Below are 56645 nucleotides of genomic sequence, written 5' to 3'. Positions count from 1 at the left end.
CCGCCACCCGTGCCCGCGGCGCGGCGGCGGCCGATACTGGGGGCGTGACGCGGAACCTCGCCGATGCCGTCGATGCCGTCGACGAGGCCGTGCGGGCGCGGCCCGCCGCGGCCCTGCGCCCCTACGTGGCCTGGTACTCGGGCTACCGCCAGCGCGGGATCGAGCCCGCCGTCCACCGCGGGCTGCCGTCGCCGTACCTGACCTTCATCCTCACCCTGGACGAACCGCTCACCGTCGCCGAGCACCCGGATCCGGCCCAGCCGGGCGACAGCTACGCCACCCTGCTCGGCGGGCTGCACACCCGGCCCGCACTGATCACCCACGACGGCCGGCAGTCGGGTGTCCAGATCGCGGTGCATCCGCTGGCCGCCCGGGCGCTGTTCGGCCTGCCGGCCGGCGAACTGGCCGGCCTGGACGTTCCCGCCGAGGCGGTGCTCGGGGCGGAGGGTCGGCGCTGGCAGGAGCGGCTCCTGGACGCCGCGGACTGGCCGGCGCGCTTCGCCGCGCTGGACGGTGCCCTCCTGCGGGCGGCGCGCCCGTCGGGGCAGGTGCCGGCGGAGGTGCTCCGGGCGTGGCAGGCACTGCGGCGCAGCAACGGGGCGCTGCCGGTGGCGGCGCTGGCGCGGGAGACCGGCTGGAGCAGTCGGCACCTGCAGGACCGGTTCCGGCGCGAGACGGGGCTGACTCCGAAGGCCGCCGCCCGGGTGATCCGGTTCGACCGCGCCCGGCATCTGCTCGGCGCTCCCGGACCGGTACCCCGCTTGGCGGAGCTGGCCGTCCGCTGCGGCTACTTCGACCAGGCGCACCTGGCCCGCGAGTTCCGCGCCCTGGCCGGGTGCGCGCCGAGTGCCTGGCTGGCGGCGGAGGGGGCGGACGCCGCGAAGTTCCGAAACGTCCAAGGCGGGGCGGGCGGGCCGGCGCCAGAGTGGGAGCCGTGACAGCCGCTCGGCCGCACCGGCCGGGCAGACCGGAACAGCCCCGGGCCCGCGCCCCACTCAGAAGGAGTTCGCCATGGACGCCACCGTTCCCGCTTCGGACACCAGGACTCCCCCGCCCCAGGTCTGGCCCAGCCTGCGTGCCCGTGACGCCCGCGCCCTGATCCGCTTCCTGGCCGACGCCTTCGGCTTCCAGGAGGTGGTCGCCTACGGCGAGGGCGAGTTCGTCGCGCACGCCGAGCTCGCCTGGCCGGAGGGCGGCGGCGTGATGCTCGGCTCCGACCGGCCCGACCCCGAGGGCGGCGACAGCTGGCCGGGCCGGCCGGGAGGCTTCACGGCGTACGTGGTCACCGCCGACCCGGACGCGGTACACGCACGCGCGGTGGCCGCCGGGGCCCGGATCACCACGGCGCTGCACAAGACCGACTACGGTTCGCGGGACTTCGCGGCCGCCGATCCCGAGGGCAACCGCTGGTACTTCGGCACCTACCCGGGCTCGCCGCGCCCCGCGGCCGGCTGAGGCCGTGATGTCCCGGCAGACCCGGGCCGGCGCTGCGGCGCCGGGCGATGCGCCGCCGGCCGATGCGCGGCCGGTCGGTGAGCGGCCGGGGCCCGGTCGTCCTTCCGGGCGGCAACCGTCCCGCGGGGGCAGAGCGGTCCGCGCGGGCCGGGCGGCCGGGAGCGACCCGGTGGAGCGGCTGCGGGCGATCTGCCTGGCGCTGCCGGCGGTGGAGGAACGGGAGAGCCACGGGGAGCCGACCTGGTTCGGCGGCGCGGGCCGGCGGGCACGGGTGTTCACCATGCTCGCCGACCACCACCACGACGACCGGCTCGCCTTCTGGTGCCCCGCACCGGCCGGGGCCCAGGAGGCACTGGTCGCGGAGGACCCGAGCCGCTTCTTCCGTCCCCCGTACGTCGGCCACCGCGGCTGGGTCGGCGTCCGTCTGGACGTGGAGCCGGTCGACTGGGCCCGGGTCGAGGACCTGGTCGCCGACGCCCACGCCCTGGTGACCGGCTGACGCCGGGAGCACGCCCCACCGGAACGCTCCCGGCGACGCCCCCGCCCGCGCGGCCGGTCCGGACGGCCCGGGCACTGCTCGCGCCGCAGCCGGTGCACGGGCAGACTGGCTGCGCGGGCCCGACGAGCTCAGGTGAGCTCGGGTGAGCTCAGGTGCGTTCAGGCGCGCTGGGGCGGCCGGGCTCGCGACCGGGCCGGCGACGACCGGCCACGGACGGCCGGAGTCGGCCACCCGCAGGCCGGCACCCGTGGGCCCGCGCAGCCCGGCCCCGCACCTCGGAGGCGCCCATGCCGCAGATGGTGGTGGACGGGCGCACCCTCGCGCTCTCGCACCTCGACAAGGTGTACTACCCGCGCACCGGCACGCCCAAGGGCGAGGTGCTCCGGTACTACGCGGCCGTGCACACCGCGCTGCTGCCGCACCTGCACGACCGTCCGGTCTCCTTCCTGCGCTGTCCGGACGGGGTGGAGGGTGAGGTGTTCATCGCCAAGAACCCGCCCGCCGGAACGCCGCGCTGGGTGCGGACGGTGGAGGTGCCGAGCAGCAGCGGGGATCTCCGGCAGGTGGTGCTGGACGACGGCGCGGCGCTGCTCTGGGCGGCCAACCTGGGGTGCCTGGAGCTGCACGTGCCGCAGTGGCACGCGGCCGCCCCCGGCCTGGCGGACCGGCTGGTACTGGACCTCGACCCGGGCGAGGGCGCCTCGGTGCTGACCTGCCGGACGGTGGCCGGCCTGCTGCGCGAGCGGCTGACGGCGGACGGGCTCGACTGCTGGGTGAAGACCTCCGGTTCCAAGGGGCTGCACCTGCTGGTTCCGGTCGAGCCGACGCCGAGCAGTCGGGTCTCCGCGTACGCCAAGGCGCTGGCGGCCTCGCTGGAGGCGGCACACCCGGACCTGGTGGTGCACACCATGGCGAAGGCCCGCCGCGCCGGCCGGGTGTTCGTGGACTGGTCGCAGAACTCGGCCAAGAAGACCACCGCCGCGCCGTACACCCTCCGGGCCCGGCCCCGGCCGACCGTGTCGACCCCGGTGTCGTGGGCGGAGCTGGAGCAGGCTCGGACGGAGGAGGACCTGGTGTTCACCCTGGCCGAGGTGCCGGGCCGGGTGGCCGAGTTGGGCGATCTGCTCGCCCCGCTGCTCGACCCGGACCGCGCCCGCCCGCTCCCCGGCCCCGCCAAGCCGGGCCGGGCCCACGAGCAGGCGCCCTCCCCCGAACCCGCCGTCGCTGCTGCTGCTGTCTCTGCCGCCGCCACTGCTGCTCCCGCCGCCGCACCGCCGACCGAAGCGGGCTCCGCACCCGCCCCCGCCCGACAGCCGCCCCCGCGCACCCGCACGCCGCTGGTGCTGGATCCGCCCGTCGAGGTGATGCGCCCGGCCGCCGTCACGGCGGTGCCGCCGACGGACGGGCTCGACGGGTCCGGTGTGCTGTACGAGCTGAAGCTGGACGGCTTCCGCTGCGTGGCCTTCGCCCGCGGCGAGCGGCCGCCGTACCTGCAGTCGCGGTCCGGCCGGGACCTCGCCGCCGAGTTCCCGCCGATCGCGGCCGCCGTCGCGCGGCTGCCCGCCGGGTTGGTGCTGGACGCGGAACTGGTCGCCTGGCGCGAGGGGCGGTTCGCCTTCGAGGAGCTGCTTCGCACCCGGCAGGCCCGCGCCGCCGAGTCCACGGCGCTCGGTCTGATCGCCTTCGACGTGCTGGCGCTGCCCGGCCGGGACGTCCGCAGGCTGCCGCTCGCCGACCGGAGGCGGCTGCTGCTGGCGGCGCTCGCCGACGTACCGCCGCCGATCCAGCCGGTGATGGCCACCACCGACCGGGTCGAGGCGCTGACCTGGATGGAGCAGCTGGCCGACACCGGCGTCGAGGGCCTGGTCTGCAAGGCGGCCGGCTCCACCTACCGCCCGCGCGGCGCCGGACGGGTCTGGGTGAAGTACCGCCGCAGCGACACCCTCGACGCGACCGTCCGCGCCGTGGTGGGCTCTGCCGCCCGGCCGGAGGCGCTGGTGCTGGAGCTGGACGACGGGCGGGTCCTGCTCTCCTCGCCGCGGCTGACGCCCGTGCAGGCCGGGCGGGTCGCCGAGGCGGTGCACGGCCGGCTCGGCAGGACGGTCCGCGACCCCGAGCACGGCAGCGTCCGCCCGCTCACCGCGCCGTTGCGGGCGGAGGTCACCGTCACCGGGCGGCCGCCGACGGCGACCTTCGTGCGGTTGCGCGGGGACTGACGCGGCAGGAGCGGCGCACGCCGACTCCCTTTCAAGGACAGGGCATTCAGCACCCGCAGGACGCCCGCACCCGGCTCCTCACGCCGCCCGCCCGGCCCCCTTGCCCGGCGCGTGGCGCGAGGGGTCGGGCGCGTGCGCGGTGGGCCACGGCGGCGTCACGCCGGAGGCGCGGGCGTGGGTGAACTCGGTGACGAAGGTGTCCACGAAGGCGGGGAGGTCGGCGGGCTTGCGGCTGGAGACCAGGACTCCCGGGCCGTCCCGGCACACGTGCACCTCCTCGTCCACCCACCGGGCACCGGCGTTGACCAGGTCGGTGCGGATGCTCGGCCAGGAGGTGAGGGTGCGGCCGCGCACCACGTCCGCCTCGACGAGCGTCCAGGCGCCGTGGCAGATCACCGCGACCGGTCGGCCCGCCTCGCAGAGGGCGCGGACGAAGCCGACGGCCCCGCCATCCATCCGCAGGTGGTCCGGGTTGGCGACGCCGCCCGGCAGGACCAGGGCGTCGTAGTGGGCCGGGTCCGCGTCGCCGACGACGTCGTCCACCGGAAAGGTGTCGGCCCGTTCCAGGTGCTTGAACGCCTGGACGAGCCCGGCCCGCGTCGAGACCAGCCGAGGCGTGCCGCCGGCCTCCGCCACCGCCTGCCACGGGGTGGTCAGCTCGACCTGTTCGGCGCCCTTCGGTGCCACCAGGAAGGCGACGGACCGGCCGATCAGCGTGAGCAGCGGCGCCATCGCGCGCTCACCTCGCGTAGTGGTCGGCCAGGACGGAGCGGCCGTGCTCGGTGAGTTCGACGGCGGCCGGCGGCGGGGCGGAGCGGACGCGGGCCCGCGGGCAGTCCAGGTGGACCACCAGCTCCAGGTGGTCGATCCGTGCCACCAGGCCCACCGGGACGAGCAGCCGGGTGCCCCGCACCCACGGACCGGCGTCGACCACCAGGTGGTCACCGGCGTCCTGTTCGACCCGGCCCAGCGGGCCGTCGGTCGCCTCCACCTCGTAGCCGACCAGGTTCAGGTCGGCGGCGTGGTGGGAGCCCGGTCGGTACTCCCACAGTTCGGTGGTCATGGCACTCACGCCTCCGGCCGGTCCCAGGGCCTGCGCTCCGGCGGGTCCTGGCGGTCACGGCCGTCGCCGCGGTCGCTGCGGTCACGCCGGTCGAGGCGTGTCCACCAGCCCCCGCCCGTACGGCCGGTGCCGTCCGTGCGACCGCCCTCGCCGGGAGCGCCCCCGGCGGAGCCGCCCTCGGCCTCCGGACGACGACGGCGCAGCAGCACCGCGACGCCGAACGCGATGCCCACGCTGGCCGCCCAGACGATCGCGACGGTGGCCACCGCCGCCGTGGTCGGAGCGCGCACGCCGATGCTGAGGCAGATCGCCGACATCACCAGCGCGGTCATCAGCACCCCGGGCGGGACCTTGCGCGCCGCACCCTGCAGCGCGGTCCGGACCCGACTCGGCCGTTTGGCCCCCATGGTGCTCAACCGCCGGTCCAGCTTGGTGTCCTGGCGCAGATCGCACTCGATCTCCTCCAGGAGCCGTCGCTCCCGACCGCTCAATGCGGGTCCGTCCATCTCGGTCACCTCCGACACGTCCGGTGACGTCGTTCTCGCATCCGGGCGAATGCCCGGTTCAGGGGTGCGTCAACCGCCTCGGCCGGCCGGTGCGGCAGCGGCGGTCGGACGACAGGCCCCGAAGGCCCGCGGGCGGGCCAACAGGCTGTCGTCCAGCACGTGCAGCAGGGCGGCGGCGTCGTGGTGCACCTCCGCCGCGCCTGCCGCCAGCAACTCGGGCCCACGCGCGACGGCGGTCTCCAGCGCGACGCAGGGGACGGCCGCACGACGCGCGGCCAGGACCTCGGGAACGCTGCCGGCGACGAACACGGCGTGCGACGGCTCGCCGTCGACCAGGTCGAGTGCGGCCCCGACCGGGTCGGCGCCGGGCGCGGCCACGGTCAGTGCCGGGGCCCCGACCGGACCTGGTCCGGTCAGCACCACCGTCCAGCCCCGGGCGTCGCACTCGCGCAGCAGCTCGGCCTCACCGGCCACCGGCGAGCGCACCGCGACCGGCAAGCGCACCGCGGCCGGGGCGCCGACGGGCAGCGCACCGCGCCAATCGGTACCGAAGAGTGCCGCCGAGATGACCGTCATGGCCCACCGCTCCCATTCCGTGCCACGCACGGGCGCGCACTTCCAGACTAGGCCCCCGCCCCACCGCGCGCCCGGCCACGGAGCGCCACCACCGACTGTCGGCCCCCGGTAGCAGGTTGGACGGGCCCCGGTCGGTCAGGCGGGTGGATGGGAGCCGGGGGTGTGGCCGAAGGTGCGGCGGAAGACGTCGATGAAGGCGCTGGTCGACGACCAGCCGCACCGGTGGGCCACGGCGGTCACCGGCTGCTTCTCGGCAAGCAGGACCAGCGCGTGCTGGAGCCGGAGTTGGGTGCGCCACTGGGGGAAGGTCATGCCGAGGTCGCTGCGGAAGAGCCGGGAGAGGGTGCGGTCGCTCGCACCGACGTGGCGGCCCAGCTCGGCGAGGGTGCGGCTGTCGGCCGGATCGGCCTGCAGGAGCTCGCAGAGCGCGCGCAGCAGGGGTGAGATCGGTGCGGGCAGGTGCAGCGGTTGCTGCGGGGAGGCCCGGAGCTGGTCGAGCAGCACCGCGCGCAGCCGGGCCCGTTCGGGGCTGTCGTGGTCGGGCGTGCGGGCGTCGCCGGGTAGACGGGTGCAGGCGGGCGTGCGGGCGTCGTCGGGACTGCGGGTGTAGGCGATGATCAGTTCGCGCAGCAGCGGCCCCACGGCGAGCACGGTGGGGACGTCCAGGCCGAGCGGGTTCTCGGTCGCGGGCAGCCCCACCAGGTGCAGGTCGAGGTCCCCGTGGGCCTGGTGGGCGTGGACGACGCCGGCCGGTACCCAGATGGCGCGGGTGGCCGGGGCGACCCAGGAGCCCTGGCCGGTCGTGACCACCAGCACTCCGCGACCGGCGTAGACGATCTGGTGGTCGTCGTGACGGTGGGCGTCGATCCCGCCGCCGGCGGCCAGTCGCTGGGTGCGCGTCGGGGCCACCGACTCGTGGCGGATTTTCGTCATCGCTCGTCAGATTATCGGAAGCGCGACACGGCAGCGGTCTCGGATCCTGACCAGGTGCGAAGGAATATGAAGATCACTCTGCTGTCCGTCGGACACGCCTGCGTCGACGTCTACCAGGGCGCGGTGGCGTCGCTGGTCCCGTTCTTCGTGGCCGAACGCGACTACAGCTACGCCGCGGTCTCCGGCATGGTGCTGGCCGCCTCCCTGCTGTCCTCGGTGGTGCAGCCGGTGTTCGGCGTCCTCACCGACCGTCGGGCGATGCCCTGGCTGCTGCCGGTCGGCACGCTGCTCGGGGGCGTGGGCATCGCCCTGAGCGGAGTGAGCGGCTCCTACGGGCCGACGCTGCTCTTCGTCGCGGTTTCCGGGATCGGTGTGGCCGCCTACCACCCGGAGTCCGCGCGGGTCGCCCGGATCGCCGGTCGGGGCAGCCACCGCGCCATGGGGTGGTTCTCGACGGGCGGCAACCTCGGCTTCGCGACGGCCCCGCTGCTGGTCGGCACGGTGATGGCGGCCGGCGGCCTGCGCCTGACGCCGCTGCTGGTGCTCCCGGCACTGGCGGGCACCGCGCTCTGCGTGCCCGTACTCCGCGCGCTGGGGCGGCGGCAGGCCGCCGGGACGGCTGCGACGGGGCCGGGTGGATCGGACGACCGGGCGTCGTTCGTGCGGCTGTCGCTGGCCGTGGTGTGCCGCTCCACGGTCTTCGTCGGCCTGAGCACCTTCCTCTCCCTGTACGCCCAGCAGCGCATGGGCGGCAGCAGCACGGCCGGCACCGCGGCGCTCTTCGTGCTCTACCTCGGCGGCGCGGTCGGCTCGGTGCTGGGCGGTTCGCTGGCGGAGCGCTGGGGCCGGGTCACGGTCTGCCGCTGGTCGTACCTGACGACGGTCGGAGCGGTCGCGGGCGTGGTCGCCGCGCCGGGCCCGGCGCTGTACCCGTTCGTGGCCCTGACCTCGATCGGCCTCTACGTCCCCTTCTCCCTGCAGGTCACGCTCGGCCAGGACTACCTGCCCTCGCAGGTCGGGACCGCCGGCGGGATCACCCTCGGCCTGAGCGTCGGCATCGGGGGCCTGGTCAGCCCCGTCATCGGCCGCCTCGCCGACGCGACGTCCCTGCGGACCGCACTGGCACCGCTCGTCCTGATGCCGGTGCTGAGCTGGCTCCTCTTCCGCACCCTGCCCGAACCCGCCGCACCGCAGCTCGGGGCCGTGCCGTCTCCGCACGCCGGCGACGAAGCACTCACGCCGGCCGTCAGGAGTGGTCGGACTCGTACACGTCCTCGCAGGCCCGGCGGTTCCTGATGCCGTCGAACTCGACGCAGAGCGCGCCGGAGTGCTCGAACCAGCCCCACTCCGCGCTGAGGGTGCTGCCGTGGCGGGTCGCCTTCTGCGGGTAGTGCACCTCGTGGCCGCTGAGGAAGAGGTGGGCCGTGCGCTCGTTCACGCCGGCGGGCGGGTTGGTCCAGATCGCCACCGCCTTGTCGACGTGGGTACCGACGCCCTCCACCCGGATGCACACCTGCGGGCCGCCCTCGATCGGGTGGTGCGTGCAGGCGCTGGAGGACCGGGTGGCGGCCCCGGCCTGGGACCCCGCGAGGATCGAGATCGAAGCGGTGGCGGCGGCGATCGCCGCCGCGACAGAACGGCGCACCAGGGGACTCCTCGGCCGGCGGACACGACTGCCCCGGCCAACGCCCTTCCACCCATCGGCGTCGCGGCCCGCAGCCGGCTTTCACCCGGGCGGCCGAACGACTCGGCTCCCGCGCAGGAGGTCGGCCCGTCCGACTCCCTGCGCGGTGCTCACCCGCCCGGACGCCGCCGGCCCGGGGGCCGTGTACCGGTGACTCAGGCTGTGGGGAATCCCGGCGTGCGGTGGTGGGTGCCGGTGAGGTCGACGGCGAGGGCTTCGACGGCGGCGTGGCGGGCGGCGAAGGCGAGTGCACCGGCGGGGCCCATGGCGAAGGCCGCGGTGGCCAGGGCGTCGGTGTGGGCGAGGTGGCGGCCGACCAGGGTCAGCGAGGCCAGGCCGGTGGCCGGGCGGCCGGTGTGGGGGTCGATGATGTGCGGGCCGCGCTCGGCCGTACCGGAGGTGGCGACCACGAGGTCGTGCCCGGTGACCGTCGCGGCCAGGGCGCCGGGGCGCAGCGGGTCCGCGATGCCCACGCGCCAGGGGCCGCCCGCCGTCTGGACGTCGCCGCCGCCGCTCACGCAGTGCTGCGCCGAGCCGGCGGCGCGGAGCAGCCGGGAGGCCTCCTCGACCGCCCAGCCCTTGACCCAGCCGCTCGGGTCGAGGCGGCCGGCGGGCCGGTCGGTGAAGTAGCCCGCCGTCTCGGCGGACAGCTCGCGGCAGCGGGCCAGGGCCTCGGGGACGTCCGGGTGGCAGCGGTCGAGGGTCAGCTCGCCGCGGTCGAGCCGACTGATGTCGCTGTCCGCCCGGTACGGGGAGAAGACGGCGTCGATCTCGTGCAGGCGGGCGGCGATCCGTCGCAGTGCGGCCACGGCCTCGGGCCCGGGGTCGCGGACGGTGAAGGAGAACACCGTGCCCATCACGTGCTCGGTGTGCCGCAGGGCCTTGGGAGCGGCGGCCGTCACCGGTCGGCCGCCCGGTCGAGGGCGCTCTGGAGGGAGCGGGTGTAGCCGTCGCTGGTGTAGGTCGCGCCGGAGACGACGTCGACGTCCGCGCTCTGGGCGGCCAGCGCCTCCTCGTTGAGGACGGGTATCGCGCTCGCGTTGATCTCGCGGTCGCGGTGGTCGTGGGTCGGGTACTGGACCACGTCGACCTTGGTGATCTTCGTTCCGTCGAGCGTGACCTTCACCTGGACCGGGCCGTACCGGGTGGAGACGGCGTCCCCGGTGACCGTCCGCACGGTCGAGCCCGAGCCGGAACCCGAGCCGGAGGAGGACGAGGAGCCCGACGAGGAGTCGGCGTCGGACGGGGCGAGGGCAGCGGACGGCGGGGCGGCCGAGCCGGCGCCACCGCCGTCGTGGGGCTTCAGGGAGAGCAGCAGGACCACGCCGGCTGCGGTGGCGGTGCAGGTGACGACGGCTCGGCGCATCGGTCGCTCCTCGGTGCGGACGTGGGCAGGTGTGGGCGGGTGCTCGACGCGGGCGGGTGCTCGACGTCTCGGTCAGAGTTCGAAGGCCTCGTGGTGGATGCGGCCCCGCCGCACCCCGGCGGTGCGCAGCGCACGGACCGCCTCCGCGGTGAACTCCGGCGGCCCGCACAGGTACACCTCGTGCGCGGCGAGGTCGGGGACGAGCCGGGCGAGTGCGACGCCGAGCTCCCCCGCCTCGGCGCGGCTGCCGAGGAGCTCGTGCACCCGGCCGCCGCGCCGCGCCGCGACCCGGGCGAGTTCCGCGCGGAACAGCACGGACTCGGCGTCGTGGGCCCGTTGGACCAGGGTCCGCTCACCGGGCAGGGTCTCGAACAGCGCCCGCAGTGGCGTGATGCCGACGCCCGCGCCGAGCAGCAGGACCTTGGGCACACGGTGCCGCCGGGCGGTGAACGCCCCGTACGGGCCCTCGGCGCGGACCCGGGTGCCCGGCTGCAGGCCGGCGACGGCGGCGCTGTGGGTGCCGAGGTCCTTGACGGTGAAGCGCAGGAAGTGCGGGTGGGCGGGAGCCGACATCGAGTACGGGTTGGCGGCCCAGCGCAGCTCCCTGGTCTGGAACTGGAGGCGGAAGAACTGGCCCGGTTCGGCGCGCAGTTCGGCCAGGTGGCGGCCGGTCAGGAAGACCGAGACGACGCCCGGGGCCTCATGGCGGACCTCGGCGACGGTGAGCCGGTGGCGGCGGTCACGCAGCCAGGGCAGGACGAGCCGGTACCAGCCGAGCAGCAGGGCGGTGGCGAGGTAGAGGGCGGTCCAGGCGAGTCGGGCGGGGCCGGGGCCGAGGTCGGTGCCGGTGGCGAGCTGGTGGCCGAAGCCCAGCGCGACCGCGAGGTAGGTGGCCAGGTGCAGGTAGTACCAGGTCTCGTGGCTGAGGCGGCGGCGGGCGGCACGCGCGGAGACCGCTCCGGTGCCGAGCAGCAGCAGGGTGGCCAGGGCGGCCTTCAGCATCTCGGGCCAGTGCAGGACGATGTCCACGCCCTCGGCGAGCAGGCCCCGGCCGTCGGTCAGGGCGTAGCCCCAGACCACGGTGAGGACGTGGACGGCGACCAGGCCGACGAGGTAGCGGCCGCCCCGGGCGTGCCAGCGGGCCAGCCGGTCGGCGCCGATGCCGCGTTCGAGCGGCGGCAGGCGGGCCATCAGGAGCAGCAGGACCGGCGCCGTGTAGCCGGCGAGCAGGCCGGTGATGCGGCCGGCGCCGGTGAGCCACTGGGCGGCGCCGGAGATCCGTGCGGTGTCCTGCCACCAGAGCGCCAGGACGGCGGCGGCGCCGGCAGCGACGGCCGTCTGCACGGCGACGGCCGTGGCGGCCGGCGGAAGGCGGCGCGGCCGGTGCCCGGCGCCTCGGTCGGGGACGGGCCCGCCGTGGGGTTCGACGCCACAGCCGGGGACGGCCCCTCCGTCGGGTGCGGCGCCGTCGTCACGGTCGGTGACGGCGGGGCGGCCGGGCCGTCCCCGGCGGACGGCGCGGGCGAGCTGCGGTGCGGTCACGGTGCCCTCCTCGGCGGCCGGTTCGGCGTGGGAGGCCCACCCTGCCAGCGGGCTCGCCGCTCCGCACACCTCTCAGAGACCCCTCAGAGGGCGCATACGGGAACGTTTCCGCAGGTCAGAACGGTTCCAAGCGGGCGGGGCCGGCCTGTGGGATCTCACCGCATTCTCAGCCGGAACCGCCCGCGCGGGCCCTCAACCGATGTCCAGCTGCCACCTGACCTCGTCGTCGTGCCACCGGTCCGTGGGAGTGAGTGCTGCGGCGGCCGCGACGGCGGCGGAGGCCAGGTGGTCCGGGTGGATGTGGGCGACGACCGTGTGCACTGGGGGCTCCAGGGGCTTCCGCAGCCAGGCGACCAGGCCGCGGACGGCCTCGGTGGCGATGCCGCGCCGCTGCCAGGGCGTTCCCACCACCCAGGCGATCTCCGCGCAGGCTCCGCGGTCGTCGGCGGTGACGGTGGCCTGGACCGTGCCGGTCAGAGCGGCCGTGTCGCGGAGCTCGATCACCCAGTTGCACCAGGCTTCGGCCGGGTCGGGCGAACCGGCGACCCAGCGCCGGTAGCGGGCGCGCAGGGCCTCGGCGGTGTCCGGAGCGCCGCCGATGAAGGTGTGCAGGCCGGGGTCGGACAGCACGCCGGCCATCTCGTCGGCGTGCTCGACGGTCAGCGGGAGCAAGGTCAGCCGGTCGGTGTGGATGGTCTCGGGCTTGAGCGTGGTCACACGGTCTCCTGGTGGGGGCGATCGTCGGGTGGCCGCGTACGACGCGGGTGCCGGCGCGGCGGCCGGGCAGGCGCGCGAGCCGGGCAGGCGCGCGAGCCGGGCAGGCGCGCGAGCCGGGCAGGCGCGCGAGCCGGGCAGGCGCGCGAGCCGGGCAGCCGCGCGAGCCGGGCAGGCCTGCGGGCCGAGGGGCGTGCGAGCACCCCGGGCCCGCCGCTACGCGGGCTCGGGGTCGGTGGCCAGCCGGGCGTGCAGGTGCTCGTCGTGGTACTCGCCGTCCCCGAAGCGGTGGGAGGCGCGCAGCGTCCCCTCGGCCGGGTAGCCGCAGCGCTCGGCCACCCGGCAGGACGCCGCGTTGCCGACCGCGTGGGCGATCTCGATCCGGCGGGTGTCCGCCGTGGCGATGCCCCAGCTGGTGACGGCCCGGGTGGCGCGGGTGGCGACGCCCCGGCCGCGGGCGGCCGGCAGCAGCCAGTAGCCGATCATGGCGAGCCCGTCGGCCCGGTCGGTCCAGCGCAGCGCGACGTTGCCGAGCAGGTCGCTGTCGGTGCTGTCGACGACGGCGAAGGCCGCGGTGTTGCCGGAGTCCCAGCCGGTCTCCCACCGGTCGAGGTAGGCCGCGGCCCCGGCCTCGTCGGTGGCGCGGATCGGGTTCCAGAGCGCGATGGCCGGGTCGACCGACGCCGCCAGGAGCCGGGCGACCACGCCGCCGCGAACCTCGGTCCGGCGGCCCCACGGACGGAGAACGATGTCGCCGAGGTCCAGCGTGACGGGGACGAAGGCGCGCTGGTCAGAGGTGGATTCCACGGTGCTCATCCGGTCTTCCTACCCCGCCTCCCGCCCACGGCGCCAGCGGATTTCCGGCTCCATCGGGGCGGCCGCCCCGGGGCCGGAAGGGGCGGCGGGACACCAGGGGCCGTGTGCGAGGATCGAGGCATGATCGAGGTGTTCACCGCCCACACGGCCGAGTTGGACGGCGCGCAGCCGGCGGCTGTGCGGTCGCTACTGGCGGACGTCTTCGGCGAGTTCTCGGACGAGGACTGGGAGCACACCCTCGGCGGGGTGCACGCGCTGGCCCGCGAGGACGGCGAGTTGATCGGCCACGCCGCGGTCGTGCAGCGGCGGCTGCTGCACGACGGGCGGGCGCTGCGGGCGGGGTACGTCGAGGGGGTGGGCGTCCGGGCGGACCGGCAGGGGCGTGGACACGGCGCCGCACTGATGGCCGCGCTGGAGACGGCGATCGTGCGCGCCTACGACCTCGGGGCGCTCTGCGCCGCGGACGAGGCCGCCGACTTCTACGCGGCGCGCGGCTGGCAGTGCTGGCGGGGTCCGCTGTCGGCCCTGACACCGGCCGGCCTCAGGCCGACGCCCGAGGAGGACGGCGCGGTGTTCGTGCTGCCCGGCGCGGCACCGCTCGACCTCGCGGGCGCCCTCGCCTGCGACTGGCGCGACGGCGACCTCTGGTAGGCCCCGCCCGGCCCGCGAGAACCGGCAGGGCCGGGCCGTCACCGACGCGTCGGCAACGGCCCGGCGGCGTGTCCCGGGAGGCGGTACGTCGGATCCGCGCGAGATAGCCGTTGTCGACCAGCCGGAGCACGTTCGGCCGGGCCGGGCCGTTCGGCACCAGCGCGGCGTCCAGCTGGCCACCCAGGCAAGCCGATCATGTGACGTTCCGCCAACCGAACTTCCTGGAAGGGCAATCGTGTCGGCGGAAGTGGCGAATCCGGTCCCGCGGGCGGACGGGGGCGGGCACCCTGGGGTTACGGTCCGTCGCACGCGCGTGCGGACGGGGGCCGCCCGTTCACGCGCGGACCGCCGCCGCCCCCGTCCGGCCGCCGTTACCGACTGCTGGGCGCCACCTTGCCGAGCAGGTGCAGCAGCCGGTCCAGCGAGTCCCGGGAGTTCGGCTCGGTCAGATTGACCATCAGGCGGAACAGCCCCTTCAGCAGGGCCGGGTGGCCGAGCCCCATGGCACCGGCCGCGCCGATCAGCTTCGGGCGCCCGAGCACGTCGGCGGCGAGCCGGCCGAGCGCGAAGTAGCCGTCGTAGGCGGCGCGCAGCGCCTGCGGGTAGGCGCGCAGGGCGAGGTCACGGCCGCGGTCGGTGCGCCGGGCGAGCGCCTGGACGATCGTCTCGGCGGCGTACCGGCCGGACTCCATCGCGTACGCGATGCCCTCGCCGGTCGCCGGGCTGACCGTGCCGCCGGCGTCGCCGACCAGCAACAGGCCGTCGGCGTAGTGGGGTTGGCGGTTGAGGCCCATCGGGAGGGCGGAGCCGCGGACCGGCTCGGTGACGCTCTCCGGGGTGTAGCCGTACTCCGGGGGGAGGTCGGCGCACCAGCGGCGGAGCAGGTCCCGCCAGTCCACCTCGCGGGCCACCGCGGCGGTGTCCAGCACACCCAGGCCGACGTTGGCGGTGCCGTCGCCCATGCCGAACACCCAGGCGTAGCCGGGCAGCAGGCGGCGGTCCGGGTCGCGCGGGTCGCGCAGGTCGAGCCAGGCCTCCAGGTAGCGGTCCTCGTGCCGCGGGGTGGTGAAGTACGTCCGATAGGCGACCCCCATCGCCCGGTCGGTGCGGCGGTAGCGTTTCATCGCGAGCGACAGCCGGGTGGAGTTGCCGTCGGCGGCGACCACCAGCGGCGCGCGGTACGAGACCGGCTGCTTCTCCTCGCCGAGCCGGGCCGTCACGCCGGTGATCCGGCCGGTCCGCTCGTCGACCAACGGGCCCCCCACATTGGCCCGTTCGACCAGCCGCGCACCGGCCGAGGCGGCGCGGCGGGCGAGCAGCTCGTCGAAGTCGGCGCGCCGGCGGACCAGTCCGAAGGGCGGATAGGCGGACAGCTGCGGCCAGTCCAGCTCGACGGTGCGGTGCCCGGCGACCAGGCGCAGCCCGCGGTTGTGCAGCCAGCCGGCCTCCTCGGACACGTCGATGCCGAGGTCGATCAGCTGTTTGACGGCGCGCGGGGTGAGGCCGTCGCCGCAGACCTTCTCGCGCGGGAAGGCCGACTTCTCCAACAGCAACACGTCCAGCCCCGTGCGGGCGAGGTGGTAGGCGGCGGTGGAGCCTGCGGGGCCCGCGCCGACCACGATCACGTCGGCGCTGTCCCGCCCCCGCACGGGGTCGGCGGCGGAGCCGGCGTCGGACAACTGCTGCTCTGGGCCGGGCATCACGTACTCCCACGGGTCGGATCGGCTGCGGAACCAGCGGAATGAAGCGGAATGAAGCGGAATCAGCGGTCTCAGACGATAGGGAAAGCGACCTCCGCGCCGCGCCCCGACACGCGGACCCGCCCCGATGACCGGTCGTTACCAGCCATCGGGGCGGGATCTGCGGGGCGGCGCTCCGAGGTTCTCCGGAGCGCCGCCCCGCAGGCGGTCAGAGGCCGCCGTTGACGACCGCGCTGGAGACGGCGCCGCGGCGCACGTTCCACTTGGCCAGGATCTTGTCGTAGTCGCCGTTGTGGATCAGGTTGTCCAGCGCCTTCGCCAGCACGTCCCGCAGTGCGGTGTCGTCCTTGGCGACGGTGATGCCGTAGGGACCGGCCTGAAGGTAGTTGGTGTTGGCCAGCTGAAACGTTCCGGCGCGGCCCGGCTGGGTGGTGTTGTACTGCGCCACCGGGTAGTCGTTCAGGTCGGCGGCCGCCGCGCCCGAGGCGACCTCGGCGAGCGCCTGGTCGTCGTTGTCGAACCGGTGGATCTGCAGCGGCTTGCCGGTCCGCTGGCAGGCCGGGACCTGCCGTGCGGCCAGCTCGTCCTGGACGGTGCCGCGCTGGACGGCGACCGCGCGGCCGCAGAGGCTGTCCAGGCTGGAGAGGTTCAGCGGGTTGCCGGCCTTGACCACCATGACGGTGCCGGAGCCGAAGTAGTCGACGAAGTCGACCCCGGGGTCGGCCTGGTGGCCGTCGTCGGCGGCTCCGAGCTGGCGCTGCTCGGTGTCGATGACCGCGGACATCGCCAGGTCGATCTGCTTGGCCTGGACGGCCGGAATCAGCTTCTCGAACGGCATGTCGACGAACTCGATCTTCACTCCGAGCTGCCCGCCGATCGCCTTGGCGAGCTCCGGGTCGATCCCGGCCGGTGCGGCGTTCGAGTCCCGGAAGTCTACCGGCGGGTAGTTGAGGTAGGAGCCGATCTTGAGCACTCCGGCGGACCGGACCGCCTTGGGGAGCCGGGCGTTCAGGTCGTCGTCGCCGCCGGCGGCCGGGGTCGCGCCGCCACCGCAGCCGGTGAGCAGCAGCCCGCCCGCGCCCAGTGCGGCGGCGGTGCGCAGCGGCGAGCGGGAGCGGGCGGAGGCGGCGCCGGCCGGGGCGACGGCGGGCGCGGACGTGGACGTGGACGTGGACGCGGACGTGGACGTGGACGTGGAAAGGGAACCGGAAGGAATGAGGGTGTGGTGCATCGCGATGCGTCTTCTTCGCAGGTGAGGGAGTGCGTTCGGGGAGACGCCGCGCCGGAGTGCCTGCCGGGTACGCAGTGCGGACCGCATCGCCGTGTGCCCTTGATCTGGCTGCCCCGGGGTGAGGGGGCGGCCGGTCGGCGGAGGTCCGCCGTCGGGGGCGGTCGGGGGTCATCCTCGCACCCCGGCCGACGGCCCGCGCCGCCGGGGGCGGCCGTCGGCCCGGCCGGGCGGGAGGTTCCGCGCAGGCGCGGAAGGGAGCGCCTGGGCGCGTGTCCACGCGTCGCACACCGCCCACACAATCGGGTGACCGGATCGTTGCACTGGACTATTCCGCGCAATTGAGGCAACCAACTGACAATCCGACCAAATCGACCTTGCGTCACGGCGGCGGCTGCGGGACCTTAGGCCCTCTCGTTCACCGTCACAGTCCGTCACCGGACCGGCGGGACGGACGAGGGCTCTCCCACCTGCCGCGCAGGCCCTTCCGGGCCGCCGATCCACGATGGAACCAGCATGCGCATCCGCTCCACCGCGGCGCGATCCCTCGTCGCCGTCCCCACCGCCGCCGCTCTGCTGCTGCTCGCCCCGACCGCGCAGGCCGCGGCCGGCGGCAAGCCCGCCCCGGGCAACAACGGCACCGTGAAGATCCACGACGCGGCGACCGGGCAGGAGGACACCCGGAACGAGCCCAAGGTCTGCACGTTCTACCTGGACTCCTTCGGCTTCGACCCAGGCCAGGACGTCATCTGGCTGATCGCCGAGGTCCACGACAAGAGCGAGACCGCGGTGGCCTACGGCGACCTGCCGGTCGACGGCAAGGGCCACGTCCGCACCGAGGACATCAACCTCCCGGACGGTCACTACAAGCTGTACTGGGCCTCGGTCGAGCTGAAGGACGGCAAGCTGCCGGCCGAGCCGGAGCTCAACAACCCCAAGCACAAGGTGTTCAAGGTGGACTGCGGGGGCAGCACCCCGACGCCGACCAAGTCCGCCCCTCCGCACAAGCCCACCGGCAAGCCGTCGCCGAGCGTCACCCCCACCAAGACCGCGACCCCGACGCCGACCGCCACCACGACGCCGTCGCAGTCCCCCACCCAGACGCCGTCGCCGACCGCCACCCCCACCAAGACCGCGCCGCCGACCACCCCGCCGGCCACGCCGACCGTCACCCCCACCGTGACGGCCACGCCGACCGTCACCGCGACCCCTTCGGTCACCCCGTCGGTCACCCCCTCGGCGACGGCCACCGCGACCCCCTCGGCCTCGCCGTCCGCCACCACCTCGCCGTCGGCCGTGCCGACCACCGAGGCCCCGGCGCCGACCACCGGGCCGTCCACGGCCCCCACCGCCACCGTCCCGGTGAAGACCCCGCCGGCCGGCACCGTGGTCAACCCGGAGAAGCCGCTGATCATGCCCGCCGCGGTCAGCGTCCCGACCCCGATCCCGGGCACCGCCCAGACCGGCAAGGACCTCGCCTCCACCGGTAGCGACGGCACCCTGCTGGTGGCCGGCGCCGGTACCGCGCTGCTGCTGGCCGGCGCGGGCGCCGTGGTCTACACCCGCCGGACCCGCAAGTCCTCCTGACACCGGGCAGGATCGCGAACGGCGGGCCGGTGACCACCTGGTCTCCGGCCCGCCGCCGTATCTCCCCTGGGCCGCTCCCGTCGCGGGGGGCGGGAGCGTCTCAGGGGTTCACCGCGAGCACCACGTAGGCCGCCAGGACGGCCAGGTGCACGGCGCCCTGCAGCGGCGTGGCGCGGCGCGGGATGACGGTCAGGGTGCCGACCACGACGGTCAGCGCGAGCAGCACCAGGTGGGACGGCCCGAGACCGAGCACCAGCGGGCCGGACAGCCAGACGGTGGCCAGCGCGACGGCCGGGATGGTCAGGCCGATGCTGGCCAGTGCCGAACCGAGCGCCAGGTTCATGCTGGTCTGCACCCGGTTGCGCAGCGCCGCGCGCACGGCCGCGATGGTCTCCGGCAGCAGCACCAGCATCGCGATCACGACGCCGACCACCGAGGACGGCAGCCCCGCCGAGTAGACCGCGGACTCGATGGTCGGCGAGACGGCCTTGGCCAGACCGACCACCGAGACCAGCGCCACGCCGAGCAGCCCGAGGCTGGTCAGGGCCGCCCGGGTGGTCGGCGGGTGCGCGTGGTCGTCCTCGTCGAGCACCTCGCCCTCCGCCGTGACCGGCAGGAAGTAGTCGCGGTGCCGGACCGTCAGGGTGGCCACGAACAGCCCGTACAGCAGGAGCGACGCGGCGGCCGCGAAGGCCAGCTGGGTGGTGGAGAACTGCGGGCCGGGCGAGCTGGTGGTGAAGGTCGGCAGGACCAGGCTGAGCGTCGCCAGGGTGCCGACGCAGGCCAGCGCCGCGCCGGTGCCCTCGGCGTTGAACACCGCCACCCGGTACTTGAGCGCGCCGACCAGGATGCACAGGCCGAGGATGCCGTTGCAGGTGATCATCACCGCGGCGAACACGGTGTCCCGGGCCAGTGTGGCGGCCTTGTCCCCGCCGTCCGCCATCAGCGTCACGATCAGCGCCACCTCGATGACCGTCACCGCCACGGCGAGCACCAGGGAGCCGAACGGCTCGCCCACCCGGTGGGCGATCACCTCGGCGTGGTGCACGGCGGCCAGCACGGCGCCCGCCAGGAAGTAGGCCACCAGGCCCACCCCCCAGCCGGGCAGGTCGCGCTTCCAGGTCAGGACGAGGACGACGAAGGCCGCCACGGGGACGACGACCGTCCACTGCGCGGCGACCGCGCGGAGCTTCGGGAACATGCGGTCACCATCGCAGACCGGCCCCCGTCCGCCGCGCAACGTCGCCGGGCGGCCGACCCGATGCGATCAGCTCCTCGCCCCGCGTCCGCCGCCGGTCAGCCACCGTACTCGGCGAGGTAGCCGAGCACCTTCGTGACGTGCGGTCGGACCCGCTCGGGGACGCCGCCGGCGTCGGCGACGGTCTTGTCGCTCGTCCGGTAGCCGGCCGCGACGAGGGCCGACAGGTCGGCGGTGAAGCCGCGGTGCTTGAACTGCTGGTCGAGCCAACAGACGTAGTTGCCCATCGAGACGATCGCGTCGGCCGGGTCCATGTAGTCCTTCACGCCGTCGTGGTCGCCGTCCTGCGCCCAGGCGTTGAAGACCGCGGGCGTCCACATGGCGACGCCGTACTCGCCGGACTCCGGCCGGGCGGCCTGCGGGTCGAAGCCGCTCTCGGCCTTGAGCACGGCCGCGATCAGCGCCGGGGTGATCTCCGGCTCGGGGCAGCGGCGGGCGGCGTCCTCGATCGGCCCGCGCAGCGCGACGGGCACGTCCGAGCCCTCCGGGATGGCACCGGCGGGCGACGGACGGACCGACGACGGGACGGCGGGCCGGCCCGCGGGCTGCGCCGTCACGGCCCGGCCCGGCGTCGAGCCGGCCCCCGCGGCCGGGGCGGACCCGGTGGCCGGGGCGGACGCCGGCTCGGGCCCGCCGGCCAGGGCCAGCAGCACGGCGGCCAGCACGGCCAGGCCGCCCGCACCGGCCACCGCCGCGGCCCGGGGCGTGCGCCTCGGCCCGGCGGCCCGGCGGTCGCCGCCCCCGCCCGGGCCGCCCGGGCCTGCCGGCTCCCCCTGCTCCCCCAGTCCGCCCGGGCCTCCCGGGCCTCCCGGGTCTCCCGGGTCTCCCGGTCCTCCCGGTGTCGGCAGCAGGGTCGCGAGGTCCAACCGCGCCCGCTCCTCGCGGTCCGCCGTCAGGCAGGCCGTCACCACCGGCCGCCACCGCTGCGGCAGTGCGTCGTCGAGCCGCAGCGGCGCCGCGCCGCGGGCATACGCCTGGCCGGCGAGCGAGCGGGCACGGGCGGTGGCACCGAGGAACGGGTGCAGCCCGCCGGTGAGCAGCTGGTGGGCGAGGACGCCGAAGGCCCAGACGTCCGCGCTCGGCCGCAGGGCGACGCCGCGCGCCCCGGTCCGCTCGGACCACCACTCGGGCGGGACGTGGTCGGGCGAGCCGAGCGGCGGCGCGTAGGCGTGGGTGCCCTCCAGCTCGGCGGTGAGGCCGAAGTCGGCGAGCTTGGCGGTGCCGTCCGGCATCAGCAGGACGTTGCCGGGCTTGAGGTCCCCGTGCACCCAGCCCGCGGCGTGCATGTGGGTCAGCCCGGCGCAGACCTCGGTGAGGACGCGGTCGGCGTCCGGGACGGGGGTGCGCGGGCGGGCGGCGGCGAGGACGTCCTGGAGGCTCCGTGCGGCGCGTTCCATGACCAGCGCCACCGCGCCGTCGAGCTCCGGGTGCGCGGGGTCGTCGACGGTGACGACGGCGAGGGTGCGGATCAGGTGGGGGTGGTCGGCCCGGCGGCTGAACCGCGTCTCGCTGCGGGCGATCTGCGCCATGGTGCGCCGCTGCCCCGGGCTGAGTCGGGCCGGGCCGAGGAACTTGACCGCGACCTCCGGGGGTTCGCAAGTCCCGCGCGCGGCGTAGACGCTGCCCCAGGCGCCGGCGCCGATCGGCTCGCCGATGCGGTAACCCGCCACCCGGTAGCCGGGCGGCACCGGGTGGCGGGGGTCGCCGCCCGCCGGGGACGGGGGGTGCGGATCGCCGGGCCGGCCGGGCTCCCGCACGGCGGGTCAGCGCCCGTGCCGGGGCGGGAGCAGGGTCAGGTGCTCCTCCCGGACGAGGTCGAACTTCAGTGCCAGCGCGACGAGTTCCTCGCGCTTGCCGCCGCTGCGCGCGCCCGGGGCGGCGGCGTCCTCCGGCGCTTCCCGCAGCCGGAGCTTGGTCGCCACCAGGTAGTCGATGTGGTAGTTGACGGCGGAGCGGGTGAGCCCGCGGCATGACGGCAGGGCGCGCAGTCGGTCCACCACGTCGGTGGCCCCGGGGACCACCGCGGCGGAGGGCGAGCGAAGCCGCGGCTCGCAGAGGGCGAGCAGGACGAGGAAGTACTTGGAGGTGGGGTCGAGTGCGAACGGGCTGACCGTCAGCTCACCGGAACCGGCGGCCGACTCGCCGTCCAGGTAGGCGTGTTGGGGGGCGAAGACCTTGAACTCGACCGGTTCGCCGAGGGCGGGCAGCAGGACGCGGGAGAACTCGAAGGGCACCGGCGCGCCGAGCCGGCCGGGAGCGACCTTGACGTGCTCGCCGGCGCCTTCCAGGTTCTCCACCACGTAGGTGGCGGAGGGGCTGAAGTTGGAGAGCCGCCAGTAGTCCTCGGCCGCCGTGACCTCCCCGGCGCGGCGCGAGATGCCCTGGTCGGCGAGCGGGATGGCGGCGGGCCGGCCGGGCTCGCCGCGCCCGAACCCCGCGCTCTCGCCCGGTCCCAGGTGGAGCAGGGCGGGCCTGACCGGCACCGGGCGCCGCGCGGCGACAGCAGGAAGCGCGGGCCCGGCGCAGGACCGGGCGGACCGCCCGCCGGACGCGGTTTCCGGGCGGGGATCGGGCAGTTGGACGATGACCGTGTCCATCCGGACCACCTCCGTGGATCGGGTCGATCGTAGCCGTCCGAACCACCTCCCGCGGGTACGCCACCCGGACGAGTGAACGCCGGTGCGGCGCACGCGCCCACCCGCTCCGACCTGGCGTCAAACACATGATTCGTAAGCGGAGTTGACGGAGAGTTGAACCCTTGGGAACGGGCGGTGACACATCATCCGGTAGCAGCATGTAGTTGAACGGTCACCTTGAGTGTGACGCAGCGCACATATGTCACACGTTCGAAATATGCAAGACTCATCCCACCCAGTGAGATTCCCTTTCATTCCAAGGAGGTTCACATCATGCGCGCTCGGATCGCAGCTCTGATGGTCGCGGCGGCAGGTATCACGGCGGCGACGATCGCCCCCGCCTCGGCGGCGGTGATGTCCGCCGAGACCGGTGCAGCCAGCTGTGCCGCCGTGGTCGACCGGCCCTGCGTCTGGCAGGAGAAGGACGGCGGGGGCGTCGTCGGCGTCGCACAGTTCTCCGCCGCCGACCCGGGGCAGCTGACGATGGTTCAGGTCGAGATCCGCACCCAGAAGGCCTGGGGCAGCCCGTGGATCACCACGGCCTCGGCGACCACCGTCACCACCGGCCTGGTCAAGGCGGTCACCCCGCGGGTGTCCACCCACGACCTCAAGATGATCTGCGCCACCGGCGGACCGGCTCTGGACGCGACCCAGCGGGTGACCACCTGCACCGGGCCGTTCTGATCCCACCGCAATGCAGTGAATGACGATCCGTCATTGCGCTCGCGGTCGGCGACCGCGTCGCCGTCTGGCGGAAACGAGGCCCGTGGTGGGCCAGGCGGGTGAGACCCCGTCACCGTCGCCCGGGTGAAGGCGCCCGGTCGGCGTTCGACGAGGTGGGGCCCGCCGGGGCCGGCAACGAGCAGTGAAGCCGGCCCGAGTCGGGGGGCCGGGTGGGGATCGGGACGGCGGGCAGCAGCCCCGGCCCCCTCCCCGGCCCCTCCCCCTCCCCCTTCCCAGCAGCACCCCCAGGAACCTCCCAGCCCGCACTCAGGCCAAGGCCTCGTCAACAATGCGCCAACCTCCCGCCGAACGCCGACCGGCCTGTGCAACCCTCCTCGGAGCATGGGATTTTGCTCTATCTTGGGAATTGACTCGGGCGGGGCGGGCCGCCCATTCGGCTGGCACATGCCGACACGGCGGAGCCTGCCCGCGCACCGTGCATCACCCCCGCCGCCGCAGGACCTACGGGGACGAAGGGGGAGCGTGCCGATGCCCGAGGGGCCCACGCATTCGACCGGGGCCGACACCGGCCCGACCGCCGGCACGAGAACGACCGGCCCGGACGGCTCAGACCGCCGACGGGTGACGATCAGCCAGGACCAGCGCAGGACCGGCCACCTGCACGGCCACATCGGGCAGGCCACCGGGCAGACCCCGGCCACCCCCGCCACCCCGGCCGCGCCCGCACCGCGCGGACGCCTCGCCGACCGGCGCGGCACCGTCGACGCCCTGCTCCGCAACTCCCCCGCACAGCCGCTGTACCGCCTCCTGGCGACCCGCCGGCTCGCCGTCCTCGCCTACCACGGCATCGAGGACCCGCGGACCTTCGCCCTGCAGATGGCCCGGCTGGTCCGGATCGCCCGCCCGGTCTCGCTGGCCCGGGTCGAGCAGGCCGTCCACGACGGCCGACCGCTGCCGGCCCGCAGCGTGCTGGTCACCTTCGACGACGGCGACCGCACCGTCCTCACCGAGGCCCTGCCGGTGCTGACCCGACTGCGCGTCCCGGCCGCCGCCTTCGTGGTCACCGACCACATCGACGGCGACCGGCCCTTCTGGTGGTCCGAGGCCGCGTTCCTGGCCGCCCGCGGCGGCACCGCCCGCAGCCTGGCCGGCTGCGCCCCCGGCGCGGTGGTGCGCCGGCTGAAGACCCTGCCCGACCCCGACCGCCGCACCGCGCTCGCCGAACTCCGGGAGAGCGCCGGCGTCCGCGCGCCCCGGCAGGAGCAGCTCAGCCGGGACGACCTGCTGACGCTCCACCGCTCCGGGGTGGCGATCGGCAACCACACCGCCGGCCACCCGTGCCTGGACCGCTGCGAGGACGACACCGTCCAGGACGAGATCACCCGCGCCCACGAAGCGCTCACCCGCTGGCTCGGCGGCGAGGCGCCCACCGCCTTCGCCTACCCCAACGGCAACGTCGACGGGCGCGCCGACACCCTGCTGCGGCGCCTCGGCTACCGCGTCGGGTTCCTGTTCGACCACCGGCACGACCGGCTGCTGCCCGGACAACCGTTGCGGATCAGCCGTCTTCGGGTGAACTCCACCACCAGCCGCGACCGGTTCGACACAATTCTCTCCGGGCTTCATCCGGCCGTGCACCGGCTGCGCGGCGGGGCCTGAACAGCACTGGGGGGTTGGGGTTTTGGGGATCACCGAGAGCGGGACGCCCACCGGCGGAGCACCCGGCACGGGCAGCGGCAGCGGCAGCGTCAACGGCAGCGGCGCGCGGGCGGAAGCGGTGGTCGGCGCGGCCGTCCGGGCGCGCCCGAGGGGCGGACCGGTCGGCGGTCCGGCCGCCCGGCCGGTGCGGTACCGGTCCCCCGCCCTGCCGGCGGACGTGCTCGACGGCTGGCGGGCGCTGGCGGCCGCCGATCCGGCCGGCTCGTGGTTCACCACGCCCGAGTGGGCGCTCTCCTGGTGGGAGACGCTCGGCGCGCAGCAGGGGACGGGCGAGGTCACCGTCTGGCGCGAGGCCGACGGCCGGGTCTGCGCCGTCGTCCCGCTGCTGCGCACCCGGCGCCGCCTCCACCCGCGCGCGCCGATGGCCGTCCCCTGCCTCACCGTGCTCGGCTCCGGCCCGGGCGCCGCCGACCACTGCGGCTTCAGCGCCGCGCCCGAGCGGCGCGCCGAGGTGGCCGACTGGCTGCGCCGGCGGGGTCGCCGGGCGACGCTGCTGCTCACCGACCTCGACCCGGAGCAGGCCGGCCTGCTGCCGCCCGGCGCGGTGGCGACCGGCCGCACCCCCTGCCCGCGCACCGACCTCACCGCTGGCCCGGACGCGCTCGGCTCCCGGCAGTTCCGCGCCGACCTGCGCCGCTACGGACGGAAGCTGGCCGCCGCGGGGATCACCTTCCGCTGGGTCGCCCCGGCGGTCGGGGACGGTGAACTCGCCGAGCGCACCGAGCTGTTGCACACGGTCCTGCGCCTGCACCGGCAGCGGCGGGCCGCACTCGGCCTGCCGACCACCTTCGACGCCGCCCGCGCGCCGCTGCACCTGCGGCTGATCGAGCGCGCCGCCGCCACCGGCCGCGGCGAGGGGCCGGCCTTCCTGGTCGCCGAGCGGGCCGGCGAGGCGGTCGGCGTGCTCTACGGGTTCCAGTGGCGCGACACCTTCGCCTACTACCAGATCGGCTGGGACCAGGCCTGGGCACCGCTGCGGCTCGGCACGGCGGTGATCGCCGAGGCCGTCCGGGCCGCCGCCGGTCAGGGCCTGGCCACCTTCGACTTCCTGCGCGGCACCGAGCCGTACAAGTACCGGTTCGACGCGGTGGACCGGGAGGACGTCTCCTGGCTGGTCCCGCACGGGCTCTCCGGCGCGCTGCTCGGCCTCAAGTACCGTGCCAAGGCGGCCCGCAGGAGCTGACGGCCGGCGCCGGGCGGGCGTCGGCCACCTCGGACAGGCGGTCGCCGCGGGCCCGGGGCGGTCACCACGCGACCCGGGCCGTCACCGCATGACCGGGGCCGTCGCCGCACGACCCGGACGGCTACCGCCGGGTCGCGGCCGTCACCGGCGGCGGCCCTTCAGCCAGCCGGCGAAGGCGTCCAGGGCGGGCTCCGGGTCACGGCGGCCGACGCCGATCCGGAACCGGTCGGTCGGGGTGGGGGTGAGCCCGGAGCGGAAGATGCTCGCGGGCAGCAGCAGCACGCCTGCCTCCTCGACCAGCCCGGTGCAGAACGCCTCCACGCCGTCGGCCCCGAGGTAGCGCGGGTAGGCGACGCAACCGCCGTCCGGGGCCTGCCAGTCGAAGAGCTCGGCGAACCCGGCGAAGAACTCGTCGAAGAGCGGCAGGTTGGCGGCGATGATCGCGCGGTTGCGCTCCAGGATCCGCTCGCGGTTGCCGAGCGCGATCCGGGCCAGGATCTCGCTGGGCGCGGAGTTGCAGATCGTGGTGTAGTGCTTGGCGCGTTCCAGCCGCGAACGCAACGCCCGGTCCCGGCAGGCGATCCAGCCGATCCGCAGGCCGGGCAGGCCGAGCGACTTGGAGGTGACGTTGAGCGAGAGCGCGCGCTCGGAGAGGTCGGCGGCGTTCGGCAGGGTGCGGGCCGGGTCGCGCTCCAGGCCGCGGTAGACCTCGTCGCTGAACAGGTGGATGCCGCGCTCGTCGCAGAGTTCGGCGAGGCGGGTGAAGTCGGCGGCGTCGATCACCGCGCCGGTGGGGTTGTTGGGGAAGTTGACCGAGACCACCCGGGTGTTCGGGCGCAGCGCGGCGGCCAGCTCGTCAAGGTCGAGCGCCCAGCCCCGGTCGGCGTCCAGGGCGACGCCGGTGACCTCGCAGAGCGAGAGCGGAATGGTCTCGGCGGACTGGTAGTTGGGGGTCACCACGACGGCGTGGTCGTCGGGGCCGAGCAGGACCTGCATGGCCAGGTTGAGCCCCTCCTGCGCCCCGCCGAAGCAGAGCACGTCGTCGGCCTCGACCTGCTCGTAGATGCCGGCGATGGCCCGGCGCAGGCCGGGGTCGCCGAAGGTCTCGGTGTAGCCGAGGGTGAGGGTGTCCCAGGCGTGCCGGTCCTCGGGGCCCGCGAGGTCGAGCAGCTCGGACATCGCCATGGTCTGTGCGTCCGAGGCGGTGAGGTGGTGGCGTGCGGTGAACTCCCAGCGGGAGAAGTAGGTTTCCAGCCGGAAGTCGGGGAGCTTGGTCATCGCGTCGTCCTGGGTTGTGCGGCGGGTCGGGGGGTCGGCCCGGGCTCTGGGGGGTCGAGGTCGCTGCGGGGGTCCGCGTGGGGCCCGGGCTCGGGCTCAGTGGGGTCGAGGTCGTCGCCGGGGTCGGCCTTGAGGTCGGCGAGCAGGGTGTAGACGGTGGAGCGGGACACCTTCAGCGCCGTGGCGACGGCGGGGACGGCGCGGCGCACCGCGAGCACCCCGGCCCGGTCGAGCCGGCGCAGCACGGCGATCCGGTCCTCGCGGGTGAGCCGCTCCGGTGGGCGGCCGTGCGCGCGGACGTAACCGCCGATGACGTCGTTCATCCGCTCCGTCCAGTCGCGCTCGAAGAGCGGTGCGGGGCGTGGCGCGGTCGGCGCGGCGAAGGCGGCCAGCAGTGCCGAGGCCTGTTCCAGCGGGCCGCGGTCGAGGTTGACGCAGAGCACCGCCGAGGGCGTGCCGTCGGCGTCGCGCAGCACGGCGCTGACCGAGGAGAGCCGCCGTCCGTCGGGCAGCAGCTTCGGGTAGGGCCCGTAGACGTCGGGCGCGGACGGGCCCAGCCGGTCCAGCTCGCCGAGCAGCGACGGGTCTCCCGGGGCGCGCGCCGTCATCGGGTTCCAGATGGCGAGCACCTCGTCCCGGACGGCGTCGTGCAGCACCACCTCGGCGTACGGCCCGAGCAGCAGCGCGACGGCCTGGCAGACGGGCGACCAGGCCTGGACGCGCGGGTCGGGGGTTTCCGGGGTCACACTTGGACTGTACGTCCAGTCTGGACGATTCGTCCAGCGCGTTCCGGGCCCGGAACGGCGACGGCCCCCTCCCCGTGCCCGGGGAGGGGGCGGTCGCGGTCGGCCCGGCCGCGGCGGATCACCCGGCCGTGGGCCGGTGACCGGGCGGTGCGCCGGTGACCGGGCGCGGTCCGGTCACCCGGACGCAGTCACCGCTCAGCTGCAGCTCAGCTGCGCGAGGCCGGAGGTGCAGGTGCGGGACGCCTTGTCGTTGGCCGGGACCGGGTCGGTGGGCGCGCTCGCGGTGCGGACGGCCGTCACGGTGAAGGTCCGACCGAGGTTGAACAGCCCGACGTGCAGCGAGAGGTGCCGGGTGGTGCTCGCGCCCGAGGCCAGCGGCGCGGCGAGCGTGCAGGTCAGCCGGCCGGAGGCGACGGTGCAGTCGGTGGAGGAGGCGATCATCCCCACCGGCAGGTCGGCGGTGACCGTGGCCGAGGCGGCCGCGTTCGGACCGTGGTTGGTCACCGTGAGGGTGTAGTCGACCCGCCCGGTGAGCAGCCCGCCGACGGGGGTGGCGCCGAGCGAGACGGCGAGGTCGGCGGTGGGCGCGACGTACGTGTACCGGTCCGCGGCGACGGGCGCGCTGGTGCCGCCGGGGGTGGTGACCCGGACGTCGACGGCGCCGGCCGCGGCGGCCGCGGGAGCGGTGGCGGTGCAGCTGGTCGCGGTGCAGGAGAAGGCGGTGGCGTTCCCGGCCGCGCCGAAGCTCACCGCGGTGGCACCGGCCAGGTCGGTGCCGGTGACGGTGACGGTCGTGCCACCGGCCTGCGGTCCGGAGGCCGGGCTGATCCCGGTCACCGCGGGCACCGGCAGCGGGAAGCCGAGCACGGTGACGGTCCCGCCGGTGAAGTCGGCGAGGTAGCCGCGCCGCCCGTCGTGGGTGAGCGCGAGCGTGTACGGGCTCGCGCCGACCGGGACGGTCGCCGAGACGGCGAGCGTCGCCGTGTCGATGACGCTGAGCGTGTCGTCGGCGTAGTTGGACGCGTAGGCGTGGCGTCCGTCCGGCGCGAGCGCGACGGCGAACGGGTTGGTGCCGACCGTCACGGTGCCGGTGACGGTGCGGGCGGCCGGGTCCAGGACGCTCACGGTGGAGTCGCCGCCGTTGCCGGTCCACAGCCGGGAGCCGTCGGAGCTGAGCGCCAGCCCGAAGACGCCGTGGCCGACGGGGATGTGCGCGCCCACCGTGCTGCTCGCGGTGTCGATCACCTCCACCGACTGGGCGCCCGAGGCGGCCACGTACACGTGCGCGCCGTCCGGGGCGACGGCCACGCCGTGCGGCTCCGCACCGACGGCGATGGTGGCGGTCACGGTGTTGGTCGCGGTGTCCAGCACGCTGACGGTGGCGTCGCCGGCGTTGGTCACGTACGCGTGGGCACCGTCGGGGGCGACGGCCACGCCGAAGGCCCCGGCACCCACCGGGACGGTCGCGGTGACGGTGTTGCTAGCGGTGTCCACCACGCTGACCGTGCCGTCGAGGTGGTGGGTCAGGTAGACGTGCCGGCCGTCCGGCGCCACGGCCACCGCGTACGAGCCGGTGCCCGCGGTGTAGGTGGCGGCCACGGCGTCGGTGGCGGTGTCCAGGACGGTCACGGCCCCGCTGCTCTGGCTGGCGACATAGGCCCGGGCGCCGTCCGGTGCCAGCGCCACGCCCGCCGGGTAGGCCGCGACGGCCACGGTGGCGGTGACGTTCGGCGGCGGCGCGGCCGCCGCGGCGGTGCCGGGCTGCGCCAGCAGCGCGGCCGTGGCCGCACCGGTGGCGACCACGGCCGTCCAGGCGCGGCGGGGTGAACGACGTATTCTCACGAGGGGTTTCTCCAGGCTCGTCGGGGGACGGGGCGGGTGTGCGGCACGGTGACCCGTGCGGCACGGTGGCGGCTCCGTGACCGACCGGAGCCGCACGAAGCGTAGAAGCAGGCTTGACTGACCGTCAGGACTTGATCGTTTTTGTTGCCAAGTGTTCAGACTCGGTCGCCACCTGACGCGGACGGGTGGGTCCGCCGTTCACCGCGCCACGGACGCGTCCAGGGCCTCCGACCGGGCCACCGGCCACCGGCCACCGGTGGCGGCCCGCCGCCGGTCGGGCGCAGCCTGGAGGGAGTCGGACGAGCCCCCGGGAGCGGCCATGGACGAGATCGACGTGCTGGTGGTGGGCGCGGGCCCGGTGGGGCTGACGGCCGCGGCCGAGCTGCGGCGCCACGGCGTCGACTGCCGGATCGTGGACCGGCTCGCCGCCCCGCAGCACTACGCCAAGGCGGTCGGCGTCCAGCCGCGCACGATGGAGGTCTGGGACACGATGGGCCTGGTCCGCGCGGCGCTCGACGAGGCCGTGCCGATGCGCGGCCAGCTCCTCTTCTCCGACGGGAAACCCGGCCCGCGGATCGACCTCGTCCTGCCGCCGGACGTGCCGTACTGCTTCGCCGCGCTCCCGCAGTACACGACGGAGCGCCTGCTCACCGAACACCTCGCGGGGTTCGGCACCCGCGTCGAGCGCGGCACCGAGCTGGTCTCGCTGGAGCAGGACGCGGACCACGTCCGGGCCGGGCTGCGCGGCCCGGACGGGCCGCGGGAGGTGCGGGCGCGCTACGCGGTCGGCTGCGACGGTGCCCACAGCCCGGTGCGGAAGGCCGCCGGGCTGGGCTTCGAGGGCGACGCCTTCCCCGAGCAGTACATGCTGGGCGACGTCGAGGTCGACTGGGACCTCCCGCCCGGGTACGGCATCCGGTCCACGCACCACGACGGCGAGGGTCGGGTCGACGACGTGCTGGTCTGCATCCCGCTCCCGGGGCGCGGCCGCTACCGGATGTCGATGACGGTGCCGGACGAGCTGGCCACCGACCCGGCCGACGGTGTGCAGCACGGACTGGAGGGCGGCCGGACCCCCGAGCTGCGACACATCCAGGCCGTGCTCGACCGGCTCTCCCCCCAGCCGGCCCAGGCCTCCTCGCTGCGCTGGTCGTCCACCTTCCGGATCAGTCACCGCCTGGCGGAGCGCTACCGGGCGGGCCGCCTCCTCCTGGCCGGCGACGCCGCGCACATCCACCCGCCGACCGGGGCCCAGGGCATGAACACCGGCATCCAGGACGCCTACAACCTCGCCTGGAAGCTGGCGCTCACCGTGCGGGGGCTGGGCTCGGACGGCCTGCTCGACAGCTACCACGCCGAGCGGCACCCGGTCGGCGAGGAGGTGGTCGGGCGGACCGTCCGGCACGCCAGGGCGGCGGGCGTCCCGGCCGATGCCGAGGACCTCGACACGGTGCTGCAGCGGGAGGCGCAGCTGCTGGTCGGGTACCCGGACGGCCCGCTGACCGAGCCGTCCCCGGAGGCCGCGGACGCCGCACCCGCCGGCCCCGCGCCGGGCGACCGGGCGCCGGACTGCCGGGGTCTGGAGGGCGAGCTGGCGACGTACCCGGTCCGCCTGTTCGACCTGCTGCGCAGCCCGCGGCACACCCTGCTGTTCCACGTCGACCCCGGCGCCCCCGACGACCAGGTCACCACCTGCGCGGTCGCCGCCCTCTCCGCGGCCCACGGGCAGCTCGACGTCTACGCGGTGCTCGCCCCCGGCGCACCGGCGCCGCAGTGGCGGCTGCCGTCCGTGCGCGACGCCGCGGCCGGGTTCGCCGCCGCGTACCGGCCCCGCCCCGGGGAGGCCTTCCTCGTCCGACCCGACGGGTACCTGGCCGGCCGCTTCGCCCCGCCGACCCCGGAACGCCTGGCCACCTGCCTGCGCCGCACGTTCGCCACCGGCTGACGACGGGCCGCGGGCGGGCCCGGGCGACGGTGGGGCGGGCCCGGGTGGGTCAGGCCCGCACCGGTGCGCTCCGGGCCCGGTGGCGGCGGACGGCGTCACGGTTGGCGCACCGCTGCGAGCAGTAGCGCCGGCGCCCGGTGCGGGAGGTGTCGGCGAAGATCACGGTGCACTCCTCCACGGCGCAGCGGCCGAGCCGGTCCATGCCGCGGCCGGCCAGGTGCAGCGCGGTGCCGACGGCGAAGAGCGAGAACAGCACGGCGCCGAGCGGCTGGTGCCCGTCGCGGTAGTGCAGGTGCCAGCCGCTCTCGGCGTGGTCGGTCAGCCGCGGGTGGGCGGAGGCCTCCGCGAGCATCCGGTTGAGCCGCTCGGCACGCTCGCTCCCCGGAGCGGCGTCCACCACGCGTTCCCAGGCGTCGACGGCGGACAAGGCCTGGTCGAGGTCCTCGGGCCCGACCGCGTGCTCCAGGGTCAGCCCGGCGGCGCGGCAGCGGTCCGCGAGCTCCTCGGCGCCGGTCGGGCGACGGTTGGCCAGCTCGGCGGCGAGGTTGACGGCGTCCGCGCCGTAAGGGTTGAGGTGCACAAGGGCATTACAGCACGCTGATCGGCATGACACAGCCCCCCGTCGTGGCGCAGAACCCCTCCACGGAAGCCGTAATGACGGATCGTCACCGCGGCCGCACTGCCCGGCCGGGATACCGGTGGACCGTGCTCGGCGTCGCCACGTTCGCCCAGGTCGCCTCCTGCTTCTTCGTCCAGGGCATCGGGGCGACGAGCGTGCAGCTCCGGCACGACCTCGACCTGAGCGCCGCTCAGCTGGGGCTGCTGCTCTCGGCGGCCCAGGCGGTACCGCTGGTCGGTCTGCTGGTGGCCGGCGAGCTGCTGGACCGCTACGGCGAGCGCTGGATCGTCGGCGCCGGGGCCTGCGTGGTCGCGGCCGGCCTGCTCGCGGGCAGCGCGGCGCCGGGCTACCCGGCCCTGTTGTTGGCCCTGGTGGTCGTCGGCGTCGGCTACAGCACGGCACAGCCCGGCGGCAGCAAGTCGGTGGCGGGCTGGTTCGACCCGTCCCGGCGGGGGCTCGCGATGGGCATCCGGCAGGCGGGTCTGCCGCTGGGCGGTGCCCTGGCCGCGGCCGTCCAGCCGGTGCTGGCCGAGGCGTTCGGCTGGCGGGCGACGCTGCTGTGCGGCGGGCTGGTCGCGCTCCTGGGGGCGGCGGTCTTCACCGGTCTCTACCGCCCGCCGCCCGGCCGGCCCGCGGCCGCGTCTCCGGCCGGTCGGCTCGTCGACGCACCGCCCGTCCGGCGGGCTCCGCCGGGTCGAGGGCTCCGCGAGCGGCTGCGGACGGTCCGCGAGCCCGCCATGGCGAGGATCATGCTCTCCGGGACCAGCCTGGTCGCGGTGCAGAGCGGCGTACTCGTGCTGACCGTGCTGCACCTCCACGACGCGGCCGGGCTCGGCCCCGGGGCGGCGGCGCTCGTCCTGGTGGCCGCGCAGGGTGCGGGCGTGGTCGGCCGTATCTCCCTCGCAGCCTGGAGCGACCGCCGCACCTGCGGGCGCTACGCCACCGTCATGGCCTGCATGGCGGCCGCGACCGCCGCATCCGCGGCGCTGGCCACCCCGCTCGGGGACTCGGCGGTCGCCGCGTGCCTGCTCCTCGTCGGTCTGGGGTTCTTCGGCCTCGGCTGGTACGGCCCCTGGGTCGCGTACGTGGCCGAGTCCGCGCCGCCGGAGCGGACCGGCTTCGCCCTGGGCGTGGCCATGGCCGTCAACCAGGTCGCCGTCATCTCCGCCCCGCCCCTGCTCGGCCTGCTGCGGGACGCCACGCACGGCTTCGCCCTCGCCTGGGGCCTGCTCGCCGCCTTCACCGCCGCGGCCCTGGCCGTCACGGCCCGCACCGAGCGCCGCCGCCCGACCGGCGCCTGAGCCCGGAGCCACCCCCCTCCCCCTCCAGAACCGGAGCCCCGTCATGCCCCGTCTCCTCCCGGAAGCCGGCCCCCAACGCGTCGTCGCCGCCTCCAACTTGGTCCAGACCATGGGCAGCGGCCTCTACCTGACCGCCGGCGTCCTCTACTTCACCGAGGCCGCGCACCTGCCGGCCGGCCAGGTCGGCCTCGGGCTCGGCATCGCCGGCCTGCTCGCCCTCGCGGTGGGCGTCGCCGCCGGTCGACTCGCCGACACCCGCGACGCCCGCGGCGTCTACACGGCCACCCTGGCCGTGCGGGCGCTCGCCACACTGGCCTTCCTCGCCGCCGACAGCTTCTGGCCGTTCGTCCTCGCGGTCTGCGCCGCCGCCGGTGCGCAGGCCGCCGGGCTCGCCGCGCGCGGACCGGTCATCCGGCGGTACGGCGGCGAGCGGCCCCAGGAATTCCGTGCCTACCTGCGGGCGGTCACCAACGTCGGCGTCTCCTTCGGCGCCCTGCTGGCCGGCTGGGCCGTCCAGACCGGCACCCCCGCCGCCTACCGGCTCCTGGTGCTCGGTACGGCGGCCGCCTTCGCCGCCTCCGCAGCGGTGATCCTCCTGCTCCCGCCGGTCACCCCCGGGCCCGGCGGCGGCGGCCCGCGGTGGATCGCCCTGCGCGACCGGCGCTACCTGCTGCTCACCGCCATCGACGGCGTCATGGCGATCCAGTTCAAGGTGCTCACGGTGGCCGTCCCGCTCTGGCTGGTCGCCGCCACGGCCGCCCCGCGCTGGCTGGTCGCCGGCTCGATGCTGGTCAACACCGCCCTGGTGGTCGGCTGCCAGGTCCGGGCCGGGCGGGGCATCACCTCCCCGGTGGCCGGTGCGCGGGCCTACCGCCGGGCGGGCGTGGCGTTCCAGCTCTCCTGCGCCCTGTTCTCGCTCTCCGCGGGCACCCCGGCGTGGGCCGCCGCGGCGCTGGTGCTGACCGCGGTGGTGATCCACACCGTCGGCGAACTCTGGCACGCCGCCGGCGGCTTCGAGATCTCCTTCGCGCTGGCTCCGGAGCACGCCACCGGCCAGTACCAGGGTGTGTTCGGCCTCGGTGCGGGCCTGGCCGAGGCGGTCGGGCCGGGCCTGCTGATCGCGCTCTGCCTCACCTGGGGCCGCCCGGGCTGGTACGTCGTCGGCGCGCTGCTGGCACTGACCGGCCTCGCCGCACCGCTCGCCGTCAGGCTGACGGGACGGCCCGGCGCCGCCGCGCCGCCCGGTCCGGCGGTGGTGGTTCCGACGGCCGCGAGGGTCCGGGCGTAGGGCCGGACGGGGCGCAGGCCGTGTCCGCGGACCGGCTCGGCCTCGTGACGGCGCGGCGGTTCACCCGGTCGGTTCACCCTGCCGGTCCGCACGGGGCAGCCCGCGAGGCCGGGGCCGCTGCGGCGCCGGGGCCGCAACGGCACCGGCGCCTCCGGGCGAGGACCGGGGCCATGTGCGTCCCGGCATCGTCGGCCCGGGGACAACCGGCAGGGGCAAGCACGGAACCCGCCCGGCCGCCACGGGGGTACGGCGGCCGGGCGGGAGACCCGGGGGGGCGGGCGCGGTAGGGGTGCCCCGGTCAGGCGCCCCGCAACGGTGCCCGGGGCAGCCGGCGCCCGGTCAGCAGGTGCCGGCCGCGCGCTCGCGCACGACGAGATCGGTGCGGCCGGCCGTGGCGTCCAGCCAGACCACCCGGGTGCCCCGGTCGGCCGCCGGGGCGTACTGGCCGCCCCGGTTGCAGGAGACCCGCTCGGGCGTACCGCCGGTGAGCGGCAGCTGCCAGAGCTTCGGCAGGTCGGCGTTCTTCGTGCTGCCGGTCACCCGGCCACCGGCGGTGCCGAAGGTGACCGCCCGGTCGGAGGCGGTGAGGGTGGTGATCCGGCGCGGCTCCGCGGCGCCGCCGGGCAGGATGTCGGTCACGCCGGACCCGTCCAGGGCGCCGGAGCGGATCGCGCTGCCCTTCGCCCGGTCGCCGGGCGTCTCCACCCAGAGCAGCCGGCCACCGGCGAGGCGGGTGCTGCCGACGGTGGTCCCGGGCGCGGCGGCGTTCGCGTCGTCCACCACGTACTGGGCGACGACCTTGCCGGCGGCGATCGAGTAGACGGTCGGCGCGCTCACCGTCCGCTCACCGACCTGCCAGCTCTCCGTCCAGGCCAGCAGGCCGTCCTTGAGCGAGAGGTCCGAGGCACGGTGACCGTCCGGCAGCGGGATCCGCACCGCCGGGGCGCCGTTGCGGGACAGTGCGGGCCCGCTCTGCCCGGCGGCGAAGTCGTTCGCCACGAAGGCCACGTCGCCCCCGGAGATCCGCACGTCACTGACGAACTGGTGAGGCGCGCGGTGGACGCTGCGCACCGCGCCGCCGTCGAGCGGCCGGGCCAGCACCTCCATGCCCCAGGTGCCGTCGGCGCCCACGCCCATGGCCACCCACGCGGCGGACGTGCCGTCGGTGGCGGGCCAGCCGTGCGAGCGGCCGTCCTCCGGGCTGAGCCGGACGGGCTCGGCCGAACCGCTGACGGCTCCCGCGTGCACGGCCATGCTGCCCGTGGCGCCCTTCCCCGCGGTGGCCGCGACCCAGCGGCCGGCGGCGACGTCGGGCGCGACGCTCTCGGTCGAGAGCTCGCGCAGCAGCGGGCGGCTGTCCACGCCGATCCGCCGCTGCCAGCCGTCCTTGATCCCGTGCGCGTCGAACGCGCCGGCCACGGTGTGGAGCTGGGCGCGGCTGAGGCCGAGCGTGCGGCCGGCGGCGAGCACCGCGTTGCGGGCGTCGACGAAGTCGTCCAGCGGGGTGAGGTACTCGGCGAGCGCGCGGTAGACCAGGCGGTCGGCGAGGAGCGGGTCGAGGGAGCGCCGGATGTCCCACAACGCGCCCGAGAAGATGGTGGAGTTGAGGTGCACGCCGCCGCTGTCGACACCGGCCGGCGCACCGACGTAGTCGGCGACGGTGGTGCGGCGGTCGTCCATCCGCCGGTCGGCGCAGGCCTCCGGGGTGCCGGTGCGGCAGAGGTCCTCGCCGAGCAGCGCGGCCCTCGGGTCGGTCATCGGGATGCCGCGGCTGGTCACCTCGATCGCGTTGCCGAAGTAGTCCGCGACGGCCTCGTCGAGCGCGCCGGACTGGCCGAGGTTGACGAGCCCCGCCGTGTGCCCGACGACCCCGTGGGTCATCTCGTGTCCGGCGACGTCACGCGCGACCGAGAACGGGTGGCGCTTCTCGCTGCCACCGCTGTAGATCATCTTCTGGCCGTCCCAGTAGGCGTTCTCCAGCGGCTCGCCGGAGCTGGTGACGTTGACGACGGAGGTGATCGGTCCGGCCTTGCCGTCGATCCCGTCGCGGCCCAGGCGGTCGCGGTAGAAGTCGTACACGGCGGCGGCGTTGAGGTGGGCGTCGGTGGCGCCGCTGGTGCCGGTGGACGCCGGGAAGTCGGGGCTCGCCGAGGCGGCGGGGCGGGCGTCGGCGGGCAGGGCGCGGCTGAAGTCCATGACGTCCCGCCCGGCCGCGTCGTAGGTGGTGATGGCGGCGGGCCGGGTCAGGTCGACGAGCTGGTAGGTGCCGTCCGGGAGGCGGCCGATGTTCACCTGGGCGGGGCGGCCGAGGGCGTCCGGGGCGGTGCCGGTGGCGGGTTCGGCGCCGGCGGCCCCGGCGGAGGGTGCGGCCGCCTTGGCCGAGGGCGCGACGGACTTGGCGGAGGAGTCGCCGAGCAGGTACGGCGCGCGGACCTCGTAGCTGAGGGCCACCTCGCCGACGGTGGCGTCCACGAACACCTCGCGCGCCTTGGCCGCCCAGATCGCCGGGTCGGTACCGCGCACGGTGAAGTGGCGGGCGAGCCGGCCGGCGCCACCGGGCAGCACCACCAGGCCGTGGTCCTCGGCGGCGGCTCCCACGCGCGCCGCCGGATCCTGGCTCGCGTCGACCGCGAGCCGGCGCAGTACGTCGTCCGGCACGGTCTGCGCGGTCGGGACGGTGAGGCCGGTGAAGAACTTGCCGCCGACCGACTCGACCCGCTGTCCGGCGCCCTCGCCGACCAGGTGGACCAGGTACCTGGCCCCGAAGACCGGTACACCGCCGTGCTGCTGGTCGAACTTGACGGTGCGCCGGCCGTCGGCGGCGCGCTCCGTACCGGCCTCGGCGAGCTGCGCGGGGTCGACCCGGTAGCGGTCCTGATGGGCGGCCAGGTGGGCACGGGCCGCGTCGGCCGGGTTGTCGCCGGGGGCCGCGTCGGCCAGGCCGGTGACCAGCTGCGGAGCGGTGGTCTCCGACCCGGCGACCAGCCCCGGCACCGGGTCGGCGTCGGCCGACGGCGCCCCGGCCGGTCCGGTGGCGGGCCCGGCCGCGGGCCCGGCGAACGCCGGTGGCACGCCCACACCGAGGCCGAGCACCACGGCGATCGCGACACCGAGCAGCTTGGGTCCGGGCATGCGGGAACGGTGATGCACTGCGGTCCTCCCAGGGAATCTGACGGTCCGGCGACCTGCCGGACCACACGTGCACGGTGGACGCCCACCCCCACGGCTCGTCCGTTCTCCGGAGCCGGCGGTCCGCCATGCGCATCAACATAGGCCATCGATCTGGATATGTCGATCGACTGCATATGCAGTCGATCGGCGCCCCGTCCTCACCTCCCGAGGAAGGCCCCACGGCCGATCACCGGGCCCGTCCCGGCACGTTCCGACGAGTTCCAGGCAAGCCGGCGGCCTCCGCAACCGTCCGGCTGCGGCGCATCGTCCTCCTGAACACGGGGGCGGGGGACGAGGCCTACGGACCTCAGGAGACACGATGGCTCTCAGCAGGACGATCCGGCGCACGGTGGCCGCGGCTGCGGCCGCATCGGCGCTGGTGGTGGGGACGGCGCTACCGGCGGCGGCCGGCGGCGCCGGTCACGGCGCGACGAGGACGGCGATGGGGGCGGCGCTCCGGGCCGAGGACCTGCCTGGCGTGATCGCCACGGCCCGCACAGGGCAAGGGACTTGGTCCGCAGCCGTCGGCGTGGCCGACACCTCGACGGCGCAGCCGCGCTCACCGAGGGAGCGGTACCGGATCGGGAGCGTGACGAAGACCTTCGTCGCCACCGTGCTGCTCCAACTCCAGGCCGAGCGGCGGCTCGACCTCGACGACACCGTGGAGAAGTGGCTGCCGGGCGTCGTCGGCGGCAACGGGAACGACGGGTCGAGGATCACCGTTCGGCAGCTGCTCGCCCACACCAGCGGCCTGTTCAGCTACGACGAGGACCCGGGGCTGGCCGAGCTGCTGTTCACCCCGGCCTTCCTCGCGCACCGCTACGACACCTACCGCCCGGAGGAGTTGGTGCGGATCGCGATGTCACACCCGCCGCAGTTCCCCCCGGGGGCGCAGCGCCAGTACTCCAACACCAACTTCGTCCTCGCCGGAATGCTCATCGCCCGGGTGACCGGGCACCCCTACGGCGAGGAGATCGAACGCAGGATCATCCGGCCGCTCGGACTCTCCGCCACCAGCCTGCCCGGCACCGCCGCCGGCCTGCCCCGACCGCACGCCCGCGGCTACTCCACGCTCGCCGGCGGTACGACCCCGCCGGTGGACACCACCGAACTGAACCCCTCCTGGGGCGGCGCGGCCGGGGAGATCATCTCCACCGGCGACGACCTCACCCGCTTCCTCTCCGCACTGATGCGTGGACGGCTCCTCCCGAAGGCCGCCCTGGACGAAATGCTCGGCGGCGGCGCCGACGCCAAGCGCGGGCTGGGCATCGGCGGCGCGACGCTCTCCTGCGGCGTCACCGTCTGGGGCCACGAGGGCGGCATCCACGGCTCCTCCACCCTCGCCCTGACCACCCGGGACGGCGGCCACGCAGTGGCGTTCAACGTCAATGCCGACTGGTTCACCGGCGAGCTCGGACTCGCCGAGGCCGAGTTCTGCAGCTGACCGGATGACGGAAGAGGCAGCCCGGCCGAGCAGCGCTCCTCGGCCGGGCCACCACCGGCTCCGGCCAGGCCGGGCCAGGCCAGGCCAGGCCACCCCAGCCTTCAAGAAATCAACACAATCAGGCTTAAGGGCCACTTACGGTTTCAGACATTGACGTGTCCGGGCCCGGGCGGGAGGGTGACGGCTGGGCGGTGCAGTCCGCGCCGCCAACCCACCCCCACGCCCCCGGAGCCCTCGTGATCACTCGTCGGACCATGCTCGGCGCCTCCGTCGCGGCCCTGACCGCGCCCACACTCTTCGCCCTCTCGCAGACCGCGGACGGCAGCACCACGCCGCAACGGCTCGACGTCGACCTGGCCAACACCGTGTCGTCCCAGCCGGTTTACGCCTACGTCCTGGGCCTCGACCCGGCGCAGGGCAACAGCTGGGCCTTCCTTCGCTCCGACGGCAGCACGCTCTACCACCCGTCCTCCCCCGCCTCGCCGGGTGCGCCGCTCGGTGCGGACTGTGCCATCGCGCTGGGCACTGCCGGCGGCGCCCCGCGGCGGATCCACCTGCCCTACCTCTCCAGCGGGCGGATCTACTTCTCCGTCGGCCGCGAGCTGGTCTTCCGGATCAACCCGGGCCCGGGCATCGCGTTGCCCTCGGTGAGCAACCCGAGCGACCCCAACATCGGTACGTCCTACGGATTCTGCGAATTCACCTACGGGCCGGACCAGTTGTACGCCAACATCAGCTACGTCGACTTCGCCGCCGTCCCGATCGCGTTCGACCTGACCACCGGCGACGGGCGGCAGAGCGTCAGCGGCCTGCCCGCCGGCGGCCTGGAGTCCGCCGCCACCGCACTGCGTACGCAGGCCGCCGTCGACGGCGGCGACTGGGCCCGGCTGATCGTCCCGGACTCCGCCGGCCGAACGCTGCGCATCCTCAGCCCCAACACGGCGATCAGCGCCAATCCGTCGCTGTTCAACGGCTATCTGGACAGCTACCTCACCGCCGTGTGGCAGAAGTACCGGAACACCGACCTGGTGATCGACACCCAGGCGGGCTGGGGAACCGTCACCGGCCGGGTCGGCAACGGCGTGCTCACCTTCCCCGGCGTCGGCGGCTTCGCCCAGCCCTCCACCGCCGCCGTCTTCAACTGCAGCTCGGCGCCGTTCACCACCGGCAACGACCTGATGGGCAACCTGAGCGCGCGGCTCGCCGCCGCCCTCAACCGCACCACCCTGCTGGACAATCCGCACCAGCCGAACGGCGAGAACCCGGCCGCCTTCTACACCGCAGCACGCACCAACCACTACGCCCGCATCCTGCACGCGGCCAACCCCGACCACCTCGGCTACGCGTTCCCCTACGACGACGTCCACCCGGCCGGCGTGGACTTCGAGGGCAGGGTGCAGTCGGCAAGCCCGCGCCTGTTCTCCGTCACGGTCGGCGGCGGCCACGGCCCGGCCGACCCCACGCCGTCGCCACAACCCGGGGGTGGGACGAGCGCGTTCGGCACCATCCAGGCCGAGTCCTACAGCTCACAGTCGGGCACCGCAGTGGAGAACTGCGGCGACACCGGCGGCGGCCGGGACGTCGGCTGGATCTCGAACGGCGACTGGCTCGGCTACGCCGGCGTGGACTTCGGCAGTTCCGGCGCGACGCGGCTCCAGGCCCGGGTGGCCTCCGGCTCCGCGCCCGGGGTCAGTGGACTGGTCCAGGTGCGGCTGGACAGCCCGACCGCCGCACCGGTCGGCAGCTTCACCGTCGCCAACACCGGCGGCTGGCAGAGCTGGCGGACGGTGCCCACCGACATCGCCCGGACCACCGGCACGCACACCGTGTACCTCACCTTCGCCAGCGGCCAGAGCGCCGACTTCGTCAACCTCAACTGGTTCACGTTCGACTAGGGCGCGACCCGCGTCCCGCCCGGAGATCCTCTTCACGCGGACTTCGCGCCGCCGGTACCAGGGGCCACTGGTGGCCCGGGGGCAACTCTGACACCATCTCAGCGAGGTGAAGGGACAGTGTGCCAACCGTTCACCTCGGCCACACCAGCGTGGCTGTAGAGCGTCGAGAAGATTTGAGGCCCGCCTTGAAGACCGTACGGAACCGCATACCTCACCTGGTGACGGTCGTGCTCATGCTCCTGGGCATGATGACCGCCGCCGCGCAAGCACAGGCGGCCCCGCAGCGACTCACCGGTAGCGCGACCATCTGCTCCAACTCCCCCATCCCCACGGGGTGGGTCGTCACGAGCTCGTACAGCAGCAGCGGCTGTCCCGGCACCGGCGTCGCGTACACCATTGCCGATGTGACCAACCAGACCCATGCCACCGTCTGCTCGATGTCCCCCATCCCCGCAGGGTGGGTCATCACCAGCTCCTACAGCAGCGGCGGCTGCGCCGGCACCGGCGTCGCCTACACCCTCGCCAACACCGCCAACCAGACCCATGCCACCGTCTGCTCCATGTCCCCCATCCCCGCAGGGTGGGTCATCACCAGCTCCTACAGCAGCGGCGGCTGCGCCGGCACCGGCGTCGCCTACACCCTCGCCAACACCGCCAACCAGACCCGCGCCACCGTCTGCTCCATGTCCCCCATCCCCGCAGGGTGGGTCATCACCAGCTCCTACAGCAGCGGCGGCTGCGCCGGCACCGGCGTCGCCTACACCCTCGCCAACACCGCCAACCAGACCTACGCCACCGTCTGCTCGATGTCGCCGATCCCGGCAGGGTGGGTCGTCACGAGCTCCTACAGCAGCGGCGGCTGCGCCGGCACCGGGGTCGCCTACACCCTCGCCAAGATCACCACCCAGACCTACGCCACCGTCTGCTCCTTCTCGCCCATCCCGGCCGGGTGGGTCGTCACCGGCTCACAGAGCACCGGCAGCTGCGCCGGCAGCGGCGTCGCGTACAACATCCGGAAGGCCTGACCACCAGGCTCAGCCCAGGGCAGCGACCAGTAGGTCACCGGAGATCGGCCGCCCTCGTGGTTCACGAGGGCGGCCGTTTGCCGCACCTGCCGACGGAGACCGGCACGGCCCGGAGTGTCAGTCGGTGCCGAACTCTCCCGTCCGGACACCGGCGATGAACGAGTGCCAGGCATCGGCCGGGAAGACGAGAGCGGGTCCCTCTGGGTCCTTGGAGTCACGGACGGGGACGACGCCGGGAAGGCTCGCGGAGATTTCGACGCACTGGCCGCCGTTGTCGGAGTACGAGGACTTGACCCAGGACGCACCGGACAGGTCGGGGTTCATGGGGCTAGCTCCTTCCGAGCCTTGTGGATCAGTGCCAGGGATGCCGCTTTGGGCAGGGCTTCCACCACCAGCTGATCGTACTCCCTCTCCCATGCCGTGATCGTTTCTCGCTTCCGCTCCAGATGGCCGCGAGCGTGTGACTCGGCATAGCCGACGACCGAGCCGTCCGGGAGGTCGAGCAAGGTGACCGGCATCTTGAAGGGCAGGTGCTCGCCCAGGTGGAAGGGCGCCACCTGGACGGTGATGTTCGGCCTCGCCGCGAGCTCCGCGATGTGGTCGAGCTGCCGAAGCATGACGGCCTTTCCGCCGACCGTCCTGACCAGGCAGCTCTCGTCGAGCACCACGTGGATCAGCGGCGGCTTCGTCCGCTCCAGGAGACGCTGACGGGCGGCCAGGAAGTCGACCCGCTGGTCCGCCGCCGACTGGGTGATCGCTCCACGTTGGACGGCCGCGTAGGCCAGCGCCTCGGCGTACTCGCGCACCTGGAAGAGGCCCGTGACGATCGTCAGGGCGAGTTCCCGCAGCCGACGGCACCGGGCCTCGGCTTCGGCGAACTCGGGGAAGCCCTCCAGCAGACTCGCTTTGGCGTGCCGGCGCCAGAGTTCGTAGAACGTCCCACCCGTCTCGAACACCTCGTCGGCTTTAACAGCGAAGTTCTTTGTTGGAGCACGCTTCGCTCGTTCGACGTACGACACCAACGTGTTGGAGTACCCCATCCGCTTCGACAGCCCGACCTGGGACCAGCCCCGCGCCCGCCGCGACCTGTGGAGTTCCTGCCCGAATCGGATCGCCGGCGAGGAGAGGACATCAACTGTCGTCTGTTCCATGAGAACTGAAGACCTTTCACATGACCAACTGGTCAACGGTGGAACCCTGGCCATCGTACGTCCCACCGGGCCACCATGGCTACATCCGGTGAGAGATCCGGGACTCAGAGCGACCATGGGAGACAACATGCCCAGCTGCCCCCGTATGCCCGCGTACGCACCGAAGGTGGGTGAGGTCGTCCGGGACCTCGCGCACCGGAACGCCACGGGCGCCCCCACCGAGGGCGTCTACATGGACACCCTCAACGGGTTGGCCTACCTCCGGCCCGAGCCCGGCGGCTGCGAGTGGACCACCGGCCCGGAGTACGTCCAGCGGCTCGAACGCCCCCGCTACCTGGTCGTCCAGCACCCCAGCCGGCCACGCGCGAACGACACGGTGGCGTGAGAGTCATCGCCGGCCTGTCGGCCTGCTACGGCCGCCACCAGGCCGCCACCCGCCGGGCGTGACGGCGCCGGAAGACGGACGGCGGCCGCCCCGCGCCTCGAAGGCGCGGGAGCGACCGCCGGGTGGCGCACTACCTCAGAACTGCTCCACCCAGTACGGCGCGACGGTCATCCAGCCGTTGCCGGTGGCGCCGTTGAGGCGGCCGGAGCTGGTCCGGGCCAGGGTGTACCAGGACTCCACGTAGTCCGGGTCGTCGGTCCACCAGGAGCTCGGCAGGGCGGCGAGCACCGCGTTGACCAGCGGGACGTAGGCACCCTGATCGGCGATGGTGAGCAGCACCGCGGCCACGGCCTGGGCGAGGGCCAGGTAGTTGGTGTCGCCGTCGTCCTCCATCAGGACCACGTCGGCCAGGTTGTACTTGTAGTTCGACCAGTTCACCAGGATCTGGTTGGGGTTGTACACCGTGCCGTCGTAGCGCAGGTAGGGCATGGCGACCGAGTCCACCCGGACCTTGCCGTCCTGCCCGAAGCCCGTGACCAGGCTGAACATCTCGGCCGCGCCCTTGAACCACGGCTCCTGGTCGTCGGAGACCTCGATGCTGTCGATCTTGGTGGCCCACCAGCCGCCCGCGGCCTGCGCACCGGCGAGGCCCCGCGCGGTGAACTCCTTGCGCAGCACGTCGACGCCGGCCGCCATCGCCTTCGAGGCGTCGATGTCGACGAGGTAGACCGGCCGGTCCGGGACCGTGGTGGCGTCGAGGGTGTGGACGCGGCCGGCGGTGTCGTAGGCGCGGACGGTGCGGGCGTGGTCGTCGGCGACGGCGGTGGCCACCAGCGGCGTGGCACCGGCGTCGAGGGCCGCCCGCATCGACGCGTCGGCCAACTGGACGCGCAGCAGCGGGCCGAGGCCGGCGTCGAGGCCCTTGGCCGCGGCGATCCGGCGGTCGGCGTCGGCCGCGGTCTCGGCGAGGGAGTGGGCGGCGGGCGTGTCGGTGGCGGCGGCGAGCGGGGCGAGCCCGGTGCCGGCCGCGTCGGCCGCGGCGCGCACCCGGGAGCGCCAGGTCGCGTCGGTGAGGGATCTGGCCAGGCTGCGGGCGACCTGGTCCTCGATCGAGGCGACCCGGCCCGTGGACTGCGCGGCCCGGGCCGGCGCGGGGGCGGGAGCCGGCACGGCGGCGGCCTGACCGGCCGTCAGCGCGGCCAGCGACAGTGCCGCGACCGCGACGGTGCTACGCCGTAACCGGGAGAGGGAGAGCGCCATGTGGTTGTCCTCCTGACTCGGAAGGTGCGGGAACCGGCCCCGTCCTGGACGACGCCATGTCAAGTAAAGTCAGCAGCCGACCACGCATCAAGAAGCTGTTCGGAAAACACTCTCCATCGGTGCGGGGTGAGCCCCGTGGGCCCTCGGTGTCCTCCGAGGGCCCACGGTGCCGGAGTCAGCCCAGCCCTGGCAGGCTGCGCAGTTCACCGACGCGCAGAAGCCGCGCCAGGAAGTAGAACGGCATCGCCATCGCGATGCCGCCTGCCGCCAGCGATACGGCCGATGCCAGGTCGTGACTGCAGAGGCGTGCGATGAGCCGTTGCGTTCAATCTACGGCTCAGACCTCGTTCGCACGTGGGGACTTGGAACAGCGCGGAGCTCACCCCGGTCGGCGGGCCGGGACCGGAACGGCGGGCGCGGGCCGGCACTCCGCCGGGGCGCACCCTCGCCGGGTGCCGGGCCCCGCCGTGGCGGCCCGCTCGCCCCCACCGGCCTCAGCTCAGCGGGCGGCTCAGCACGTAGACCGTGCGCACCACCACCGCCGCCGAGAGCACCAGCAGGTGGTACCCGATCAGCGCGTACAGCCCGAGGTCGTCCGTCACCATCGGACCGCCCTTGAGGCCGAGCAACTGCACCCCGGTGACGCCGAAGAAGATCCCGAGGAGGGTCAGCAGCACCCGGCTGAGCAGTTCGCCGGCCACCCGGCGGTCGCGCGGGTCGGCGAGCAACCGGACGTTCACCGCGAGCCTGCCCTCCTCCAGGGCGCTGCCGATCCGGTCCAGCCGTCGCGGCAGGCGGCGCAGCACCGGCAGCAGGCCGAGGAGTTCGTCCTGCGCGAGCTGCCGGGCGCTGCTCGGTCCGAGCTGGTCGGCGAGCCGGTCGGCGGCGAAGGAGCGGGAGGCCGCCAGCATGTCGAACCCGGCGCTGAGGCGCAGCAGGGTGCCCTCCAGGGTGCCCAGGGCGCGGAAGACGGCGGCGATCTCCGGCGGCACGGCCAGCCGGAAGTCGGTGACCAGCCGGAACAGGTCGGTGAACATCTGGACGTCGGGCGTCGAGCCGTGGCCGAGGTGGCGGGCGCTGAACTGGCCGAGGGCGCGCTGCAGGCGCTGCTCGTCGACGTCCTCCGGGCGGTCGGTGACGTCCAGCAGGGCGTCGCGCAGTGCGGCCGGGTCGGCGCGGTCCACGGCGAGGAAGAGGCCGCCCATGGCGTCCCGCAGGCCGGGGTCGATCCGGCCGACGGAGCCGAAGTCCAGCAGAGCCGGCCGGCCGTCCGGCTGGAGCAGGATGTTGCCGGGGTGCGGGTCGGCGTGGAAGACGCCGTCGCGCACGATCTGGTTGAGCAACGCGGTGAACAGGGTGTCCGCCAGCTCCCGGCCGTGCTTCTCGTCGCGGGGCTCCGCCTGGCCGAGCGGGGTGCCGTCGATCCGGGTCATCACCAGGACGCGTTCGGTGCTCAGCGCCTCGTGCACGACGGGCATGGCGACGCTGTCGTCGCGCCGGGCGGCGGCGGCCCGGCGGACGGCCGTCATGTTCCGCGCCTCGACGCGGAAGTCCAGCTCCTCGCGCAGCGCGACGGCGAAGCCCTTGGCGAGGTCCACCAGCCCGAGGCTGCGGCCCCAGTCGGTGCGGGTCTGCAGGGTCACGGCCAGCCGGCCGACGATGTCGAGGTCGCGCTCGACCAGCTCGCGCACACCCGGCCGCTGGACCTTGACGATCACGCGGGTGCCGTCCGGCAGGACGGCGGCGTGCACCTGGGCGATGGACGCGGCGGCGAGCGGCCGGTGGTCGAACTCGGCGAAGACCTCCTCCGGGGCGGCACCGAGCGCGGCGACCAGCTCCCGCTCCACCTCCGGCCAGGGCGCGGCGGGCACCCGGTCCTGGAGGCTGCTGAGCTCCTCGACGTAGGGGGCGGGCAGCAGGTCCCGGCGGGTGGACATCACCTGGCCGAGTTTCACGAAGGTCGTCCCACCCGCCTGCAGTGCCTGGCGCAGTTCCTGGGCCAGCAGCTCGTGCCGCGTCCCGTCACCCCGGCCGCGACCGCTCAGGTACGGGCCGAGGCCGTGGCGGCCGGCGATGCGGACGATCCGCGAGTAGCGGCGCATCCGGGCGAGCCGGTCGCGCAGCGAACGCGGCCAGGAGAACGGGCGGACGCTGCCCGCGGGTGCCGCGAGGTCGAGGACGACCAGGGTCACCATGGCGACCAGCAGCGCGATGCCGAGCAGCACGGGGCTCAGCACCAGCCGCTGGTCGTCCCGCTGCAGGTGGGCTCCGAGCAGGGCTCCGGCGGTGGAGATGCCGACCAGCCCGGCGAGGACGGCCCTGGGCAGGCTCGCCTCGATCCCGAGCAGCCGCCGGCCGAGCAGCGCGGGCGGCACCACCAGCACGAATCCGCCGACCAGCATGCCGATGATCCACACGTGCGTGTTCCCCCGTCACCCGTCCGCCCGCCGGTACGGCCGGCGTCCGCCGCACCGGCGCTCCGGCGAGCGGGTCGGCGTACTCCCCTTGCGATCCCCTTGCACCCCGACCACGTGGTCGGGAACGGCCCATCATGCCACCGCCCTCCGGCCCGCGATCGCTCCGGGGCGGATCACCCGGCAAGGGATTGACGCTCCGTCACGACGCCGACGGCGGGGCGGCGGAGCGGCGGGGGCGGTGGACGACGGCTGCCGGCCGGGTGAGCGCGGCGGCGGACGCCGTTCACCGCCGGCCCGGTCAGCCGAGCAGGGCGGCGAAGGCGCTCTCCAGCCCGGCCACCGCGGCCGCCAACAGGGTGGCCGTCCGCAGCGCGTCGACGACGGTACCGACCCGGCGGCGGAGGACGCCCTCGCGGGGCCGTTCCCGGTCCGTCTCCGCCAGGATCTCGGCCAGGGCCGCGTCGGCGTCCTCGGCGTCCTCCGGTGCCACCGTGTCCGGCTGCTCGGCGCGGATCCGGGCGAGTGCGGCCCGCAGCTGCTCGGCTGCCGCCCGCAGGCCGTCGGGGCCGGCGGGCCCGGCGGCGGGAGGGCCGCCGATGATGATCCGCACGGTGGCACCCTGGCCGCCGGCGACCGGCCCGTGCACGGTGCTGCCGCCCGTGACCTGGACACCGCCGCTGTTCCAGTTGCCGCCCGGCGGCGGGCCCACCGGGTTCCCGTTGTCGCCCGCGTGCTGCTGGTCCATGTGTCTTCCTCCTGTCGGCGGCCCGACGGTGCCCGTCCGGCCGTACCCCGCCCTGACGCTCCCCGCCCCGGAACTACTTGGCCGTGCCGATGTCCACCGACGAACCGCTGCCTCCGGCGACCGGGCCGTGCACCGAGCTGCTGTTGACCTGGACGCCGCCGTTGTTGATGTTGGTGATGCTCTGCGACTGCTGCTCGAAGGCGCCGCTGTCGTAGCCCCGTGCCCGCAGTTCGTCCCCCACCGCGCTGAACACCCGCTGGGTGACGGTGTCCAGGAACCGCTGCACGTCGTGCGCCTGGAAGATGTTCTGGTACTCCCTCCCCGCGCCCAGCTCGCGCACGCTCATCCGGGGCGCGAAGTCCACGGCGCGGCCCGCCCGGGTGAGCTCTCCGTAGTGGCGGTGGTACCGGGCGGCACGCGCGCGAGAGGCCCGCGACCGGCTCAACTGCCCGACCGCGACGACGATGTCGTCGCCGAGCCGGCGGGCGGCCCAGCCGAGGGCGTTGCGGGCGTCCGCGGACGCCGAGTCGCGGCCGAGGTGGTCGACGACGTGGTAGCCCCGGCCGACCGGCGGCAGCACGTACGGCAGCCACTCCAGGTAGAGCAGTCCGCCGCGGGTGGTGGTGCGCACCAGCACGGTGACCACCACCTCCTCCTGCCAGGAGCCGACCCGGATCGCCAGGTAGTGGCGCAGCCGTTCGTGGCCGGAGCGGCCCAGCAGGTCGGCCCAGGCGGGTTCGAGCAGCAGCCGGTCGCCCGCCCGGGCGGACATCGCGCCGCGCCAGTGCCGGGGCGCGTCGCTGCGCAGGCCGGGACGGAAGACCCGGTCGGTGACGGAGAGTCCGCGCAGTGGGTCGTCCGGGTAGGCGGTGTCCTCGGCCAGCTGCCGCACCCGCGCGGCCATCGCCCGGTAGAGGGCGGATGCGTCGAGCGGTTCGACGGCCCGCCCCTGGGCCGTCCGTTCGGCCGAGGGCCGCAGCTCGAAGGTCATCCGCCAGGCGCGGCCCGCGATCCCCAGCCCGACCAGCGGCGCCCGGCGGCGGTAGAGCAGCTCCGGGCCGCTCTGCTGCTCGTGCAGCCGCCGGTAGATCCAGGCCTCGCGCCGGCCGTGCGGCTGCGGCGGCGGGCCGCCGGGCTTGCCGCCGGTCAGTGCGGGCCCGGCCAGCCGGCGGCGCATGGCGAACCGCAGGCCGGCCGCGATCAGCCAGAGTGCGGCCAGTTCGACGGCGACCGGCAGCAGGACGGCTCCCTCCGTAGCGGATCCCCCCACCAGCCCGCTGTACCAGTCATCGCCGCTGCTGCCGTACCCGTCGCCCCAGCCCAGGTCGCCCCAGCCGGCGCCGTTCTGGCTCAGGTAGGACAGGGAAACGAACACGACGACGACCACGACCAGCGCCTTGGCCCCGGTCGCCAGGCTCCGGGCCAGGCCGCCGGCCCGTGGGGCCGTCACCATCAGCAGACGTTCGGCGGTCAGGCCGATCCGGTGGTCCATCCGGTCCTCGCGGAACCCGGCCACCAGGACGAGGACGAGGACCACGAGCAGCACGATGCCCGCCGGTACCGCACCGAGGAGCAGGAATCCGGCGGCCAGGACGGTGAGGAACGCCGCGCCCGTCCAGGCCTCCCAGCGCCGGGCGGTCAGCGCCTCGTGCAGGACGCGGACCAGGTCGGTCCCCGGGGAGGGGGCCGGGATCCGGTAGCACTGCTCGACCAGTTCCTCGATCAGCGCAGCGCGGAAGCCCCGGTCCAGCCAGGCGGCCGCGCAGAGGTAGCGGGTCGCCTCGGACGGGGCCGGGCCGGCCTGGCCGCGCAGGTTCTCGGGCGTCGCGGGGAGCGGCTGCGCGCCGGCGTCGGCCGGCGGGCCGCCGAAGGGCGGAGCCGACGGCCGGGCGGCGCCCAGGAGCGGAGCGGGTGGTGCGGGCGGAGCGGGTGGTGCGGGCGGAACGGGCGCAGCGGGGTACGACGCGCCGCTGGGTGGGGGCGGCCCCATCGGCGGCCCGGGCGGGAGGCCCGGTCTGGGCGGTACGGGAGGGACCGGCGGTGGCTGCGGTGGCGTGTGATCCATGACATCCCCCGAGACTGCGACCATGAGTGGGACCTGCCAATGAGCGCCGCCAGTAAAGCAGTTGACCATGAGTCAGATAGGGATGTTTTCACATCCCGCCGATAACGGTTCGAGCACGCCCCGCCGCCGCGGGGCCGGCCCTCCGGTCGAGCCGCCACCCGACCGGACGCTCGACCGGGCACCCGGCCGAGCGCGTGCAGGAAATTGGATTCCAGGAGTCGCATTAGCTAGTCTTCGAGGCGTGAGGCTGACCAAGAGCACCGACATCGCCCTCCGCATCGCCATGCGGCTGGCGGTCCTCGACGAGGACGCGGCTCCGACCACCCGCCAGGTGGCCGAGTCGGTCGACGTGCCCTACACCCACGCCGCCAAGGTGGTCAGCCGACTGCAGCACCTCGGCGTGGTCGAGGCGCGGCGCGGCCGCGGCGGTGGGCTGTCGCTCACCTTCGCCGGCCGGACCGGCTCGCTCGGCCTGCTCCTCCGGGAGCTGGAGGGCGTCGGCGACGTGGTCGGCTGCGAGGACGACCCGCCCTGCCCGCTCCGGGCGGCCTGCCGCCTGCGCGGGGCACTGCGCACGGCCCAGGAGGCGTTCTTCGCGACGCTCGACCCGCTGTCGATCGGCGACCTCGTGTCCTCCCCCACGGGACCCGTGCTGCTGAGCCTCACCAGCAGACCGGCCGACTGACCCGGCCACCCCCACCGGCCGCCCCGGCCTGAACCACCGGGACGCACCACCGCAGCACCGCACGACGGCACGCGCACACCCCACAGACGCGACCGTGCAACCGCACGGCCGAAAATGCGAATCTCAGATACCAGTTTGGAGCTCGCTGATGCTGTCCGCCAAGTCCGCCGAGGTCGTCGAAGCCACCCTGCCCGCCGTCGGCGGGGCGATCGGGGACATCACCCCGCTCTTCTACGGCAAGATGTTCGCGGCCCACCCGGAGCTGCTGCGCGACCTGTTCAACCGGGGCAACCAGGCCAACGGCACCCAGCGCCAGGCGCTCGCCGGCTCGATAGCCGCCTTCGCCTCCGCCCTCATCGCCCACCCCGACCAGCGGCCCGACGCCATGCTCGCCCGGATCGCGCACAAGCACGTCTCCGTCGGCATCAGCAACGCGCAGTACAAGATCGTCCACGAGCACCTGTTCGCCGCCATCGTCGAGGTGCTCGGTGAGGCCGTGACGCCCGAGGTCGCCGCCGCCTGGGACGAGGTGTACTGGCTGATGGCCAACGCGCTGATCGCCGTCGAGGACCGGCTGCGCACCGAGGCCGCCGCCGCCCAGGGCGGCGACCCGGACGACCTCTGGCGCCCGTACACCGTCGTGGCCCGCTACCAGGAGACCGACGACGTGGTCAGCTTCCTGGTCCGCCCGGCCGACGGCGGCCCGGTGCCGCCCGCCCGCCCCGGCCAGTACGTCTCGGTGCGGGCCACGATGGCGGACGGCGCCCGGCAGATACGCCAGTACAGCCTCTCCGGAAACCCGGACGGCGCGCTCCAGTTCACCGTCAAGCGGGCGGGCGCCGGCGCTTCCGGGGAGCCGGCCGGCGAGGTCTCGAACCACCTGCACGCGCACCTGAACCCCGGCGATGTGATCGAGGTCGCCCCGCCGCTCGGCGACGTCTCCCTCGCCGACGGCGACGGACCGGTGCTGCTGGCCTCGGCCGGCATCGGCAACACCCCGATGACCGCCATGCTGGCCCACCTCGCCGCCACCGGCTCCACCCGGACGGTCGTCGCCGTCCACGGCGACCGCGACCAGCTCTCGCACGCCTTCCGCGCCGAGCTCGGCCGGCTCACCACCGAGCTGGCGAACTCCTCCGCCCACGTCTTCTACGAGCAGCCGCTCGGCGCGTGGCCGCAGGAGCGCACCGGCCTGGTCGACCTCGCGACGGTGCCAGTCCCGGCGGGCACCACCGCCTACCTCTGCGGCCCGGTGCCGTTCCTGCGCTCGGTGCGGGCGCAGCTGCTCGCCGCGGGGGTGCCGGCGGCGGACATCCACTACGAGGTCTTCGGTCCCGACCTCTGGCTCGGCCAGGACGCCTGACCGGTCCGTGGTCCGGCCGGGGGCCCCGGCCGGACCACGCCGGCCCCGGGTGCCGCGCCGTCCCTGCGGCGCGGCACCCTCCCGCCGGAGCGGCCCGCTCGGTAGCATCACGCCGGAACGATCACCCACGATCACCGCGGCCCGCCGAGCGGCCCGCCACGGACGCAGGGAGGACCGGTGCGCGTCGCGCTCTTCGCCACCTGCGTCAACGACGCGCTCCACCCGTCCACCGCGATCGCCACCGTCAGGCTGCTCGAACGGCTCGGCGTCGAGGTCGACTTCCCCACCGCCCAGAGCTGCTGCGGACAACCGCAGTTCAACACCGGCTACCGGCGCGCCTGCGAGCCGCTGCTGCGGCGCACCGCCCGCGCCTTCGCCGGCTACGACCACGTGGTGACCCCCTCCGGCTCGTGCGTGGCCATGGTCCGCGACAACTACCCCCGGATCGGCGCCCGGGCCGCCGCCGAGGGGCGGGGCACCGCCCTCGCCGACCTCGCCGGCGAACTGGCGCCCCGGGTGTACGAGTTGACCGAGTTCCTGACCGACGTGCTGGGCGTCGAGGACGTCGGCGCGTACTTCCCGCACCCGGTCACGTACCACCCGTCCTGCCACGGGCTCCGCGTCCTCGGCCTCGGTGAGCGGCCGCTGCGCCTGCTGCGGGCCGTCAAGGGGCTGGAGCTGGTGGAACTGCCCGGCGCCGAGGAGTGCTGCGGCTTCGGCGGCACCTTCGCCGTGAAGAACCCGGCCGTCTCGGCCGCGATGGCCGAGGACAAGATCCGCAGCGCGCTCGCCACCGGCGCCCGGGTGCTCTGCGGCGCCGACAACTCCTGCCTGCTGCACCTCGACGGGACGCTGCGCCGCCGCGGCGACGCGCTGCGCCCGCTGCACCTCGCAGAGATCCTCGCCAGCACCGAGTCCGATCCCTGGACGCCCGGGCCCGAAAGAGAGGACCTCGGTTGAGCGCCGGCACCTTCCTCGGCATGCCCGCGTTCCCCGAGGCCGCGGCCCGCGCCACCCGGGACGCGCGGCTGCGCGCCAACCTGCGGCACGCCACCCACACCATCCGCGACAAGCGGGCCCGCGCCGTCGCCGAACTGGCCGACTGGGAGCAGCTACGCGCCGCCGGCAAGGCGATCAAGGACCACACGCTGCGCCGACTCGACCACTACCTCGTCCAGGTGGAGGAGGCCGTGACGGCGGCGGGCGGCACCGTGCACTGGGCCGCCGACGCCGAGGAGGCCAACCGGATCGTCACCGCCCTGGTCCGCGCGACCGGCGAGCACGAGGTGGTCAAGGTCAAGTCCATGGCCACCCAGGAGATCGGCCTCAACGAGGCGCTCGCCGCCGAGGGGATCACCGCGTACGAGACCGATCTCGCGGAACTGATCGTCCAGTTGGGCGACGACCGGCCCTCGCACATCCTGGTGCCGGCGATCCACCGCAACCGCGGCGAGATCCGGCGGATCTTCGCCGAACGGATGGCCGCCTGGGGCCGCCCGGCGCCCGAGGGGCTGACCGATGCACCCGCCGAACTCGCCGAGGCGGCCCGGCTGCACCTGCGCGAGAAGTTCCTCCGGGCCGAAGTCGCCGTCTCCGGCGCCAACTTCATCGTCGCCGAGACCGGCACCCTGGTGGTGGTCGAGTCCGAGGGCAACGGCCGGATGTGCCTGACCCTGCCGCGCACGCTGATCTCGGTGGTCGGGATCGAGAAGGTGGTGCCGACCTGGCGGGACCTGGAGGTCTTCCTCCAGCTGCTGCCCCGCTCCTCCACCGCCGAGCGGATGAACCCGTACACCTCGCTGTGGACCGGCACCACGGCGGGCGACGGCCCGTCCGCGTTCCACCTGGTGCTGCTCGACAACGGGCGCACCGCCGCCCTCGCCGACGAGGTCGGCCGCCAGACGCTGCGCTGCATCCGCTGCTCGGCCTGCCTCAACGTCTGCCCGGTCTACGAGCGGGCCGGCGGCCACGCCTACGGCTCGGTCTACCCGGGGCCGATCGGCGCCGTCCTGACCCCCCAACTGCGCGGCACCGCGGGTGCGGTGGAGGCCTCGCTGCCGTTCGCCTCCTCGCTCTGCGGGGCCTGCTACGAGGTCTGCCCGGTGGCGATCGACATCCCCGAGGTCCTGGTCCACCTGCGCGAGCAGGTCGCCCGCCGGCCGGGGCACCGGCTGGAGCGCGCGGCCGTCGCGGCCGCCGGGTACGTACTGGACCGTCCGGCCCTGCTCGCCGCGGCCGAGCGCGCGCTCGCCCGGAGCAGGCGGCTGCACCCGCGCCGCCTGCCCGGGCCCGGCCGCGCCTGGACCGACACCCGGGACCTGCCGCAGGTGCCCGCGGAGCCGTTCCGCGACTGGTGGCGGCGCAACCGGGCGTGAGGGAGTCGGGCAGGGGGAGTCGGGCATGAGGGCACCGGACGTGAGGGAATCGGGCATGAGGAGCCGGGCATGACTGAGCCGGGGACGACGGGGCCGGGGACGAGCGCCGCGCACGCCAGGGGTTCGCGGGAGCTGGTCCTCGGACGGATCCGCGCCGCCCTGTACGGCCCTGCCGCACCGACCGCCCGGGCCGGCGACGGCCGGGCCACCGCACCGGCCGGGCCGCCCGTCCCCCGCGACTACCTGCGCAGCCACGTCCCCGCCGACGATCCGGCCGCGCTGCTGGACCTGCTCCACCGCAACCTCGCCGACTACCGGGCCCTCGTCCACCGCTGCACCCCCGCGCACCTGCCCGAGACGGTCGCCGGGCTGCTCGACGCCCGCGGCGCCCGCACGGTGGCCGTCCCGGCCGACCTGCCGCCCGGCTGGCTCGCCGCCGTCCGGAGCACCGAGCCGGTGCCGGACGACGGCACGCTCACCGCCGCCCGCCTGGACACCGTCGACAGCGTGCTGACCGGCTGCGCGCTGGCCGTCGCGGAGACCGGCACGCTCGTCCTGGACGCCGGGCCGGGCCAGGGGCGGCGCCTGCTCAGCCTCGTCCCGGACCACCACGTCTGCGTCGTGCTGGCCCCCGAGCAGGTCGTCGCGTCCGTCCCGCTGGCGCTCCCCCGGCTCGACCCCCGCCGGCCGCAGACCTGGATCTCCGGCCCCTCCGCCACCAGCGACATCGAGCTGGACCGGGTGGAGGGCGTGCACGGCCCGCGCACCCTGGAGGTGGTGCTGGTCACCGAGGGCTGAGGGCCCCGGGCGGCCGGCGCGCACGGGCGCGTCCACGCAGGGCCGCAGAACTCAGGCCGGGCGCAGCTCCAGCGTGCAGCACTTCGGCCCGCCGCCGCCCTTGAGCAGCTCGGAGACGTCCACCGGCCACGGCTCGTAGCCCTGCTCGGCCAGCTGCGCGGCGAGCGCCTTGGCGGGTTCGGGCAGCAGGACGCGCCGGCCGTCCGAGACGGCGTTGAGGCCGAACACCTCGGCGTCCGCCCGGTCGGCGAGGATCGCGTCCGGGTAGAGGCTGCGCAGCAGCGCCTGGCTGTCCGGCGAGAAGGCCGCCGGGTAGTACATGACGTGGTCGTCGTCGAGCACGGCGAGCGCGGTGTCCAGGTGGTAGAAGCGCGGGTCGACCAGGGTCAGGCTGAGCACCTGTACGCCGAACAACGCCCGGGCCTCGGCGTGCGCGGCCGGGTCGGTGCGGAAGCCCGTCCCGGCCAGGACGCGGCGGCCGGCCACCAGGAGGTCGCCCTCGCCCTCGTTGACGTGGCCGGCGCGGCGCACCTCGCGGTAGCCGTGCGCCCGGAACCAGGCCTGGTGGGCGTCGGACTCGCCGGCCCGCTCCGGGTGCCGGAAGGTCGCGACCAGCGCCCGCCCGTCCAGCACGGTCGCCCCGTTCGCGGTGTAGACCATGTCGGGCAGGCCGGGCAGCGGTTCGATCAGCTCGACGGTGTGGCCGAGCCGCCGGTAGAGCGTGCGGAGGTGCTCCCACTGGCGGACGGCGAGCGCGGTGTCGGTGGGGCGCTCCGGGTCCATCCAGGGGTTGATCGCGTAGTCGACGGTGAAGTGCGTCGGCCGGCACAT

The 56645-nt window shown here is 75.0% G+C and carries 50 protein-coding genes and 1 pseudogene (1 of these 51 only partly in view); 23 read left to right on the top strand and 28 right to left on the bottom strand.

Going from position 1 to position 56645, the window contains the following annotated elements; translation table 11 throughout:
- The first annotated feature begins 44 nt into the window (after positions 1-44).
- The 5 genes and pseudogenes from RMN57_RS34105 (at position 45) to RMN57_RS34085 (ending at position 4170) form a co-directional block, all read left to right on the top strand.
- Positions 45-938, top strand: a complete 894-nt coding sequence (locus tag RMN57_RS34105; RefSeq protein WP_313767154.1) for a helix-turn-helix domain-containing protein — start codon at positions 45-47, stop codon at positions 936-938.
- A gap of 73 nt (positions 939-1011) precedes the next feature.
- Positions 1012-1455: a VOC family protein gene (locus RMN57_RS34100; protein ID WP_313767153.1), complete on the top strand. Its 444-nt coding sequence runs from the start codon at positions 1012-1014 to the stop codon at positions 1453-1455.
- Positions 1456-1624: 169 nt separating this feature from the next.
- Positions 1625-1954, top strand: a complete 330-nt coding sequence (locus RMN57_RS34095) for an MmcQ/YjbR family DNA-binding protein (RefSeq protein ID WP_313767152.1) — start codon at positions 1625-1627, stop codon at positions 1952-1954.
- Positions 1955-2241: 287 nt separating this feature from the next.
- Positions 2242-3120, top strand: a pseudogene (gene ligD / locus RMN57_RS34090) (non-homologous end-joining DNA ligase); the annotation flags it as partial.
- A 198-nt stretch (positions 3121-3318) separates the two neighbouring features.
- Positions 3319-4170 carry a DNA ligase gene (locus RMN57_RS34085; RefSeq protein WP_313768056.1) on the top strand — a complete coding sequence of 284 codons (852 nt, stop codon included), beginning with the start codon at positions 3319-3321 and terminating at the stop codon, positions 4168-4170.
- 78 nt (positions 4171-4248) lie between these two features.
- Here the strand turns inward: RMN57_RS34085 and RMN57_RS34080 are convergent, their stop codons facing one another.
- From RMN57_RS34080 to RMN57_RS34060, 5 genes are all read right to left on the bottom strand, one after another.
- Positions 4249-4902, bottom strand: coding sequence for a type 1 glutamine amidotransferase domain-containing protein (locus tag RMN57_RS34080; protein WP_313767151.1), 654 nt, complete (start codon positions 4900-4902; stop codon positions 4249-4251).
- A gap of 7 nt (positions 4903-4909) precedes the next feature.
- Positions 4910-5233 (bottom strand): PRC-barrel domain containing protein, encoded by a 324-nt coding sequence (locus tag RMN57_RS34075; protein WP_313767150.1) that lies wholly within the window; start codon positions 5231-5233, stop codon positions 4910-4912.
- A 5-nt stretch (positions 5234-5238) separates the two neighbouring features.
- Positions 5239-5739, bottom strand: coding sequence for a hypothetical protein (locus tag RMN57_RS34070; protein ID WP_313767149.1), 501 nt, complete (start codon positions 5737-5739; stop codon positions 5239-5241).
- Positions 5740-5808: 69 nt separating this feature from the next.
- Positions 5809-6315, bottom strand: a complete 507-nt coding sequence (locus RMN57_RS34065) for a hypothetical protein (protein ID WP_313767148.1) — start codon at positions 6313-6315, stop codon at positions 5809-5811.
- Positions 6316-6450: 135 nt separating this feature from the next.
- Positions 6451-7248 (bottom strand): helix-turn-helix transcriptional regulator, encoded by a 798-nt coding sequence (locus tag RMN57_RS34060; RefSeq protein WP_313767147.1) that lies wholly within the window; start codon positions 7246-7248, stop codon positions 6451-6453.
- 54 nt (positions 7249-7302) lie between these two features.
- On the opposite strand from RMN57_RS34060, the gene RMN57_RS34055 reads away from it, so the two are divergent.
- On the top strand, positions 7303-8544 hold the full coding sequence (locus RMN57_RS34055; protein ID WP_313767146.1) for an MFS transporter: 1242 nt from the start codon (positions 7303-7305) through the stop codon (positions 8542-8544).
- On the opposite strand, the gene RMN57_RS34050 is transcribed toward RMN57_RS34055, so the two are convergent.
- From RMN57_RS34050 to RMN57_RS34025, 6 genes are all read right to left on the bottom strand, one after another.
- Positions 8495-8893 (bottom strand): hypothetical protein, encoded by a 399-nt coding sequence (locus RMN57_RS34050; protein WP_313767145.1) that lies wholly within the window; start codon positions 8891-8893, stop codon positions 8495-8497. The two genes, RMN57_RS34055 and RMN57_RS34050, sit on opposite strands and share 50 nt — an antisense overlap.
- A gap of 194 nt (positions 8894-9087) precedes the next feature.
- On the bottom strand, positions 9088-9789 hold the full coding sequence (locus RMN57_RS34045; RefSeq protein ID WP_313768055.1) for an FAD:protein FMN transferase: 702 nt from the start codon (positions 9787-9789) through the stop codon (positions 9088-9090).
- Between the two features lie 41 nt (positions 9790-9830).
- Positions 9831-10298: an FMN-binding protein gene (locus RMN57_RS34040; protein ID WP_313767144.1), complete on the bottom strand. Its 468-nt coding sequence runs from the start codon at positions 10296-10298 to the stop codon at positions 9831-9833.
- Between the two features lie 72 nt (positions 10299-10370).
- A complete protein-coding gene (locus RMN57_RS34035; protein WP_313767143.1) occupies positions 10371-11840 on the bottom strand; it encodes a ferredoxin reductase family protein in 1470 nt (489 codons plus the stop codon).
- 192 nt (positions 11841-12032) lie between these two features.
- Positions 12033-12557: a GNAT family N-acetyltransferase gene (locus RMN57_RS34030; RefSeq protein ID WP_313767142.1), complete on the bottom strand. Its 525-nt coding sequence runs from the start codon at positions 12555-12557 to the stop codon at positions 12033-12035.
- Positions 12558-12770: 213 nt separating this feature from the next.
- Positions 12771-13370, bottom strand: a complete 600-nt coding sequence (locus tag RMN57_RS34025; RefSeq protein ID WP_313767141.1) for a GNAT family protein — start codon at positions 13368-13370, stop codon at positions 12771-12773.
- A 120-nt stretch (positions 13371-13490) separates the two neighbouring features.
- Here RMN57_RS34025 and RMN57_RS34020 point away from each other — a divergent pair, with 120 nt between their 5' ends.
- Positions 13491-14021 (top strand): GNAT family N-acetyltransferase, encoded by a 531-nt coding sequence (locus RMN57_RS34020; RefSeq protein ID WP_313767140.1) that lies wholly within the window; start codon positions 13491-13493, stop codon positions 14019-14021.
- A 371-nt stretch (positions 14022-14392) separates the two neighbouring features.
- Here the strand turns inward: RMN57_RS34020 and RMN57_RS34015 are convergent, their stop codons facing one another.
- Positions 14393-15721 carry a geranylgeranyl reductase family protein gene (locus RMN57_RS34015; RefSeq protein WP_313767139.1) on the bottom strand — a complete coding sequence of 443 codons (1329 nt, stop codon included), beginning with the start codon at positions 15719-15721 and terminating at the stop codon, positions 14393-14395.
- Positions 15722-15929: 208 nt separating this feature from the next.
- On the bottom strand, positions 15930-16952 hold the full coding sequence (locus tag RMN57_RS34010) for an ABC transporter substrate-binding protein (RefSeq protein WP_313767138.1): 1023 nt from the start codon (positions 16950-16952) through the stop codon (positions 15930-15932).
- 513 nt (positions 16953-17465) lie between these two features.
- On the opposite strand from RMN57_RS34010, the gene RMN57_RS34005 reads away from it, so the two are divergent.
- Entirely contained in the window at positions 17466-18536 is a 1071-nt protein-coding gene (locus RMN57_RS34005) for an LPXTG cell wall anchor domain-containing protein (RefSeq protein ID WP_313767137.1), read from the top strand.
- Positions 18537-18636: 100 nt separating this feature from the next.
- Here the strand turns inward: RMN57_RS34005 and RMN57_RS34000 are convergent, their stop codons facing one another.
- The 3 genes from RMN57_RS34000 to RMN57_RS33990 all read right to left on the bottom strand — a co-directional run bounded on the left by RMN57_RS34000 (position 18637) and on the right by RMN57_RS33990 (position 22391).
- Positions 18637-19737, bottom strand: a complete 1101-nt coding sequence (locus RMN57_RS34000) for an ionic transporter y4hA (RefSeq protein ID WP_313767136.1) — start codon at positions 19735-19737, stop codon at positions 18637-18639.
- A gap of 95 nt (positions 19738-19832) precedes the next feature.
- On the bottom strand, positions 19833-21551 hold the full coding sequence (locus RMN57_RS33995; protein ID WP_313767135.1) for a protein kinase domain-containing protein: 1719 nt from the start codon (positions 21549-21551) through the stop codon (positions 19833-19835).
- A gap of 6 nt (positions 21552-21557) precedes the next feature.
- Positions 21558-22391, bottom strand: coding sequence for a serine/threonine protein kinase (locus tag RMN57_RS33990; protein ID WP_313767134.1), 834 nt, complete (start codon positions 22389-22391; stop codon positions 21558-21560).
- Positions 22392-22703: 312 nt separating this feature from the next.
- Between RMN57_RS33990 and RMN57_RS33985 the strand changes: the two genes are divergently transcribed.
- From RMN57_RS33985 to RMN57_RS33975, 3 genes are all read left to right on the top strand, one after another.
- Positions 22704-23114 (top strand): hypothetical protein, encoded by a 411-nt coding sequence (locus tag RMN57_RS33985; RefSeq protein WP_313767133.1) that lies wholly within the window; start codon positions 22704-22706, stop codon positions 23112-23114.
- 621 nt (positions 23115-23735) lie between these two features.
- Entirely contained in the window at positions 23736-24773 is a 1038-nt protein-coding gene (locus RMN57_RS33980) for a polysaccharide deacetylase family protein (protein ID WP_313767132.1), read from the top strand.
- Between the two features lie 22 nt (positions 24774-24795).
- Positions 24796-26016, top strand: coding sequence for a GNAT family N-acetyltransferase (locus RMN57_RS33975; RefSeq protein ID WP_313767131.1), 1221 nt, complete (start codon positions 24796-24798; stop codon positions 26014-26016).
- A gap of 141 nt (positions 26017-26157) precedes the next feature.
- Here RMN57_RS33975 and RMN57_RS33970 read toward each other — a convergent pair whose 3' ends face one another.
- From RMN57_RS33970 to RMN57_RS33960, 3 genes are all read right to left on the bottom strand, one after another.
- Positions 26158-27294, bottom strand: a complete 1137-nt coding sequence (locus RMN57_RS33970) for an aminotransferase class I/II-fold pyridoxal phosphate-dependent enzyme (RefSeq protein WP_313767130.1) — start codon at positions 27292-27294, stop codon at positions 26158-26160.
- Positions 27291-28040, bottom strand: coding sequence for a PAS domain-containing protein (locus RMN57_RS33965; RefSeq protein ID WP_313767129.1), 750 nt, complete (start codon positions 28038-28040; stop codon positions 27291-27293). Before RMN57_RS33965 ends, RMN57_RS33970 begins: the two co-directional genes overlap by 4 nt.
- A 195-nt stretch (positions 28041-28235) precedes the next feature.
- Positions 28236-29882 (bottom strand): cytochrome D1 domain-containing protein, encoded by a 1647-nt coding sequence (locus tag RMN57_RS33960; RefSeq protein WP_313767128.1) that lies wholly within the window; start codon positions 29880-29882, stop codon positions 28236-28238.
- A 319-nt stretch (positions 29883-30201) separates the two neighbouring features.
- Between RMN57_RS33960 and RMN57_RS33955 the strand changes: the two genes are divergently transcribed.
- Complete coding sequence (locus RMN57_RS33955) at positions 30202-31827, top strand: FAD-dependent monooxygenase (protein ID WP_313767127.1); 1626 nt, start codon at positions 30202-30204, stop codon at positions 31825-31827.
- Between the two features lie 49 nt (positions 31828-31876).
- On the opposite strand, the gene RMN57_RS33950 is transcribed toward RMN57_RS33955, so the two are convergent.
- Entirely contained in the window at positions 31877-32407 is a 531-nt protein-coding gene (locus RMN57_RS33950; RefSeq protein ID WP_313767126.1) for a CGNR zinc finger domain-containing protein, read from the bottom strand.
- Positions 32408-32433: 26 nt separating this feature from the next.
- On the opposite strand from RMN57_RS33950, the gene RMN57_RS33945 reads away from it, so the two are divergent.
- Together RMN57_RS33945 and RMN57_RS33940 are read left to right on the top strand one after the other, a co-directional pair.
- Complete coding sequence (locus RMN57_RS33945; RefSeq protein WP_313767125.1) at positions 32434-33747, top strand: MFS transporter; 1314 nt, start codon at positions 32434-32436, stop codon at positions 33745-33747.
- A 43-nt stretch (positions 33748-33790) separates the two neighbouring features.
- Positions 33791-35035 (top strand): MFS transporter, encoded by a 1245-nt coding sequence (locus RMN57_RS33940; RefSeq protein ID WP_313767124.1) that lies wholly within the window; start codon positions 33791-33793, stop codon positions 35033-35035.
- Between the two features lie 339 nt (positions 35036-35374).
- Here the strand turns inward: RMN57_RS33940 and RMN57_RS33935 are convergent, their stop codons facing one another.
- Positions 35375-38167, bottom strand: a complete 2793-nt coding sequence (locus RMN57_RS33935; RefSeq protein WP_313767123.1) for a M4 family metallopeptidase — start codon at positions 38165-38167, stop codon at positions 35375-35377.
- 358 nt (positions 38168-38525) lie between these two features.
- Here RMN57_RS33935 and RMN57_RS33930 point away from each other — a divergent pair, with 358 nt between their 5' ends.
- The 3 genes from RMN57_RS33930 to RMN57_RS33920 all read left to right on the top strand — a co-directional run bounded on the left by RMN57_RS33930 (position 38526) and on the right by RMN57_RS33920 (position 42570).
- Complete coding sequence (locus RMN57_RS33930) at positions 38526-39650, top strand: serine hydrolase domain-containing protein (RefSeq protein ID WP_313767122.1); 1125 nt, start codon at positions 38526-38528, stop codon at positions 39648-39650.
- 236 nt (positions 39651-39886) lie between these two features.
- Entirely contained in the window at positions 39887-41545 is a 1659-nt protein-coding gene (locus tag RMN57_RS33925; RefSeq protein ID WP_313767121.1) for a beta-1,3-glucanase family protein, read from the top strand.
- A 218-nt stretch (positions 41546-41763) separates the two neighbouring features.
- Positions 41764-42570 (top strand): hypothetical protein, encoded by an 807-nt coding sequence (locus RMN57_RS33920; RefSeq protein ID WP_313767120.1) that lies wholly within the window; start codon positions 41764-41766, stop codon positions 42568-42570.
- Positions 42571-42687: 117 nt separating this feature from the next.
- On the opposite strand, the gene RMN57_RS33915 is transcribed toward RMN57_RS33920, so the two are convergent.
- Positions 42688-42894 (bottom strand): DUF397 domain-containing protein, encoded by a 207-nt coding sequence (locus RMN57_RS33915; RefSeq protein WP_238864376.1) that lies wholly within the window; start codon positions 42892-42894, stop codon positions 42688-42690.
- On the bottom strand, positions 42891-43721 hold the full coding sequence (locus RMN57_RS33910) for a helix-turn-helix transcriptional regulator (protein WP_313767119.1): 831 nt from the start codon (positions 43719-43721) through the stop codon (positions 42891-42893). The genes RMN57_RS33915 and RMN57_RS33910 overlap by 4 nt, the downstream gene beginning before the upstream one ends.
- A 127-nt stretch (positions 43722-43848) precedes the next feature.
- On the opposite strand from RMN57_RS33910, the gene RMN57_RS33905 reads away from it, so the two are divergent.
- Complete coding sequence (locus RMN57_RS33905) at positions 43849-44106, top strand: hypothetical protein (protein ID WP_313767118.1); 258 nt, start codon at positions 43849-43851, stop codon at positions 44104-44106.
- A gap of 135 nt (positions 44107-44241) precedes the next feature.
- Here RMN57_RS33905 and RMN57_RS33900 read toward each other — a convergent pair whose 3' ends face one another.
- From RMN57_RS33900 to RMN57_RS33885, 4 genes are all read right to left on the bottom strand, one after another.
- Positions 44242-45366 carry a DUF3103 family protein gene (locus RMN57_RS33900; RefSeq protein ID WP_313767117.1) on the bottom strand — a complete coding sequence of 375 codons (1125 nt, stop codon included), beginning with the start codon at positions 45364-45366 and terminating at the stop codon, positions 44242-44244.
- A gap of 494 nt (positions 45367-45860) precedes the next feature.
- On the bottom strand, positions 45861-47783 hold the full coding sequence (locus RMN57_RS33895) for an AarF/UbiB family protein (RefSeq protein ID WP_313767116.1): 1923 nt from the start codon (positions 47781-47783) through the stop codon (positions 45861-45863).
- Between the two features lie 298 nt (positions 47784-48081).
- Positions 48082-48528: a hypothetical protein gene (locus tag RMN57_RS33890; protein WP_313767115.1), complete on the bottom strand. Its 447-nt coding sequence runs from the start codon at positions 48526-48528 to the stop codon at positions 48082-48084.
- A gap of 73 nt (positions 48529-48601) precedes the next feature.
- On the bottom strand, positions 48602-50518 hold the full coding sequence (locus RMN57_RS33885) for a hypothetical protein (protein WP_313767114.1): 1917 nt from the start codon (positions 50516-50518) through the stop codon (positions 48602-48604).
- A 316-nt stretch (positions 50519-50834) separates the two neighbouring features.
- Between RMN57_RS33885 and RMN57_RS33880 the strand changes: the two genes are divergently transcribed.
- The 5 genes from RMN57_RS33880 (at position 50835) to RMN57_RS33860 (ending at position 55814) form a co-directional block, all read left to right on the top strand.
- Positions 50835-51278, top strand: a complete 444-nt coding sequence (locus RMN57_RS33880; protein WP_313767113.1) for an Rrf2 family transcriptional regulator — start codon at positions 50835-50837, stop codon at positions 51276-51278.
- A gap of 148 nt (positions 51279-51426) precedes the next feature.
- Positions 51427-52641, top strand: coding sequence for a globin domain-containing protein (locus tag RMN57_RS33875; RefSeq protein WP_313767112.1), 1215 nt, complete (start codon positions 51427-51429; stop codon positions 52639-52641).
- Between the two features lie 177 nt (positions 52642-52818).
- Complete coding sequence (locus RMN57_RS33870; RefSeq protein WP_313767111.1) at positions 52819-53601, top strand: (Fe-S)-binding protein; 783 nt, start codon at positions 52819-52821, stop codon at positions 53599-53601.
- 20 nt (positions 53602-53621) lie between these two features.
- The gene (locus RMN57_RS33865; RefSeq protein ID WP_313768054.1) at positions 53622-55016 is read left to right on the top strand and encodes a lactate utilization protein B; all 1395 of its coding nucleotides are present in this window, start codon (positions 53622-53624) and stop codon (positions 55014-55016) included.
- Positions 55017-55085: 69 nt separating this feature from the next.
- Positions 55086-55814 (top strand): LUD domain-containing protein, encoded by a 729-nt coding sequence (locus RMN57_RS33860; RefSeq protein WP_313767110.1) that lies wholly within the window; start codon positions 55086-55088, stop codon positions 55812-55814.
- A 51-nt stretch (positions 55815-55865) separates the two neighbouring features.
- Here RMN57_RS33860 and ddaH read toward each other — a convergent pair whose 3' ends face one another.
- A protein-coding gene (gene ddaH, locus RMN57_RS33855) for a dimethylargininase (protein WP_313767109.1) crosses the window boundary here: on the bottom strand, positions 55866-56645 show its 3' portion. 48 nt of this gene lie beyond the right edge of the window; 780 of the gene's 828 nt are visible here — the last part of the coding sequence; its start codon lies beyond the right edge, outside the window — the gene reads right to left on this strand; it ends in the stop codon at positions 55866-55868.

The organism is Kitasatospora sp. CM 4170 (assembly GCF_032110285.1).
Taxonomy (GTDB): domain Bacteria; phylum Actinomycetota; class Actinomycetes; order Streptomycetales; family Streptomycetaceae; genus Kitasatospora; species Kitasatospora aburaviensis.
Note: the sequence above shows the minus strand (reverse complement) of the source record. Positions and strands in the feature narration are given on the sequence as shown.

Coding starts and splice junctions, on each gene's coding strand:
- RMN57_RS34100 (WP_313767153.1), top strand. CDS start 1,012: ATGGACGCCACCGTTCCCGCTTCGGACACCAGGACTCCCCCGCCCCAG.
- RMN57_RS34085 (WP_313768056.1), top strand. CDS start 3,319: ATGCGCCCGGCCGCCGTCACGGCGGTGCCGCCGACGGACGGGCTCGAC.
- RMN57_RS34080 (WP_313767151.1), bottom strand. CDS start 4,902: ATGGCGCCGCTGCTCACGCTGATCGGCCGGTCCGTCGCCTTCCTGGTG.
- RMN57_RS34075 (WP_313767150.1), bottom strand. CDS start 5,233: ATGACCACCGAACTGTGGGAGTACCGACCGGGCTCCCACCACGCCGCC.
- RMN57_RS34070 (WP_313767149.1), bottom strand. CDS start 5,739: ATGGACGGACCCGCATTGAGCGGTCGGGAGCGACGGCTCCTGGAGGAG.
- RMN57_RS34065 (WP_313767148.1), bottom strand. CDS start 6,315: ATGACGGTCATCTCGGCGGCACTCTTCGGTACCGATTGGCGCGGTGCG.
- RMN57_RS34060 (WP_313767147.1), bottom strand. CDS start 7,248: ATGACGAAAATCCGCCACGAGTCGGTGGCCCCGACGCGCACCCAGCGA.
- RMN57_RS34045 (WP_313768055.1), bottom strand. CDS start 9,789: ATGGGCACGGTGTTCTCCTTCACCGTCCGCGACCCCGGGCCCGAGGCC.
- RMN57_RS34040 (WP_313767144.1), bottom strand. CDS start 10,298: ATGCGCCGAGCCGTCGTCACCTGCACCGCCACCGCAGCCGGCGTGGTC.
- RMN57_RS34025 (WP_313767141.1), bottom strand. CDS start 13,370: ATGAGCACCGTGGAATCCACCTCTGACCAGCGCGCCTTCGTCCCCGTC.
- RMN57_RS34020 (WP_313767140.1), top strand. CDS start 13,491: ATGATCGAGGTGTTCACCGCCCACACGGCCGAGTTGGACGGCGCGCAG.
- RMN57_RS34015 (WP_313767139.1), bottom strand. CDS start 15,721: ATGCCCGGCCCAGAGCAGCAGTTGTCCGACGCCGGCTCCGCCGCCGAC.
- RMN57_RS34010 (WP_313767138.1), bottom strand. CDS start 16,952: ATGCACCACACCCTCATTCCTTCCGGTTCCCTTTCCACGTCCACGTCC.
- RMN57_RS34005 (WP_313767137.1), top strand. CDS start 17,466: ATGCGCATCCGCTCCACCGCGGCGCGATCCCTCGTCGCCGTCCCCACC.
- RMN57_RS34000 (WP_313767136.1), bottom strand. CDS start 19,737: ATGTTCCCGAAGCTCCGCGCGGTCGCCGCGCAGTGGACGGTCGTCGTC.
- RMN57_RS33990 (WP_313767134.1), bottom strand. CDS start 22,391: ATGGACACGGTCATCGTCCAACTGCCCGATCCCCGCCCGGAAACCGCG.
- RMN57_RS33985 (WP_313767133.1), top strand. CDS start 22,704: ATGCGCGCTCGGATCGCAGCTCTGATGGTCGCGGCGGCAGGTATCACG.
- RMN57_RS33970 (WP_313767130.1), bottom strand. CDS start 27,294: ATGACCAAGCTCCCCGACTTCCGGCTGGAAACCTACTTCTCCCGCTGG.
- RMN57_RS33955 (WP_313767127.1), top strand. CDS start 30,202: ATGGACGAGATCGACGTGCTGGTGGTGGGCGCGGGCCCGGTGGGGCTG.
- RMN57_RS33945 (WP_313767125.1), top strand. CDS start 32,434: ATGACACAGCCCCCCGTCGTGGCGCAGAACCCCTCCACGGAAGCCGTA.
- RMN57_RS33940 (WP_313767124.1), top strand. CDS start 33,791: ATGCCCCGTCTCCTCCCGGAAGCCGGCCCCCAACGCGTCGTCGCCGCC.
- RMN57_RS33935 (WP_313767123.1), bottom strand. CDS start 38,167: ATGCCCGGACCCAAGCTGCTCGGTGTCGCGATCGCCGTGGTGCTCGGC.
- RMN57_RS33930 (WP_313767122.1), top strand. CDS start 38,526: ATGGCTCTCAGCAGGACGATCCGGCGCACGGTGGCCGCGGCTGCGGCC.
- RMN57_RS33915 (WP_238864376.1), bottom strand. CDS start 42,894: ATGAACCCCGACCTGTCCGGTGCGTCCTGGGTCAAGTCCTCGTACTCC.
- RMN57_RS33910 (WP_313767119.1), bottom strand. CDS start 43,721: ATGGAACAGACGACAGTTGATGTCCTCTCCTCGCCGGCGATCCGATTC.
- RMN57_RS33905 (WP_313767118.1), top strand. CDS start 43,849: ATGCCCAGCTGCCCCCGTATGCCCGCGTACGCACCGAAGGTGGGTGAG.
- RMN57_RS33900 (WP_313767117.1), bottom strand. CDS start 45,366: ATGGCGCTCTCCCTCTCCCGGTTACGGCGTAGCACCGTCGCGGTCGCG.
- RMN57_RS33890 (WP_313767115.1), bottom strand. CDS start 48,528: ATGGACCAGCAGCACGCGGGCGACAACGGGAACCCGGTGGGCCCGCCG.
- RMN57_RS33885 (WP_313767114.1), bottom strand. CDS start 50,518: ATGGGGCCGCCCCCACCCAGCGGCGCGTCGTACCCCGCTGCGCCCGTT.
- RMN57_RS33875 (WP_313767112.1), top strand. CDS start 51,427: ATGCTGTCCGCCAAGTCCGCCGAGGTCGTCGAAGCCACCCTGCCCGCC.
- RMN57_RS33865 (WP_313768054.1), top strand. CDS start 53,622: ATGCCCGCGTTCCCCGAGGCCGCGGCCCGCGCCACCCGGGACGCGCGG.
- RMN57_RS33860 (WP_313767110.1), top strand. CDS start 55,086: ATGACTGAGCCGGGGACGACGGGGCCGGGGACGAGCGCCGCGCACGCC.